56 protein-coding genes (1 of these 56 running past the window's edge) are annotated in these 57,671 nt (G+C 64.1%); 34 read left to right on the forward strand and 22 right to left on the reverse strand.

What is annotated here, in order from left to right:
- The 4 genes from MF134_RS08370 to MF134_RS08385 form a co-directional block, all read right to left on the reverse strand.
- Positions 1-204: phosphoadenosine phosphosulfate reductase domain-containing protein (locus MF134_RS08370; RefSeq protein ID WP_255338987.1), on the reverse strand; the 204-nt coding region annotated here is incomplete at its 3' end.
- Positions 205-305: 101 nt separating this feature from the next.
- The gene (gene cysQ, locus MF134_RS08375) at positions 306-1,103 is read right to left on the reverse strand and encodes a 3'(2'),5'-bisphosphate nucleotidase CysQ (protein WP_255338988.1); all 798 of its coding nucleotides are present in this window, start codon (positions 1,101-1,103) and stop codon (positions 306-308) included.
- 234 nt (positions 1,104-1,337) lie between these two features.
- Positions 1,338-1,898, reverse strand: a complete 561-nt coding sequence (locus MF134_RS08380; RefSeq protein WP_255338989.1) for an HNH endonuclease — start codon at positions 1,896-1,898, stop codon at positions 1,338-1,340.
- 181 nt (positions 1,899-2,079) lie between these two features.
- Positions 2,080-2,724 carry a DNA-3-methyladenine glycosylase family protein gene (locus MF134_RS08385; RefSeq protein WP_255338990.1) on the reverse strand — a complete coding sequence of 215 codons (645 nt, stop codon included), beginning with the start codon at positions 2,722-2,724 and terminating at the stop codon, positions 2,080-2,082.
- Positions 2,725-2,799: 75 nt separating this feature from the next.
- Here MF134_RS08385 and gluQRS point away from each other — a divergent pair, with 75 nt between their 5' ends.
- The gene (gene gluQRS / locus MF134_RS08390) at positions 2,800-3,747 is read left to right on the forward strand and encodes a tRNA glutamyl-Q(34) synthetase GluQRS (protein ID WP_255338991.1); all 948 of its coding nucleotides are present in this window, start codon (positions 2,800-2,802) and stop codon (positions 3,745-3,747) included.
- On the opposite strand, the gene MF134_RS08395 is transcribed toward gluQRS, so the two are convergent.
- Positions 3,716-4,681: an AEC family transporter gene (locus tag MF134_RS08395; protein WP_255338992.1), complete on the reverse strand. Its 966-nt coding sequence runs from the start codon at positions 4,679-4,681 to the stop codon at positions 3,716-3,718. The genes gluQRS and MF134_RS08395 overlap by 32 nt on opposite strands.
- A 216-nt stretch (positions 4,682-4,897) precedes the next feature.
- Between MF134_RS08395 and MF134_RS08400 the strand changes: the two genes are divergently transcribed.
- The 9 genes from MF134_RS08400 to MF134_RS08440 all read left to right on the forward strand — a co-directional run bounded on the left by MF134_RS08400 (position 4,898) and on the right by MF134_RS08440 (position 13,041).
- Positions 4,898-5,791 (forward strand): DMT family transporter, encoded by an 894-nt coding sequence (locus tag MF134_RS08400; protein ID WP_255338993.1) that lies wholly within the window; start codon positions 4,898-4,900, stop codon positions 5,789-5,791.
- 85 nt (positions 5,792-5,876) lie between these two features.
- Complete coding sequence (locus tag MF134_RS08405) at positions 5,877-6,065, forward strand: twin transmembrane helix small protein (RefSeq protein WP_255338994.1); 189 nt, start codon at positions 5,877-5,879, stop codon at positions 6,063-6,065.
- 43 nt (positions 6,066-6,108) lie between these two features.
- Positions 6,109-6,681 (forward strand): cob(I)yrinic acid a,c-diamide adenosyltransferase, encoded by a 573-nt coding sequence (locus tag MF134_RS08410; protein ID WP_255338995.1) that lies wholly within the window; start codon positions 6,109-6,111, stop codon positions 6,679-6,681.
- Positions 6,682-6,807: 126 nt separating this feature from the next.
- Entirely contained in the window at positions 6,808-7,821 is a 1,014-nt protein-coding gene (locus MF134_RS08415) for a hypothetical protein (protein ID WP_255338996.1), read from the forward strand.
- A gap of 74 nt (positions 7,822-7,895) precedes the next feature.
- Complete coding sequence (locus MF134_RS08420) at positions 7,896-8,633, forward strand: rhomboid family intramembrane serine protease (protein WP_255338997.1); 738 nt, start codon at positions 7,896-7,898, stop codon at positions 8,631-8,633.
- Positions 8,634-8,731: 98 nt separating this feature from the next.
- Positions 8,732-9,481, forward strand: coding sequence for an electron transfer flavoprotein subunit beta/FixA family protein (locus tag MF134_RS08425; RefSeq protein WP_255338998.1), 750 nt, complete (start codon positions 8,732-8,734; stop codon positions 9,479-9,481).
- Positions 9,482-9,607: 126 nt separating this feature from the next.
- Complete coding sequence (locus MF134_RS08430; protein WP_255338999.1) at positions 9,608-10,537, forward strand: electron transfer flavoprotein subunit alpha/FixB family protein; 930 nt, start codon at positions 9,608-9,610, stop codon at positions 10,535-10,537.
- Between the two features lie 74 nt (positions 10,538-10,611).
- Positions 10,612-11,493, forward strand: a complete 882-nt coding sequence (locus MF134_RS08435; protein ID WP_255339000.1) for a 3-hydroxybutyryl-CoA dehydrogenase — start codon at positions 10,612-10,614, stop codon at positions 11,491-11,493.
- Positions 11,494-11,574: 81 nt separating this feature from the next.
- Complete coding sequence (locus MF134_RS08440; protein WP_255339001.1) at positions 11,575-13,041, forward strand: methyl-accepting chemotaxis protein; 1,467 nt, start codon at positions 11,575-11,577, stop codon at positions 13,039-13,041.
- Between the two features lie 92 nt (positions 13,042-13,133).
- Here MF134_RS08440 and tlpA read toward each other — a convergent pair whose 3' ends face one another.
- Complete coding sequence (gene tlpA, locus MF134_RS08445; protein WP_255339002.1) at positions 13,134-13,802, reverse strand: thiol:disulfide interchange protein TlpA; 669 nt, start codon at positions 13,800-13,802, stop codon at positions 13,134-13,136.
- Between the two features lie 36 nt (positions 13,803-13,838).
- On the opposite strand from tlpA, the gene argH reads away from it, so the two are divergent.
- The 5 genes from argH (at position 13,839) to MF134_RS08470 (ending at position 20,736) form a co-directional block, all read left to right on the forward strand.
- On the forward strand, positions 13,839-15,242 hold the full coding sequence (gene argH, locus MF134_RS08450) for an argininosuccinate lyase (RefSeq protein WP_255339003.1): 1,404 nt from the start codon (positions 13,839-13,841) through the stop codon (positions 15,240-15,242).
- Between the two features lie 10 nt (positions 15,243-15,252).
- Entirely contained in the window at positions 15,253-15,627 is a 375-nt protein-coding gene (locus tag MF134_RS08455; RefSeq protein WP_255339004.1) for a hypothetical protein, read from the forward strand.
- Positions 15,628-15,791: 164 nt separating this feature from the next.
- Entirely contained in the window at positions 15,792-17,072 is a 1,281-nt protein-coding gene (lysA, locus tag MF134_RS08460; protein WP_255339005.1) for a diaminopimelate decarboxylase, read from the forward strand.
- A gap of 125 nt (positions 17,073-17,197) precedes the next feature.
- The gene (locus MF134_RS08465) at positions 17,198-19,840 is read left to right on the forward strand and encodes a TIGR02302 family protein (RefSeq protein ID WP_255339006.1); all 2,643 of its coding nucleotides are present in this window, start codon (positions 17,198-17,200) and stop codon (positions 19,838-19,840) included.
- 113 nt (positions 19,841-19,953) lie between these two features.
- Positions 19,954-20,736: a Crp/Fnr family transcriptional regulator gene (locus MF134_RS08470; RefSeq protein WP_255339330.1), complete on the forward strand. Its 783-nt coding sequence runs from the start codon at positions 19,954-19,956 to the stop codon at positions 20,734-20,736.
- A gap of 45 nt (positions 20,737-20,781) precedes the next feature.
- Here MF134_RS08470 and choV read toward each other — a convergent pair whose 3' ends face one another.
- The 11 genes from choV to lgt form a co-directional block, all read right to left on the reverse strand.
- The gene (gene choV / locus MF134_RS08475) at positions 20,782-21,828 is read right to left on the reverse strand and encodes a choline ABC transporter ATP-binding protein (RefSeq protein WP_255339007.1); all 1,047 of its coding nucleotides are present in this window, start codon (positions 21,826-21,828) and stop codon (positions 20,782-20,784) included.
- Positions 21,825-22,664 (reverse strand): choline ABC transporter permease subunit, encoded by an 840-nt coding sequence (gene choW, locus MF134_RS08480; protein WP_255339008.1) that lies wholly within the window; start codon positions 22,662-22,664, stop codon positions 21,825-21,827. The genes choV and choW overlap by 4 nt, the downstream gene beginning before the upstream one ends.
- Positions 22,665-22,741: 77 nt before the next feature.
- Positions 22,742-23,677: a choline ABC transporter substrate-binding protein gene (gene choX / locus MF134_RS08485; RefSeq protein ID WP_255339009.1), complete on the reverse strand. Its 936-nt coding sequence runs from the start codon at positions 23,675-23,677 to the stop codon at positions 22,742-22,744.
- Between the two features lie 143 nt (positions 23,678-23,820).
- Positions 23,821-24,354: a hypothetical protein gene (locus tag MF134_RS08490; RefSeq protein ID WP_255339010.1), complete on the reverse strand. Its 534-nt coding sequence runs from the start codon at positions 24,352-24,354 to the stop codon at positions 23,821-23,823.
- Positions 24,355-24,569: 215 nt separating this feature from the next.
- Positions 24,570-25,823 (reverse strand): autotransporter outer membrane beta-barrel domain-containing protein, encoded by a 1,254-nt coding sequence (locus MF134_RS08495; protein ID WP_255339011.1) that lies wholly within the window; start codon positions 25,821-25,823, stop codon positions 24,570-24,572.
- 123 nt (positions 25,824-25,946) lie between these two features.
- On the reverse strand, positions 25,947-26,879 hold the full coding sequence (locus MF134_RS08500) for a ribose-phosphate pyrophosphokinase (protein WP_255339012.1): 933 nt from the start codon (positions 26,877-26,879) through the stop codon (positions 25,947-25,949).
- A gap of 322 nt (positions 26,880-27,201) precedes the next feature.
- Positions 27,202-28,116, reverse strand: coding sequence for a hypothetical protein (locus tag MF134_RS08505; protein WP_255339013.1), 915 nt, complete (start codon positions 28,114-28,116; stop codon positions 27,202-27,204).
- 114 nt (positions 28,117-28,230) lie between these two features.
- Complete coding sequence (locus MF134_RS08510; protein WP_255339014.1) at positions 28,231-29,382, reverse strand: M24 family metallopeptidase; 1,152 nt, start codon at positions 29,380-29,382, stop codon at positions 28,231-28,233.
- Between the two features lie 6 nt (positions 29,383-29,388).
- Entirely contained in the window at positions 29,389-30,192 is an 804-nt protein-coding gene (gene pgeF / locus MF134_RS08515) for a peptidoglycan editing factor PgeF (RefSeq protein WP_255339015.1), read from the reverse strand.
- Positions 30,193-30,225: 33 nt separating this feature from the next.
- Positions 30,226-31,329: a class I SAM-dependent methyltransferase gene (locus MF134_RS08520; RefSeq protein ID WP_255339016.1), complete on the reverse strand. Its 1,104-nt coding sequence runs from the start codon at positions 31,327-31,329 to the stop codon at positions 30,226-30,228.
- Positions 31,326-32,210: a prolipoprotein diacylglyceryl transferase gene (gene lgt / locus MF134_RS08525; protein WP_255339017.1), complete on the reverse strand. Its 885-nt coding sequence runs from the start codon at positions 32,208-32,210 to the stop codon at positions 31,326-31,328. Before lgt ends, MF134_RS08520 begins: the two co-directional genes overlap by 4 nt.
- 202 nt (positions 32,211-32,412) lie before the next feature.
- On the opposite strand from lgt, the gene MF134_RS08530 reads away from it, so the two are divergent.
- From MF134_RS08530 to MF134_RS08560, 7 genes are all read left to right on the forward strand, one after another.
- Positions 32,413-32,685, forward strand: a complete 273-nt coding sequence (locus tag MF134_RS08530) for an accessory factor UbiK family protein (RefSeq protein ID WP_255339018.1) — start codon at positions 32,413-32,415, stop codon at positions 32,683-32,685.
- Between the two features lie 282 nt (positions 32,686-32,967).
- On the forward strand, positions 32,968-33,468 hold the full coding sequence (locus tag MF134_RS08535) for a type III secretion system chaperone family protein (protein ID WP_255339019.1): 501 nt from the start codon (positions 32,968-32,970) through the stop codon (positions 33,466-33,468).
- Between the two features lie 2 nt (positions 33,469-33,470).
- Positions 33,471-34,277: a pyrroline-5-carboxylate reductase gene (gene proC / locus MF134_RS08540; protein ID WP_255339020.1), complete on the forward strand. Its 807-nt coding sequence runs from the start codon at positions 33,471-33,473 to the stop codon at positions 34,275-34,277.
- A gap of 31 nt (positions 34,278-34,308) precedes the next feature.
- Positions 34,309-34,668, forward strand: a complete 360-nt coding sequence (locus MF134_RS08545) for a tRNA-binding protein (RefSeq protein WP_255339021.1) — start codon at positions 34,309-34,311, stop codon at positions 34,666-34,668.
- A gap of 300 nt (positions 34,669-34,968) precedes the next feature.
- A complete protein-coding gene (locus MF134_RS08550; RefSeq protein WP_255339022.1) occupies positions 34,969-35,604 on the forward strand; it encodes a phage tail protein in 636 nt (211 codons plus the stop codon).
- A gap of 266 nt (positions 35,605-35,870) precedes the next feature.
- Complete coding sequence (locus MF134_RS08555) at positions 35,871-36,542, forward strand: invasion associated locus B family protein (protein ID WP_255339023.1); 672 nt, start codon at positions 35,871-35,873, stop codon at positions 36,540-36,542.
- A gap of 366 nt (positions 36,543-36,908) precedes the next feature.
- A complete protein-coding gene (locus MF134_RS08560; protein ID WP_255339024.1) occupies positions 36,909-39,098 on the forward strand; it encodes a methyl-accepting chemotaxis protein in 2,190 nt (729 codons plus the stop codon).
- 134 nt (positions 39,099-39,232) lie between these two features.
- On the opposite strand, the gene hspQ is transcribed toward MF134_RS08560, so the two are convergent.
- Positions 39,233-39,556: a heat shock protein HspQ gene (gene hspQ / locus MF134_RS08565; RefSeq protein WP_255339025.1), complete on the reverse strand. Its 324-nt coding sequence runs from the start codon at positions 39,554-39,556 to the stop codon at positions 39,233-39,235.
- 115 nt (positions 39,557-39,671) lie between these two features.
- Between hspQ and MF134_RS08570 the strand changes: the two genes are divergently transcribed.
- On the forward strand, positions 39,672-40,634 hold the full coding sequence (locus tag MF134_RS08570) for an AEC family transporter (protein WP_255339026.1): 963 nt from the start codon (positions 39,672-39,674) through the stop codon (positions 40,632-40,634).
- Here the strand turns inward: MF134_RS08570 and MF134_RS08575 are convergent.
- Entirely contained in the window at positions 40,581-41,807 is a 1,227-nt protein-coding gene (locus MF134_RS08575; protein ID WP_255339027.1) for a UbiH/UbiF family hydroxylase, read from the reverse strand. The two genes, MF134_RS08570 and MF134_RS08575, sit on opposite strands and share 54 nt — an antisense overlap.
- 195 nt (positions 41,808-42,002) lie before the next feature.
- Between MF134_RS08575 and pcsA the strand changes: the two genes are divergently transcribed.
- The 3 genes from pcsA (at position 42,003) to glgX (ending at position 46,188) form a co-directional block, all read left to right on the forward strand.
- Positions 42,003-42,737, forward strand: coding sequence for a phosphatidylcholine synthase (gene pcsA, locus MF134_RS08580; protein WP_255339028.1), 735 nt, complete (start codon positions 42,003-42,005; stop codon positions 42,735-42,737).
- Positions 42,738-42,773: 36 nt separating this feature from the next.
- Positions 42,774-43,748, forward strand: a complete 975-nt coding sequence (locus MF134_RS08585) for a quinone oxidoreductase family protein (RefSeq protein ID WP_255339029.1) — start codon at positions 42,774-42,776, stop codon at positions 43,746-43,748.
- A gap of 181 nt (positions 43,749-43,929) precedes the next feature.
- Positions 43,930-46,188, forward strand: a complete 2,259-nt coding sequence (gene glgX / locus MF134_RS08590) for a glycogen debranching protein GlgX (RefSeq protein ID WP_255339030.1) — start codon at positions 43,930-43,932, stop codon at positions 46,186-46,188.
- Positions 46,189-46,218: 30 nt separating this feature from the next.
- Here the strand turns inward: glgX and MF134_RS08595 are convergent, their stop codons facing one another.
- The 3 genes from MF134_RS08595 to MF134_RS08605 form a co-directional block, all read right to left on the reverse strand.
- Positions 46,219-47,094, reverse strand: a complete 876-nt coding sequence (locus MF134_RS08595) for a DMT family transporter (RefSeq protein WP_255339031.1) — start codon at positions 47,092-47,094, stop codon at positions 46,219-46,221.
- A 101-nt stretch (positions 47,095-47,195) separates the two neighbouring features.
- Positions 47,196-47,942, reverse strand: a complete 747-nt coding sequence (locus MF134_RS08600) for a PspA/IM30 family protein (RefSeq protein WP_255339032.1) — start codon at positions 47,940-47,942, stop codon at positions 47,196-47,198.
- Complete coding sequence (locus MF134_RS08605; protein WP_255339033.1) at positions 47,939-48,370, reverse strand: YjfI family protein; 432 nt, start codon at positions 48,368-48,370, stop codon at positions 47,939-47,941. Before MF134_RS08605 ends, MF134_RS08600 begins: the two co-directional genes overlap by 4 nt.
- A gap of 154 nt (positions 48,371-48,524) precedes the next feature.
- Here MF134_RS08605 and MF134_RS08610 point away from each other — a divergent pair, with 154 nt between their 5' ends.
- From MF134_RS08610 to MF134_RS08645, 8 genes are all read left to right on the forward strand, one after another.
- Positions 48,525-49,583 carry a potassium channel family protein gene (locus MF134_RS08610; protein ID WP_255339034.1) on the forward strand — a complete coding sequence of 353 codons (1,059 nt, stop codon included), beginning with the start codon at positions 48,525-48,527 and terminating at the stop codon, positions 49,581-49,583.
- A complete protein-coding gene (locus MF134_RS08615) occupies positions 49,580-50,242 on the forward strand; it encodes a DUF2491 family protein (RefSeq protein WP_255339035.1) in 663 nt (220 codons plus the stop codon). The genes MF134_RS08610 and MF134_RS08615 overlap by 4 nt, the downstream gene beginning before the upstream one ends.
- A gap of 93 nt (positions 50,243-50,335) precedes the next feature.
- Positions 50,336-50,737, forward strand: coding sequence for a DUF350 domain-containing protein (locus MF134_RS08620; protein WP_255339036.1), 402 nt, complete (start codon positions 50,336-50,338; stop codon positions 50,735-50,737).
- Positions 50,738-50,748: 11 nt separating this feature from the next.
- Positions 50,749-51,312 (forward strand): DUF1190 domain-containing protein, encoded by a 564-nt coding sequence (locus MF134_RS08625; protein WP_255339037.1) that lies wholly within the window; start codon positions 50,749-50,751, stop codon positions 51,310-51,312.
- A 39-nt stretch (positions 51,313-51,351) separates the two neighbouring features.
- Complete coding sequence (locus MF134_RS08630) at positions 51,352-52,509, forward strand: glutathionylspermidine synthase family protein (protein ID WP_255339038.1); 1,158 nt, start codon at positions 51,352-51,354, stop codon at positions 52,507-52,509.
- Positions 52,510-52,755: 246 nt separating this feature from the next.
- Positions 52,756-55,545: an SEL1-like repeat protein gene (locus MF134_RS08635; protein WP_255339039.1), complete on the forward strand. Its 2,790-nt coding sequence runs from the start codon at positions 52,756-52,758 to the stop codon at positions 55,543-55,545.
- Between the two features lie 261 nt (positions 55,546-55,806).
- A complete protein-coding gene (locus tag MF134_RS08640) occupies positions 55,807-56,787 on the forward strand; it encodes an alpha/beta hydrolase (RefSeq protein WP_255339040.1) in 981 nt (326 codons plus the stop codon).
- Between the two features lie 294 nt (positions 56,788-57,081).
- Positions 57,082-57,671 carry the beginning of a DUF882 domain-containing protein gene (locus MF134_RS08645; protein ID WP_255339041.1) on the forward strand. 1,135 nt of this gene lie beyond the right edge of the window, so the window shows 590 of its 1,725 coding nt (coding positions 1-590); it begins with the start codon at positions 57,082-57,084; its stop codon lies beyond the right edge, outside the window.

The raw sequence follows: 57,671 nt of genomic DNA on the forward strand, positions 1-57,671 counted from the left end.
ATGCAGCAGCGGGAAGGGCGGCGGCGAAGGATGGAACGCCTTCTTCGCCAGATGCAGCATGACCGAGGAATCCTTGCCGATCGAATACAGCATCACCGGATTGCGGAACTCCGCCGCAACCTCCCGCATGATGTGGATCGACTCCGCCTCAAGACGCTCCAGATGCGTCAACTCGACCGAACTCGCCATAACCCCAACCGACATCTATCAATCCATCCTTCGTGCAAATGTCTTGAGCGCTTTCGCGCGTCAAATCAGGCCTGCCGGCTCGCCAGGCCGGGAGCCACAGGCGTTGCGCCAGTGTGCTACGACAGGTCTTCGGCGAGCCCGGGCTGGCCGAAGGCGACGAAATGCGGATTGGCAAAATCCACGTCGTCCGCCTGGCGGCGCTTGCCGTAGACGAGGGGCTTGCCGTCGAGCGTGGTGACCAGCCCGCCGGCCGCGCGCAGCACCGCGTCTCCCGCTGCCGTGTCCCATTCCATGGTCCGGCCGAGCCGCGGATAGACGTCCGCCTCGCCTTCCGCAACGAGGCAGAATTTCAGGGACGAGCCACGGGACACGAGATTGTCCACGTCAAAGCGCTTCAGCCATTCCGCCGTTTCGCTCGCTCCGTGGCTGCGGCTGCCGACGGCCACGATCTTCTCGGGCGTCGGCCGGGTCGCGATGGCCTCGACCTTGCCGATCCGACCGCTTTCGACATCGCCGCGATAGGCGCCGTCTGCCGCCGAACCGGCCCAGATCTTGCCGATCGCCGGTGCATAGACAACGCCCGCCACCGGCACGCCGTTTTCGATCAGCGCGATATTGACGGTGAAATCGCCGTTGCGATTGACGAATTCCTTGGTGCCGTCGAGGGGGTCGACGAGAAACATCCGGCTGGCCTCGGCCGGGACGTCACCCGCCGACATGGCCTCCTCCGCCACGATGACCACGTCCGGAGCCAGCGCCTTCAAAAGCGGCTTGATCACGGCTTCGCAGCGCAGGTCGGCCTCGGTCACAGGCGAGGAATCGTCCTTCTTCTCGACATCGAAGGCGGTACCGTAGACGGCCATGACTTCTTCGCCGCCCTTGAGGGCGATCTCTGTCAGGTCTGATAGTTTCAACGTCTGCTCGTTCCGTGATGCTCGGGATGCCTGCGCGCCGCTCTAAAAGGATCGCCGGGATATCAACCTGCGAAGCGACGCAATTCGCCGTTTGCAGCCGATTTATGCTGCCCTGCAGCACGACATACCAGAACGCCCAAGCGACGCAAGGGCAGATCCGCCGGACAGAGATGCATGGAGGACAGACCCGGATGCGAACGGATCGACGACATTAAGCGATCCAGACGCCAGGCCCTATTCGGGATCGAGTTCGGAGTCCCAGTAGAGATAGTCGAGCCAGCTCTCGTGGAGATAATTCGGCGGGAACAGTCGACCGTTGTTGTGGAGGTCGTGCACAGTCGGCTGAAACGGCGTCTGGCGGGGGATCATTCCCGCGACCTTCGGCATTGCGCCGCCCTTCTTGAGATTGCAGGGCGAGCAGGCCGCCACGACGTTCTCCCACGTGGTGAGGCCGCCCTTGGACCGCGGGATCACATGGTCGAAGGTCAGCTCATGGGGAGAGCCGCAATACTGGCACTGGAATTTGTCGCGGAGGAAGACGTTGAAGCGGGTGAAGGCCGGATGGCGGGCGGGCTTGATGTAGGTCTTGAGACAGACGACGGAGGGCAGGCGCATGGAGAAGTTCGGACTTCGCACCGCCCGGTCATATTCGGCCAGGATCGTCACCCGATCGAGGAACACGGCCTTGATCGAATCCTGCCAGGACCACAGGGAAAGTGGGTAGTAGCTGAGGGGCCGAAAGTCGGCGTTGAGAACAAGGGCTGGGGATAAGTCCTGACTTATCGCGATCGTCACCGAAGTCTCCTTGGGCTGACGCCTTCTTCCTTAACTCGCGTCGGCGCGGACTATCGTGCTCTATCATGTCGGCTTTGTGAAGCCTTATCCCCGCCATGACAGGGGCTTGGTGGATTCTGGCCTGAAATGGCGCTTCCCTTGTACTCCCTTTATCTGTGGATAGGCTCCGGTGATCGACCGGCTAGGCTTCGGTGACGGGAACGACCTCGCGCCGGTTGACGGCGCCGTAATAGGCCCAGAAAAGCCGGGCTGCGACGGAGCGATGCGGTCGCCAGGCCTCGGCGATTCCGGCCAGAGCCTTGGCGGCGGGACGATCGTCATGGGCGAAGGCATGGGCGACGGCGACCTGAAGCGCCAGATCCCCGGCGGGAAAAATGTCGCGGTGCCCGGCGCAGAAGAGCAGATAGCATTCGGCGGTCCAAGGGCCGACCCCGGGAAGCGCGACGAGTTCGGCGACCGCATCCTCCGCCGCGGATGATTCGCAGCGTTCTAGCGAAAGGCGTCCGTCCGAAACCGCTTCGGCGATGGCCCGGACGGTCCGTTGTTTGGGGCGCGAGAGGCCGGCGGCGCGCAGGGTCGTTTCGTCGGCCGCGAGGATTGCCGCAGCGTCATCGAGGTCGACGGCTGCCGCGAGACGGCCGAAGATCGCGTCGGCGCTTGCCTTGGAGACCTGCTGCGCCACGATGATCGCGATCAGGCCGCGCAGGCCTCTGGTGCTTCGGCGCAGCGGAACCGTGCCGGCGGTCCGAAGCACCGGGTCGAGACGGGGATCGGCAGCCAGCAATTCGTCCAGCGCCTCGGCGATGTCGGCTTCGGTCGAAATCATGGGCGGACCGCCTTCGTCATCTTCCTCTCGCAATCCGATCTTAGCACCTCGCCCAAACGAGGGAATCGCATAAAAATGTCCGCAAAAGACGCCGTGTTCCGTTTCGCGCCCAGTCCGAACGGCGAGCTTCACCTCGGCCATGCCTATTCGGCTCTGGTCAATCACGAGCTTGCCCGTCAGACCGGCGGGCGCTTCCTCCTGCGCCACGAAGACATCGATCTCGCCCGCTGCACGCCCGCCTTCGAGCGGCAGGTGGAGGACGATCTGGCCTTTCTCGGCATTTCCTGGGACGAGAAGCCGCGGCGCCAGTCCGAGCACATGGCCGACTATGCCGCCGCACTGGAGGCGCTGGCAGCGGAAGAACTCGTCTATCCCGCCTTCATGTCGCGGGGCGAAATCCGCGCCTTCGTCGACCGCTATGAGAGCGAGGAAGGTCGTTCATGGCCCCGCGATCCCGACGGCGCGCCGCTCTATCCCGGTCTCGACCGCCACGCCACGACGAAAGAGCGGGAAAGGCGGATGAGCGAGGGCGAGCGCTTCGCGTGGCGGCTCGATCTGGAGCGGGCGATCGAGCGCGTCCCGGCCTTGGGCTGGGACGAATACGGTGCCTCGCCGCTGGGCGAAAGCGGGCCGATCGTGGCGCGGCCGCTCGAATGGGGCGACGTGGTGCTCGGGCGGATGGATGTGCCGACCAGCTATCATCTCTCTGTCGTCGTCGATGACGCCCTGCAGGGCATCACCGACGTCGTGCGGGGCCGTGATCTCTTCTATGCGACCAGTATCCATCGTCTCTTGCAGGAGCTCCTCGGCTTCTCGCCGCCGCGATACCACCACCATCCTCTGATCCTAGGAGAGGATGGCCGCAAACTGTCGAAGAGCGCGCGCGATACCTCTCTGAAGTCGCTCCGGGAATCGGGGATGACGGCCGAAGACATCCGCCGCATGGTCGGCCTGCCGGGGCGCCCGGGCGGCTCCCTGTCGGAGGAGATCCTCATGTCCCGAGGATCGTCAGCCACAGGCTGAGCGTGACGACGGATGCGACGGTGGAGACCAGGATCGTCGTCGCGGCAAGCTTTTCGCCGGCACCGAAATAGGTGGCCAGGATATAGGCGTTGACGCCGGCGGGGGCCGCTGCCGTCAGGACCGCGCCCTTCAGCCAGAGATCCGGCAGCCCCAGCCCGTTGCCGATCAGCCAGACGAGCGCGGGCATGACGAGGAGAGACAGCGCGGCAGCCGTCGTGGCCATGAAGATGTCGCCCTTGAGGCCATAGCGTGTCAGTGACATGCCGAGGGAAAACAGGGCGATGGGTCCGGCCGTGCCGCTGAGGAGACGGGTTACTTCGCTGAAATGACCGTCGAGGGGAAAGCCGGTGGCGCGCCAGACAAGGCCCGCCACGATCCCGACGACGATGGGATTGGTGGCGAGGTTCCTGCCGACGCGCCTGGCGATCTTCGAAAGGGGTGGTGGATCATGCGCGATCGCGGCTCCCTGCGACGCATCCCGTGCGGCCGCCCGCTCGATCAGGATCGACGACGCGATCATCATCACCGGCAGATGGATCGAGACGATCAGGAGAAGCGGCTCCAGTCCAGGATCGCCGTAGGCGCGCTGGAGCGTTGGAATGGCGACGAGAACGGTGTTGGCGAAGCTTGACGAGATGCCGGCGATGACCGCCGTGCGCCGGTCGGCACCCGCGAAGGCCCGGGCGGCCAAGCTGCCGCATGTCCAGACGACCGCCACGGCGCCGAAATAGCTCGCCCAGAGATAGAGCGGATTGGCATTGCCGAAGGACATCGTCGACAGCGTGCGGAACAGGAGCAGCGGCACCGCGATGACGAAGACGAAGCGGGCGAGCGCCGTTTCCACCGATTCGGGCAGAAGCCGCGTCCTCGCGGAGGCGAAGCCGATGGCGATCAGGCTGAAGATCGGGACGACGATGTTGAGGATGGTCTGCATCGGCACGGCGGAAGAAAGGCGGGGCGTTCAGCGATAGGACGGGTGGGCCCAAAGCGCAAACCGTTCGCTCAGGTCGGGGGGAGGTGCCCACCCGTATCAGGCTGCGTGCCGGCCCCGCGATGTGACGCCGCGGTCAAAGCCGTGTATGGGGCGGCTGGCGGCGTCCTCCTGGCCGAAGTGGTCGCGCAGCCCCGACATCCGGCAGAGCCAATATCCGTGCAGCGTTTCGTATCCGTTTTCCCCCCGCTCTTCGTTCTGTTGTGGTCCACCGGCTTCATCGGCGCGCGCTATGCCATGCCCTATGCCGAGCCCTTCACCTTCCTTTCTCTGAGATTTCTTCTCGCCTTCGCCATTCTGGCGGCTGTCGTCGCGATGTCGGGCCGCAAATGGCCGTCCTTTCCCCTGGCGATGCATGCGATGATCGCCGGCAGCCTGATTCACGGCCTTTATCTCGGGGGCGTGTTCTTCGCGATCCGCCATGGCCTGAATGCCGGCGTGGCGGCGCTGATCGTCGGGCTTCAGCCGATCCTGGTGGCGATCATCGCGGCGACCGTTCTCGGCGAGACCATCCGTCCGCGCCATGCGCTGGGCCTCGCTCTCGGCCTCTTCGGTGTTGCGCTGGTGATTCTGCCGAAGCTCGGATCTGGCGGCGAATACGGTGCGATCAATGTGGTGCCGGCGGTCCTCTCGGCGCTCGCGATTTCGGTCGGCACGGTCTGGCAGAAGCGCTTCGTCACCGGTCTCGACATTCGCACAGGGACGGCTCTGCAATATCTCGGCGCCCTGGTCCCCGTCGGCGTCATGGCTCTTGCAAGCGAGGAGATGGCGATCCGCTGGAACGGCGACGTGGTCTTCGCGCTCGTCTGGCTGGTGCTCGTCCTGTCGATCGGGGCGATCTTCCTGTTCATGATCCTGATCCGGGAAGGGGCCGTTTCCAAGGTCTCGTCACTGATGTACCTGACACCGGGCGTGACAGCCGTCTTGGGTTATCTCCTGTTCGGCGAGACGCTCACTCTGGTCCAGATCACCGGTCTCGCGATCACCGGGATCGGCGTGGCCGCCGCCATGGGCAATCTGCGACCGCGACGACCCTCCCTGGGTGGCGGCTGATCGCGCGACATGGTCGCAAGCGCTCGCGGGCAGGCAAATGACGCCTATATGCGGTCGCGTTTGACCGAAAGTTCGAAGGGACGGCATGTCCGATTTTCTGACCTATCTCGCCCTCATCGTCATGGTGGCGACCGCCGGCGTGCTTCTCGCCGGGCTGATCAATATGATGCGGGGCGGCTCGGGCAACACGTCCCAGAAGCTGATGCGCGCCCGCGTCATGCTGCAGGGCGTCGCGGTGATCATCATCGTCGGGGTGCTTCTGCTCGCCCGCTGATTTTCCGCGAAATTCTCAACACGACAGGACGAGGACGCAGATCATGGTGCGCCTGAACAAGATCTACACCAGGACCGGCGACGGCGGCGAAACCACGCTCGGCAATGGCGAGCGCCGTTCCAAGGCCGATCTCAGGGTCGAGACCTATGGCACGGTCGACGAACTCAATGCGGTCATCGGTCTCGTTCGGCTCCATGCCGACGAAGTCCTCGACGCCATGCTGGCGCGCATCCAGAACGAGCTGTTCGATCTCGGCGCGGAGCTGGCGACGCCGGACACCGGCAAGCCCCTGGAATTCGAGCCGCTGAAGATCGTCGAGTCCCAGGTCGACCGGCTGGAATCCGAGATCGACGCCATGAACGAGCGGCTCGAACCGCTGAAATCCTTCGTGCTGCCGGCCGGTTCGCCCGCCGCGACCCATCTTCACCACGCGCGCACGGTGGCGCGTCGCGCCGAGCGCCTGATGATCGCGCTGTCGAACAAGGACGGCGAGCCGGTAGCCGCAACCGCGATCCGCTACGTCAATCGCCTGTCCGACCATCTCTTCGTGGCGGGGCGCATCGCCAATGACGAGGGCCGGGCGGACGTTCTCTGGGTGCCGGGGAAGAGCCGCTGAGCCACGCCTGCCTCACTCGGCTTCCGCGAGGCGATGCCACTCAAGCCGCCTTAAGCTGCAATTCTTGATTGACAATTTCATGCAATAATTCAACCTATCCGAGCTTCAACCCTTCGAGGAAGCTGGATGGGCCAGAACGTATCCGTTGGCATGCTGGAGACCGCAGTGCTTGGGGAGGATGCCCATCGCTGCTTCTTTGTGGATCCCGCCGATCGAAGAATAGAAGCGTTTCGCGCGTTGAACGGCCTGCAATCGCCCGGGCAAACTCTCTCGCCAGGTCGCATGGTTGTGGTGCCCCATGACGACTCGATGTCGGCGATGACAGCAGCGGAGCTGGGCCGGTTTTCGCAAGGGGTGGGGTCGGTCTCCCCGCCGGTGGTGTCGCCGGCCCAGGCCGGCAGGTTCAATCAGGACTTTTCCTTGATCGATGCCGTTGTCCAGCATCGTGAGGGGCTCGGTTTCATTGGCAGTGAACTCGATGGCGTGAACACCTATCTTGCCAAGCGCATCGCAATGATCGAGGCGGATATGAAACGCCTCGACGAAGCTTATCGGACGGCGCTGAAGGCCGGCTGGAAGCTGAACAGCACCGAGGCGATCGCTCTACGCAAACCCATCGAAACGGCGCTCCAGCGTCAGATCAACGGCTTCTCGCGCCGTCATATTCTGGAGAATCCGGGACAGTCCCGGATGAAGAAGGCCCTCGGGCTGAGCCACAAGAGCCTTGCCAAATCCTACGCCATCGATGGCGATGGTCTGCGCAACAAGAAGATCGAGCGCAGCCTGGCCCGCAACAGCAATTTCGCCGCCAAGCTGAAGCCGCTTGGCAGGGCAGCGACCATCCTGCAAACGGGTGCGATCGCTGCGGAGACGCGTGTCGCCTATCAGAGGGGTGGCGCTTCCGCCGCCGGCAATGTGGTCGTGCGCGAAGCAGTGGGCATGGGAACAGGCCGCCTGGGCGCGGGAGTGGCCGTCTCGGCGGCGCTCATGATTGGTGTGTCGACAGGCGGCGTCGGCTTCGTGGTTCTCGGCATTGCGGCCGTTGCCGGGGGCATGATCGGTTCGGAGGCCGGCAAACTGGCCTATGACGCCGCTGGCGGTGCGGAGGTTGTCGAATGGCTGGTGAAGGCGTTCGAATGAGTGCTAGACCCTCGACCTAGGCTAGGCCGGAAGCTTCACTCGCCCGCCCGGCTGACAAGGCGAGCGAGGCCCCGATGTTCATCCCGATCTATGACTCCAACCGCCTGCGCTACATCCGCTTCCAATACGTCACGATCGGCCTGATCGCGGTCAACGTCTTCGTCTTCCTCTATGGCTGGGCGGTCGGAGAGACCGGCGCCATCGTTTCGTCCTTCGAATTGTCCTACGGCTTCATTCCCGCCGTCGCGAACGGACATGTGGATCTGCCACCGGTCTATGTGGCCGTGCCCGGCTGGCTTAACTTCGTCACCTATTCGTTCCTGCATCTCGATTTCTGGCATCTTCTCGGCAACATGCTGTTCCTCTGGGTGTTCGGCGACAATGTCGAGGATGCCTTCGGCCACTTCAAATTCCTTCTCTTCTATCTCGCCTCCGCCGCCGCAGGTGCCTTTGCCCATGCCGTGATCGCGCCAACCTCGGAGGGGACACTCGTCGGTGCATCGGGATCGGTTTCGGCCGTGGTCGCGGCCTATCTGATGCTGCATCCACGCGTCTGGGTCTGGGTGCTCGTTCTCGGCCGCATTCCTCTGCCCCTGCCGGCCTATATCGTGCTCGCTGCCTGGATCGGCCTCCAGTTCTTCATGCTGGTGACGGGCGCGGCCGACGTGTCCTATGCCGCCCATGTCGGCGGTATCGTCGCCGGAGCCTTGCTGACCCTGGTTCTGCGGCGCTCCGGCGTGCCGCTGTTCGATCGCAAGATCGTCCCGCCGAAGGCAGCGGCTTTGACCGATGAGCGCGAACGCCAATATTAGCGGCATGATGTCGTCACGGCTTGCCAAGCCACGCCGCCATGCGCCAAGACGGCTGCGAAAGACAGTCCCAGAAAATCCCCGAAGGAGACAAACCGCCCATGAAAGTTCTCGTCGCAGTCAAGCGGGTGGTCGACTACAATGTGAAGATCCGGGTGAAGTCGGATGGGTCCGGCGTCGAACTCGCCAATGTGAAGATGTCGATGAACCCGTTCGACGAGATCGCCGTCGAAGAGGCGATCCGTCTGAAGGAAGCCGGCACGGCGAGCGAAGTCATCGCCGTCTCGGTCGGCCCGCAGCAGTCCCAGGAGACGATCCGCACCGCACTCGCCATGGGCGCCGACCGCGGCATCCTCGTGAAGACCGACCAGCCGACCGAACCGCTTGCCGTCGCCAAGCTCCTGAAGGCTGTGGTGGAAGCGGAAACGCCCGACCTCGTCATCCTCGGCAAGCAGGCGATCGACGACGACTGCAATCAGACCGGCCAGATGCTCGCGGCGCTCCTCGGCTGGAGCCAGGGCACTTTCGCCAACACGGTCGAGTTCGCCGATGGCCGGGCCAAGGTCTCCCGCGAGGTCGACGGCGGCCTGCAGACGGTCGATCTCAAGATGCCGGCGGTGGTGACCACCGATCTGCGCCTGAACGAGCCGCGCTACGCCTCGCTGCCCAACATCATGAAGGCGAAGAAGAAGCCGATCGAGGAGAAGAGCCCGGAAGACCTCGGCGTCGACATTGCGCCGCGTCTGGAGGTTCTCAAGACCGCCGAGCCGAAGAAGCGCGAAGGCGGCGTGAAGGTCGCAAGCGTCGACGAACTGGTCGACAAGCTGAAGAACGAAGCCGGGGTTCTTTAAGGTCGGAATGTCCCGAAGAGGACGCGCCTGCGCTTTTGATCGCATGCAGTTCCATTATTGAGCACCCGAGATACTGACGCGCTTCGCCGCCCCGGAGGCCTGCTGCGAAGTGCCAGGAGAGACGAGATGACCACACTTTTGATTGCCGAGCACGACAACGCGGCTCTTTCCGACCAGACGGCCAAAGCCTTGACGGCCGCGAAGGCTCTGGGCGGAGACGTCCACATCCTCGTGGCGGGCGAGGGCGCCGGCCCCGTCGCCGAGGCAGCCGGAAAGCTCGAAGGCGTTGCCAAGGTTCTTCATGCCGACGACGCCGCCTATGGCCATGGGCTGGCCGAGCCGCTCGCCGATCTCGTCGTGAAGCTCGCCGGCGACTATGACGCGATCGTCGCGGCGGCGACGACCACCGGCAAGAACGTTGCGCCGCGCATCGCAGCCCTGCTCGACGTCATGCAGATTTCCGACATCATCGCGGTCGAAGCGTCCGACACCTTCGAACGGCCGATCTATGCCGGCAATGCGGTCCAGACGGTGAAGTCCACTGACGCTAAGAAGGTCATCACGGTCCGGACGTCTTCCTTCCAGGCGGCCGGCGAGGGCGGCTCCGCCACCACGGAGACGATCGACGCGGCCGGCGATCCAGGGCTCTCGACCTTCGTCGAGGAGAAGCTCGCTCATTCCGAGCGTCCGGAGCTGACGGCGGCGAAGATCATCCTGTCGGGCGGCCGCGCGCTCGGCTCGAAGGAGAAGTTCGAGGAGGTGATCCTGCCGCTCGCCGACAAGCTGGGTGCTGCCGTCGGCGCTTCCCGCGCGGCGGTCGATGCCGGCTACGCCCCCAATGACTGGCAGGTGGGCCAGACCGGCAAGGTGGTCGCGCCCGAGCTCTACATCGCCGCCGGCATTTCCGGCGCGATCCAGCATCTTGCCGGCATGAAGGACTCCAAGATCATCGTCGCGATCAACAAGGACGAGGAGGCGCCGATCTTCCAGGTCGCCGACTACGGCCTCGTGGGCGATCTGTTCCAGCTCCTGCCGGAGCTCAAGGACAAGCTCTGACCATCACTGCCCTTTGACCGGCGGTGTCGTGGTGCTATATTGCACTGCAACAAGAAAAGACCTGGGAGAGCGCGATGACAGATCGCATCAAATCCGTCGGCGTGGTCGGCGCGGGGCAGATGGGCGCCGGCATTGCCCATGTGGCGGCCTTGGCCGGCTTCACGGTCAAGCTCCACGATGTCGCGGACGATCGCATCCGGAGCGGCATGGAGCGGATCGAGAAGTCCCTCGGCCGCCAGCTTGCTTCTGAAAAGATCAGCGAAAGCGACAAGGCGGACGCGCTCGCCCGCATTTCAGGCACGACCTCGACCAAGGATCTTGGCCAACTCGACCTCGTCATCGAGGCGGCGACGGAAGATGAGACCGTCAAGCGCAAGGCCTTCCGTGAGATCTGCCCGCATCTGAAGCCGGAAGCGCTTTTGGCCACGAACACTTCGTCGATCTCGATCACGCGCCTCGCGGCGGCAACCGACCGGCCGGAACGCTTCATGGGCATTCACTTCATGAATCCCGTGCCGGTGATGAAGCTCGTCGAACTCGTGCGCGGTATTGCGACCGAGGAGGACACGTTCGAGACCGCCAAGGCCTTCGTCGCCTCGCTCGACAAGACGATCACGGTTTCGGAAGACTTCCCGGCCTTCATCGTCAACCGCATCCTGCTGCCGATGATCAACGAGGCGATCTACACGCTCTATGAGGGCGTGGGCTCCGTCACCTCCATCGATACCGCCATGAAGCTCGGTGCGAACCATCCGATGGGCCCGTTGCAACTGGCCGATTTCATCGGGCTCGATACGTGCCTCTCGATCATGCAGGTGCTCTATGACGGGCTGGCCGATTCCAAATACCGTCCGTGCCCGCTGCTGGTGAAATATGTCGAGGCGGGCTGGCTCGGCCGCAAGGCGGGTCGCGGGTTCTATGATTATCGCGGCGAGGAACCCGTGCCGACGCGATAGGCAACGGCGATAGTTGCTCTGGAAAGTAAACGTTAAGATGAAAAACATAATCTTTCTCTGGTTGAGAAAGGGTTTTTCACGATGGGTTTCTTTGCAGGGCGGAAACCGCGCAGCGATCAGGCCGCCTCGAACACACCGCAAACCGAGCACGAGCGGGCAATGGCCGGGATCATGTCCATGGCCATCCCGACCTTTGTGCTCGACGGCGAAGGACGCGTGGCACTCTGGAATCCCGCTTGCGAGCGGTTGACTGGCCTCAAGGCTTCCGAAGTCCTTCACACCAAGGACCACTGGAAGGGCTTCTACAAGGAAGCCCGGCCCTGCCTCGCTGATCTCGCCCTGACCAGGGACACTGCGGCGATCGACCGATTGTATGCATCTCAATCGCGCGAGCGAACGGGTGATGACCTGCGGGCCGAGAACTGGTGCGATCTCCCTCTGGGGGAGCGGCGCTACCTCATCATCGAAGCCTGTCCCATGGTTGATGCCGCCGGCAAGGTCGTCGGTGTCGTCGAGACGCTTCAGGATGCGACCGAACTGGAAAAGGCCCGGCAGGAGGCTTCCGAGGCCCGGCTGTCGCAGGGCAAGTGCGTCGAAGCTCTGGGCGCGGCGTTGAAGGATCTCGCCGAGGGCCGGCTGACCACGCGCATCGACGACCCCTTCGAGGGTGATTACGACCGGCTGCGCGTGGATTTCAACGAGGCAGTCTCCCAGTTGCGTTCGGCGATTGGATCGGTGGCGGATAAATCGCGGACCATCCGCCTCGGCTGCGAGGAACTCTCCACCGCTGCCGACGACTTTTCGCGGCGTGTCGAGGAGCAGGCGGCGCGCGTCGAAGAGATTGCGGCTGCTCTGAGCGAGGTGAACCAGGCGGTCAGACAAACCCGCGACGGGACCATCGAAGCGAAATCCACGATTACCGGCGTTCGCAGCGATTCCAGCAAGACCGAGGCGGTGGTCGAACAGACCGTCGCCTCGATGAACGCCATCGAGCAGTCGTCGAAGAAGGTCAGCCAGATCATCGGCGTGATCGACGAGATCGCCTTCCAGACCAATCTCCTGGCGCTCAACGCCGGCGTCGAGGCGGCCAGGGCGGGTGAGGCGGGGCGCGGCTTTGCCGTCGTCGCTCACGAGGTTCGGGGTCTTGCGCAGCGTTCGGCCGAAGCGGCGAAAGAGATCAAGAGCCTGATCTCCACCTCGAGCGACCAGGTCGAAGAGGGCGTCCAATTGGTGGGACGGACGGGAGAGGCCCTGCAGGCGATGGTCGCCCAGATCGGCCGGATCGACGAGATCGTCGCCAATCTGGCGTCCTCTGCCCAGGATCAGGCCACCAATCTCGCAGAAGTCGATGCCGGGGTGCAGAGCATCGATCAGGTCACCCAGCAAAACGCGGCAATGGCCGAGCAGTCCTCAGCCGCCTCCCGCAGCGTCGCGACCGAGACCGAAGAGCTCTCGCATCTTCTGACAAGCTTCGATTGCGGGCAAGCTGGGGCCTCTGGCGAAAGTTCGAAGGGACCCCCGGTCAGCGAGGGTCTCCGCGCCGCATAGGACGAGTTGTCCCGATCCTCGCTGGGGTGAGACCGACCTGACGGATTGGCGCTTTGCAAGCCATCGAGCAGAGGCGCCCTGCATTCCTGAACTCACGTCGTCTGGCCCCCGCCCTTCACTGCTTCGATCAGCCGGATCGCGTCGGGGCTCGCCCATTCGGCGGGGCCCGCGACGGCGGCTCGGGCGCAGCCCTCGCCGTCGACGAGGAGCGAGACCGGCAGGCCGATCGTCACGCCTCGGGTCTTGAGATCGTTGAAGGTGTCGAGCGAGGCATCGCGGTAGAGGGGGAGGGACGAGAGGCCGGTTTCCTCGTAGAAGGCCTTCGGCTTGTCGTCCGAACCCAGATCGACATTGATCGGCACGACCGCGAAGTCGTCGCCGCCCTCCTGGGCTTCCAGCGCATCGAGCGCCGGCATCTCCACCCGGCAGGGGACGCACCATGTCGCCCACACATTGACGAGAAGGGTCTGCCCCGAGAAGTCGGCGAGGCTCTTGGGCGCGCCGTCTGCGTCGGTGAAGGAGATGGTCGAGACGTCGAAAGGCTCTTCCAGCGCCTGCACCGCCGCCACTTCGCCGCGGGCGTTCTCGTCGATCGCGGCATGGAGCCCGTCATCGGCCGGGCAACTCGCTGCAACCGCGTTGCCAGACCAGCGATCCGTCACGTATAGCACCCCCACGCCGGCGACGATGCCCAGCACCAGTGCTGCGCCCGCGATCGCCAGAAGACGTTTCGTCGGCTGTCCGGAATTGTCCGCCGTCATTCGTCGATAACCCTGTTCTTTCGTCCACCGGTCCCGATGAGCCAGAAAACCTCGAATACGATGTGGGGCGGTCGCTTCGCATCCGGCCCCGATGCCATCATGGAGGAGATCAACGCCTCGATCGATTTTGACAAACGGCTCTACCGCGAGGATATCGCCGGTTCCAAGGCCCATGCCGAAATGCTGGGGGCACAGGGCATCATCGCGGCCGAGGACGTTTCGAAGATCGTCGAGGGTCTCGCCCGGATCGAGGCCGAAATCGAGGCGGGAAACTTCACATTCTCGCGAAAACTCGAAGACATTCACATGAACATCGAGTCGCGGCTCGCCGAACTGATCGGCCCGGCGGCCGGACGGCTTCATACGGCCCGCTCGCGCAACGATCAGGTGGCGCTCGATTTTCGCCTGCATATCCGCACGGCGTTCCAGGCCTTGGAGGCCCGGCTGACGGACTTCATCGCCGCGCTGGTCGACAAGGCCGAACAGCATGCCGAGACGGTGATGCCCGGCTTCACCCATCTGCAGGTCGCACAGCCCGTCACCTTCGGCCATCATTGCCTGGCCTATGCGGAGATGGCGGCGCGCGACCGGTCACGCTGCCGCGACGCGTTGAAGCGGCTCGACGAGTGCCCCCTCGGAACCGCGGCACTCGCCGGTACAGGCTTTCCGATCGACCGGAGTGCGACCGCCTCCGCCCTGGGTTTCTCCGCCCCGACCCGCAACTCGCTCGATACGGTTTCCGACCGCGACTTCGCGCTGGAGTTCCTGTCGGTCGCCGCGATCACCGCAACACATCTGTCGCGGCTGGCTGAGGAAATCGTGATCTGGTCGACGCCGCAATTCGGCTTCGTGAAGCTGTCTGACGCGTTTTCGACCGGCTCCTCGATCATGCCGCAGAAGCGCAATCCGGACGCGGCCGAGCTGGTGCGGGCGAAGCCCGGCCGTATCAACGGCGCGCTGATCTCGCTGCTGACGGTGATGAAGGGGCTGCCGCTCACCTATTCCAAGGACATGCAGGAGGACAAGGAGCAGGTCTTCGACGCGATCGATTCGCTGTCCCTCGCGCTTGCGGCCGCCACGGGAATGGTGCGTGACCTGACGGTCAACGAGGCGAAGATGCGTGCGGCCGCTGGCCATGGCTTCTCGACCGCGACGGATCTCGCCGACTACCTCGTGCGCGAACTCGGCCTCCCCTTCCGTGAAGCGCACCATGTCACCGGCAGGGCCGTCTCGCTCGCCGAGGAATCCGGCGTCGGGCTCGAGGATCTGCCGCTCGATGTTCTGCGCTCCCTTGATCCGCGGATCACCGAGGCAGTCTACGAGGTCCTGGGGGTCGACGCCTCGGTGCGCAGCCGCCGGAGCTTTGGCGGCACCGCACCGGACAATGTCAGGGCGCAGGTGGAGTACTGGCGGAAACGCCTCGCAGACGAGCGCAATTGAATCGACGGGGGTGCTTTTACCCGCCGAAATCGTTATCACCGCTTTCGAGAAGAGGCGGGGAGCGCTGGGCGTTGACGTGATGGAACATCGGTTTTTGAGGTTGTCGGCACCGGTGCTGCTGCTTGTGGGAGCGCTGGCGGGGTGCGGCGTGAAGAATGCGCCGGTCGCGCCGCAGTCCGGCCAGACGCCGTCCGCGATTGCCGGCGACGAAACGCAGTCGGTCCAGGTCTCGCCCTTCGGAGGCGGGCAGGACGAAGCCGATGTGGATCTGCGGGCGCGGCGCCTCACCGACAACTCCACCAACGTTACCGTCAGCGCCGCCGAAGTGACGCGCAATCCGAAAGCCGAAGAGAATCGTTTCTTTCTGGATTGGCTGCTGAACTGAGCTGACGGGAAAGCGCCCGAGGGTAGCCCGAAAGCGGGCCTGCTTATGCCATGGAGGCCATTCCGACCTTGTTCCGGTCTTGGTGAGGCGAGCCTCGGGAGACACGAAGACGACCCGTCGCTCCAGCGATCCGGTACCATCACCTGTTGGGATGAACCCTTGCGATGAACCATTTTGAATTCAAGGACGGGATCCTCCACGGAGAGGACGTGCTGATCGAGACGATCGCGCAGGAGATCGGAACGCCGTTCTATTGCTATTCGACCGCGACGCTGACCCGCCACTACGAGGTGTTCTCGCGCGCCTTCGCCGATATCGATTCACTCGTCTGCTACGCCATGAAGGCGAATTCCAACCAGGCGGTCCTGGCGACGCTCGCCCGGCTCGGTGCCGGCGCGGACGTGGTTTCGGGCGGCGAACTGATCCGGGCGCTGCGGGCGGGCATTCCCGCAGAAAAGATCATGTTCTCCGGCGTCGGCAAGACCGTCGCGGAAATCGATGTGGGGCTCGCGGCGGGCATCTTCTGCTTCAACGTCGAGTCCGAGCCCGAGCTGGAGGCGATCTCGGCCCGCGCGGTCGAGGCTGGGACCACCGCGCAGATCTCGTTTCGGATCAATCCCGACGTCGACGCGGGCGGCCACGCCAAGATTTCGACCGGCAAGAAATCCGACAAGTTTGGAATCGCCTTTGACCGCGCCGAAGCAGTCTACGAGCACGCCCGGAAGCTTCCCGGCATCGCGGTCAACGGCATCGACATGCATATCGGCAGCCAGATCGAGGCGCTCGAGCCCTTCGACCGGGCCTTCGATCGCCTGGCAGAATTAGTGCGCCGCCTGCGGACCAAGGGTCACGAGATCAGCCATATCGATCTCGGCGGCGGGCTCGGCGTGCCCTACCGGCGCGACAATGCGCCGCCGCCCGAGCCGCCGGCCTATGCCGACATCGTCAAGCGCCATGTCCGCGATCTCGACTGCAAGGTGGTGTTCGAGCCGGGGCGGATGATCGCCGCCAATGCCGGCATCCTCGTCGCGCGTGTGATCTATGTGAAGGAGACCGGATCGAAGACCTTCGTGATCGTCGACGCGGCGATGAACGATCTCATTCGTCCGACCCTCTACGATGCCTGGCACGACATCGCACCGGTGCGCGAGCCGGCGGACGACCAGCCGCGAATCATCGCCGACGTGGTCGGCCCGGTCTGCGAGAGCGGCGATTTTTTCGCCAAGGATCGCGATCTGCCGGCGGTCGCGCCGGGCGATCTCGTCTACATCTCTTCTGCCGGCGCCTATGGCGCGGTTCAGGCTTCGAGCTACAATTCGCGTCCGCTGATCGCTGAGGTTCTGGTCAAGGACGACGCCTTCTCGGTGATTCGTCCCCGCCAGACCATAGACGATCTCATCGGGCTCGATCGCCTGCCGCCCTGGCTCGGGGGCGAAGAGGACTAGTTGCCGCACCGCAGCGCCTCAGGCGCTGCACGGCGGGAGGCGCCTCTTCAAACTCCTGTCAGATGCCTGCACTTCGCCTTAAAGCCTGCTAGAGTCACACTTTGCCAACGGGAACGGGGCATCGCATGGCTCAGAATGACGCGCCGAAGAAGTGGCTGCCGTCGCGGCGGCTCGGATGGACCCGGCGCTCCACCTATGCGTCGATCCTTCTCGAGCGGATCTGGCCGCCACTGATCGCGCTGGTCGGTGTCGGGGCGCTGTTTCTGATCATCGCCTGGTTCGGCCTGTTCCAGATGGCGGGACCCACCGGCCGTCTGGTGATCCTCGTCATTCTCGGTCTGTGCGCCGTCGCCACGCTCTGGCTCGCCCGCAATGTCCGGCTTCCGAAGTCGGCCGACGTCGATCAGCGGATCGAACATGTGAGCCGGCTACGCCACCAGCCGCTGAGGACCCAAGGCGAAGCGACCACCTCGACCGATCCGTTCGCCGCCGCCCTGTGGCGCGAGCATCAGCATCGAATGGCCGCGCAGCTGCGGCACCTGTCGGGTGGTGCACCCACCATGCGCACCGAGCGCCTCGACCCGTTCGGAATGCGGGCCCTGGTCGCTCTTCTGCTCGTCACGGCCTTTGCCTTTTCATTCGGGCCGAGCGGCGGGCGGATTGCCGACGCCTTTGTGACCGAAGAAGCCCGTGAGGCCGTCGGCCGGCGCGTCGATGCCTGGGTCACCCCGCCAGCTTACACCCGCCAGCCGCCGATCTTCCTTGCCGCGAACGAGGGCGAGGCCGTCACGGTCCCCGAGGGCAGCGTGCTTTCAGTGCGCGTGTCGGACGGTCGTTCCGTGGGCCTCAGCTTCCAGCCGGAGGGTTCCGACAGCGAGGCTTTGGAAGTGCCGGCGGTCGACGAGACCTCCGCGGACGAGGCGACGTCCGATGTCGAAGGCGTCGCGGAGGCCTCGGCCGATGAGGATGAGGTTGCCGCCAGCGGGCCGAAGTCCTATGAATTCGCTCTGGCCGAGGGTGGCGACGTCACGCTTGCAACGAGCTTCTCGACACTCGGCGAATGGCGCTTTGCCGTCACGCCCGATCATGATCCCGAGATCGCCTTCAGCGAGGAGCCGAGCCAGGCGCGCAACGGCGCCCTGCAACTCGCCTATGAGGTCAGCGACGACTATGGCGTGCGCAAGGCGCGGGCGGAGGTCGCCATCGAGGAGGAGCGGGCGCCCGGCGCGCGCGCTTTGGTCGAGCCACCCGAGATCCGGCTTGCGCTTCCACGCCGCACGCAAGGTGCGGCCGAGGCCAAGACCAGCGCCGACCTGACTGACAGCCCCTATGCGGGCGCCGAAGTCGCCCTGACCCTCGTGGCCGAGGACGATGCGGCGCAGACGGGTCGCTCCGACCCCTATCGGATGACGCTGCCGGAGCGAAATTTCTTCAATCCGCTCGCCCGCGCCGTGGTGGAGCAGCGGCGCATTCTGGCGCTCGACGCCAACGCCGCCCGCCGGGTGGTCGACATGCTCGACGCCGTGACCCTGCGCGGCGACGAATTCATCGAAAATCCCAGCGATTATCTGGCACTGCGTGCGGTGCGCACGCGCATCGCCGCCGCCAAGAATGACGAGACCTTGCTGTCTGCGGTCGACTTCATGTGGGAGATCGCACTCGGCATCGAGGACGGCGATCTGTCGCTGGCCGAGCGCAGGCTTCGCGACGCTCGCGAGCAACTCGCCGAAGCCTTGGAGAATGGCGCCTCGAACGAGGAGATCGACCGGCTGATGCAGGAACTCCGCGAGGCGATGCAGGAGTATATGCAAGCCTTGGCGGAAGCGATGCGTGACCAGCCGCCGATGAGTCAGGAGCAGATGCAGTCCCAGAACATGATGGAGCTGCGTCCGCAGGATCTGCAGGAAATGCTCGACAGGATCGAGGATCTGGCGAAGTCCGGGTCCAAGGACGCCGCCCAGCAGCTTCTCTCCGAGCTGCAGCAGATGATGGACAATCTCCAGGCCATGCGTCCTGGCCAGCAGCAGCAGGGCCAGCAGAGCCCGATGCAGGAGCAGATGAACAAGATGGGCGAACTGCTGCAGCGCCAGCAGGAGCTTCGCGACCAGACTTACGATCTCGGCCGGCGCCAATACCGCCAGCAGCAACAGCAGCAGAGGCAGGGCCAGAACGCTCAGCAACAGCAGCAGCAACAAGGCCAGCAGGGCGAGCCCCAGCAAGGCGGGGAGCAGATGACCGCCGAAGAGATGCAGGAGATGATGCGCCAGTTGCAGGAGCAGCAGGGTCAGTTGCAGGAGCAGCTCGAGGCCATGCGCAAGGAGCTCGAAGGCATGGGCATGCAGCCGAACGAGGATTTCGGCGAGGCCGGCGACGCCATGGGCCGCGCCGAGGGAGCGCTCGGCGAAAGCAACGATGGTGAGGCCGTCGGTCAGCAGGGTCGTGCCCTAGAGGCGCTGCGTCGCGGCGCCCAGGACATGATGCAGCAGATGCAGCAGGCCATGCAGCAAGGACAAGGCCAGGGTCAGGGACAGCCGGGTCAGATGGGGCAGGGCTTCAACGGCAGGCAGATGAACCAGGCCGGCCGCGACCCGCTCGGGCGGCAGCGCCATTCCCAGGGGCCGGACTTCGGACAGGATGTTGGTGTGCCTGACGAGATCGACACCCAGCGTGCCCGGGAAATCCTTGACGCGATTCGCGAACGGCTCGGCAACGCCCTCTCGCCGCAACAGGAACGCGAGTATCTGGAGCGTCTGCTCGAAACGCCCTGAGACCGGGTTGCAGGAGGGGGGATTGTTTGCCCATATTGGCAATGCTCGGACCAGCCTGATAGCAGATGCCGTGCTGATACGTGCGGAACGAGGGGTCGAAATTGGCCAATTTGCTGGAAAAACGCGCAGCCGGTACGCGCCACCGCGACGACGGCGGTCCTTCTGACGGCCGGCAGGATATCCATAATTCGGAATTGCCGGTCCTCTGCGTCTCGTGCGAGGCGCGGCACAGGGGGATATGCGGGGCGTTGGCGCCGGACGAGCTGGTGGAACTCAGCCGACACACCTCGAAGAAGGTCTATCCGGCGGATGCCGAGCTCAGCGCTGCGGACGAACCGGTCAGGAGCTATGCGAACATCCTGCGCGGTGTCGTCAAGCTGTCACGGCTGACCGCCGACGGGCGCCAGCAGATCGTCGGTCTGCAATTCGCACCGGACTTCCTGGGCCGTCCCTTTCGTGCAAGCACCGGCGTGACGGCGGAAGCCGCGACGGACATCGAGGTGTGCACCTTCCCGAAGGAAGCCATCGAGGCAATGATCGCGCGCTCGCCGAAGCTCGAACACCGCATGCACGAGCAGGCGCTGAAGGAACTTGACGAGGCGCGGGAGTGGATCTTCACGCTCGGCCGCAAGTCGGCGGCCGAAAAGGTCGCGAGCTTCATCCATCTGATCGCCGCCAATGCCGACCCGTTACAGGCCGCGGGCGAGGGGCCTGTTGAAGTGGAACTGCCGCTGAAGCGCGCCGACATCGCGGATTTTCTCGGCCTGACCATCGAAACGGTCAGCCGCCAGATCACCAAGCTCAGAAAGGCCGGCATCATCGTGATCGCCAACAACCGGACGGTTCGCGTGCCTGACATGGCTCGTCTGGAAGCGGCCTGCGAGACCGATCGATAGCTTCGGCGTGCCGCTGCCCGCCACGAGGGTCGCGGGCAGCCTCGATCACTGGTGACGCTGGAGCGCGTCGACGATTTCCTGGGGGCCGATCTGTCCGAGGATCTGGCCGTTGTGGGAGACGACGACCTTTCCGCGTGACGAACTCAGCGTCTTCATGATCCGCTTCAGCGGCGTGTCGGGTTCGGCCATCTGCGCCACGTGATCCAGCGACGCGGCGCCGTCCGCCTTGTCCACCGGCTTCATGACATCAGAGGCGGTGAGGACGTTCATCGGATTCATGTGGGCGACGAAGTCGGCGACATAGTCGTCGGCCGGGCGCAGCACGATATCCTGGGCGGTGCCGAGCTGGACGATTCGGCCGCCTTCCATGATTGCGATGCGATTGCCGATCTTGAAAGCCTCGTCGAGATCGTGGCTGACGAAGATGATCGTCTTCTTCAGCCGCTGCTGGAACTCCAGCAATTCGTCCTGCAATCTCGAGCGAATCAGCGGATCGAGCGCGGAGAACGGCTCGTCCATCAACAGGATCGGCGCTTCGGTCGCGAAGGCGCGAGCCAGACCGACGCGCTGCTGCATCCCGCCCGAGAGTTCGCCGACGCGGTTTTCCGCCCAGTTGGTCAGGCCGACGAGATCGAGCTGGCTGCGGGCCTTCTCCTCGCGCTCCTGACGCGACATGCCGGACAGTTCCAGTCCGAGCGCAACGTTGTCGACGACGTTGCGCCAGGGAAGGAGGCCGAACTGCTGGAAGACCATCGACACGCGCGACAGGCGCATCCTCCGCAGCGTTTTCGCATCCGCATGGGTGATGTCGGTCATGCTGGTCCCGTCATTGACGAGGACCTTGCCGCGGCAGACCGGATTGAGGCCGTTGACGGCGCGCAGAAGCGTCGACTTGCCTGATCCGGAAAGCCCCATCAGGACGAGGATCTCACCCTCCGCCACGTCGAGAGAGCAGGCGTGCACCCCGAGCACCTGTCCGGTTTCGGACTGGATCTCGCTGCGCGTCTTGCCCGCATCCATGAGCGGAAGGGCCTCGGTCGGCTTGTTTCCGAAGACGATGTTCACATCGTCGAAGACGACGGCCTGGCTCATGCGTTCGCCCTCCCGATGCGCAACACGCGGTCGAGCATGATCGCGACCACGACGATGATGAAGCCCGATTCGAAGCCAAGCGCCGTGTTCACCTGGCCGAGCGCACGCATGACCGGCACGCCGAGGCCATTGGCGCCGACGAGGGCCGCGATGACGACCATGGAGAGCGAGAGCATGATGGTCTGGTTGAGGCCTGCCATGATCTGGGGAAGGGCATAGGGCAGTTCGACCTTGACGAGCTTCTGCCATCCCGTTGCGCCGAAGGCGTCGGCCGCTTCGAGAAGCGGCGTCGGCACCGAGGAGATGCCGAGGTGGGTCAGTCGGATCGGCGCGGGGACGACGAAGATGACCGTGGCGAGCAGGCCGGGCACCATGCCGATGCCGAAGAAGACGATCGCCGGGATGAGATAGACGAAGGTCGGCAGCGTCTGCATGAGATCGAGGATCGGCTGCAGAACCTTGTAGAGCTTGGGGCGGTGGGCCGCGGCGATGCCGATCGGCACGCCGACCGCCATGCAGACCACACAGGCCGAGACGACCAGCGTCAAGCTCTCGACGGTCTCGTCCCAATAGCCCTGATTGAGAATGAAGAGGAAGCCGACGAGGACGAAAAGCCCCATCTTCCAGCTCTTCTGGACCCACCAGGCGAAGAGGGCGAAGACCAGGATGACCGCGATCGGAGGCGGGGTTTCCAAGACCCAGAGCAGGGATTCGATGAGCGTATCCATGGCGCTCGCCAATCCGTCGAAGAACCAGCCTCCATGGTTCTGGAGCCAGTCGAAGATGCTCTCGGCGGTATCGCCCACCGGGATCTTGTATTCCGTCAGCCAGTCCAAACGCTTAACCCTCCAGCCATTGGAAAAATCCCCGGCCGAGAGGCCGGGGAGTATCGTCCTGTCTTGGGATGTCGACCTTAGAGGCCGAGTTCTTCCTTCACCGCCGGAAGGCCGGGCTCGCCGCTGACCGTGGTCACGCCTTCGAGCCAGCTCTCCCACTCGCCCGGATTGTTCTTGAGCCAGGCTTCGGTGGCGTCCGCGGGATCCTCGCCCTCGTCGAGGATCTGGCCCATGATGGAGTTCTCCATCGGCAGCGAGAACTTGATGTTCTCGAGCAGCTTCGCGACATTCGGGCATTCTTCGGCGTAGCCTTGGCGGGTCACCGTCTGGACGATTCCTTCGCCGCCGAAGAAGTCTTCGCCGCCGGGAAGATACTTCAGATCGTAATTGGCGTTCATCGGGTGCGGCTCCCATCCGAGGAAGACGATCGGCTCCTCCTTCTTGTAGGCGCGGCCCACCATGGCCAGCATGCCCTGCTCGGAGCTCTCGATGACCTCGAATCCTTCGAGGTCGTGTTTGTTCTCCTCGGTCAGCGAGACGAGGTAGCCATTGCCCTCATTGCCGGGCTCGATGCCGTAGATCTTGCCATCGAGTTCGTCGCGGAACTTGGCGATGTCGGCATAGGACTTCAGACCCGCCTCATAGGCGTAGGTCGGCGTGGCGAGGGTGTATTTGGTGCCGGTCAGATTGGTGCCGATCACCTCGATCTCGCCCGAGTCCAGATAGGGCTGGATCGCGCCCTTCTGAGCCGGCATCCAGTTGCCGAGGAAGACGTCGACATCGTCGCTTTCCAGCGAGGCGAAGGTCACCGGAACCGAGAGGATCTTCACGTCGACGTCGTAACCGAGCCCTTCGAGAATGTGCTTGGTCGTCGCCGTCGTGGTGGTGATATCGGTCCAGCCAACATCGGACATGCTGACGGTCGAGCAGCTTTCGGCGTCCTGGGCGGCGGCCGGAAAAGCCAGCAGCGTCGCTCCCAGGGCAGCGCCTAGAATCGTGGAATTCCGTGTCATGAATGTCTCCTGTGGTGTGTGGCAGGTGGCGGTCCGAAGCCGCCCCCATGAGGTTGCCCTTGCCCGGGGCGATTATCACCCGACGATCTGACGCAGCGCAACGGGCGGCGTGGTCATTTCGGCAGATATGTCATCTTTTCGGATCAACCCCTCTCTTCGGCCGGCGGCGCTTTCCAACCGCGGGGCAAATCCTGGTTGCGGTGGTAGCCCGGACCGACGGTCAGGGGTTTGGGCGGCACGACGCGATCTGAAATTTGCGACGCGACGGTGAAATCCCCTTCGAAGAGCACCGCTTTGTCCCCGTTTTGAACGAGGCGGACCGAGACACGATAGGGCCGTTTCGCCTCGATGCCTCTCAGCGGCGGCGAACGAAGAGCGTAGCGCTTGCTCCGCGGGGTCAGCTTCGCCCTGACGCGATGCGGAGGTCCACCGGCTGGATCCTCGAATTCGGCTTCGATGACCGAGTAGTTCCTGACCGGTTTCTGAACGACGGCGGTGAAGCCGTAATAGGCGTCGGAAACCCGGTAGTTGAAGACAAAGCCGGCTCCGGCGATCTTCAGATAGGGTTTTTCACCAACGTCTTCGCGAAACATCAGGCCGATGACGAACAGGATGACCGCAAGACCGGTCAGGCCTACGGCCACATGCCGAAACGTCATCGCGCGAAGTGGTTTCAACAGGCCCTGAAGCCTCACGAATCCTGTGCCGGGGCGGGTGGTGACAACGCGGTGTCGTCATGCGCCAAGGCTTTGGTTTTGGGGCAAAACGGCGGAAAGCGTTCGCCTCTTCCGCCAGCATGCGTGGACTGCTGGAACATTGCACAAGCGGAAAACGAGGGCAAGTGCCATGATTTCGAGCGTTTGCCCGCTCCCGGGAGATCGGTTTTGGAACCTCAGAAGCGCCAGGTCGAGGACATGCGCACGGTCTCCGGCCGCCCTTCGGCCAGGGGCCTCGTCTCGTAGTTCATGTTGAGGGAGAGTTCTTCGAACAATTGGACCGAGGTCCCCGCATTGAGCTTGAGAGTTTCGCCTGCCGTCGTGACCGGAGCGAGCGTTTCGCCGATTTCACGCGCGGCGTCCGCGACTTTCGTGCGGGCCCGATGGTAGAGCGTATAGCCGAGCCTGATCCCCGCCTTCGGCGTGACCGTGATCCAGTCCGGCAGCCTGCGGATCGGCAATTCCGCTTCGAGGCCCATGGAGCTGCCGAAGGAGGCCTTGCTCTGCGGCCCGACTGAATAGCTGAAATTGCCGATACCCTGGCGGGTGGGATCGAGGCGTACCATCTTCGCGCTCGTCTCGAGGTAGGGGCGCAGTCTGAGATCGCCGATCTCCTGCTTGGTGCCGATGGCGATTTCGGCGAATGCGCCGAGCCCGCTGCGTTCGACCGCGAGCGGGATCTTGCCCGATTCAGCGGTGCGATCGTCGGACAATCTGAGACCCGAAACACCGATGGCGGCTTCGGCGAACCGCGCCTCGTCGGGATGAAAGGATGCGTAGACAGCAAGGGAGCCGAGCGCCGCTTCGGCCCGGTTTTCGCCTTCATCCGCCGTGGTCGTACCGTTGGAGGCACCGAATGCCATGCCGAGGGCGAGATCGGCGGAGTGCCGGATATCGAAGCCGAAGCTGAGATTGGTGTCGATGCGCTCGAAGCCGAGTCCCGTGGGTGCGAAATCCTCACGGGCGAAGTTGACCGAACCGCCCGTCCAGGCCCGAGCCGCGTTGGGGCATCGGCCGGTCACGCGGCGCGAAGTCAGCGTCTTGCGGCGGGTGATCGCCCGCTTGTCCCGGCTTTCGACGAAAACGTCCCAGTCGTCTGAGCCGCGCTGCTCCTGACCGATGGCGAGGCGCAAAGACAGAGGTTCGCAGGCATCGGCCCTCAGTCCTTTCAGATGGGTTCGGACATTGGCGCTTTGGCCTGTTGTCAGCCGCAGGGCGAGAGCGTTCTGACGATCGACCGAGGCGAGGGCGGCTGCTCTGACGACACGATCCAGATTGCCGGCCTTCGCGAATGTCAGCGTCGAGACGCTGGCGACGACGATGAGAAAGCCGAAGCCGCGACCGGGGAACGACGAGCGGCGGTGCCACCGGGTTGTGCCGGCGGGTCGCTTGGTCTCGCCTGGATCAGGCCGCCTCTCGTGATCCGTCATGGTCCATTTGCCTTCGCGCGGTTGCGAAACTCATGGACCGACAAAGCCATTCTTATGGTTAATGAAAAGTTAAATCATTGGTTTTGTTTGTGAAAAAGGCAAAGAGAGAGACCGGAGCGGATCTCAGTCGAACAGGCTCGAGACCGATTCCTCGGAGGCCGTGCGGGCGATCGCCTCGCCCAGAAGATTTGCGGTGGTAACGACGCGAATGTTCTCGGCGTCCTCGATCGCGCGGGTCGGCTGGATGGAGTCGGTGATCACCAGTTCGTTGAGGCTCGAAGCGGTGATGCGCGAAACGGCGCCGCCGGAGAGGACGCCATGGGTGATATAGGCCGAGACGCTCAGGGCTCCGGCTTTCATCAGCGCATCGGCGGCGTTGCAGAGCGTGCCGCCCGAATCGATGATGTCGTCGATCAGGATGCAGTTGCGGCCGGTGACGTCGCCGATGATGTTCATCACTTCGGATTCGCCGGGACGGTCGCGGCGTTTGTCGACGATGGCGAGCGGTGCATCCAGTCGCTTGGCGAGCGCGCGGGCACGAACGACACCGCCGACGTCCGGGGAAACCACCATCAGGTGTTCGAGATCCTGATGTTCCTTGATGTCGCGGGCAAGAAGCGGCACGGCGAACAGATTGTCGGTCGGGATATCGAAGAAACCCTGAATCTGGCCGGCGTGAAGGTCGAGTGTCATCACACGGTCGGCGCCCGCTTCGGTGATGAGATTGGCGACCAGCTTGGCCGAAATCGGCGTGCGACCGCCGGCTTTGCGGTCCTGCCGGGCATAGCCGAAATAGGGAAGCACCGCCGTGATGCGGCGGGCGGACGCGCGCCGCATCGCATCGATGATGATCAGCAGTTCCATCAGATGATCATTGGCGGGGTAGGAGGTCGACTGCACGATGAAGACGTCCTCGCCGCGCACATTCTCCTTGATCTCGACGAAGATCTCCTGATCGGCGAAGCGCCGGACCATCGCTTCGCCGAGCGGCAGGTCCAGATATTGACCGATGGACTCGGCCAGGCTCCGGTTGGAGTTGCCGCTGAAGAGCTTCATGGCCTTTTTCCCGTGGGAATGGGAGAGATGATTGGTGCGCAAACCGCGATTCCTTCCGCGCGTCGTTGCAGGCAATGAGGATTCGAAACGCAACAAACACTCGTACCCCTGGACCGGACGGGCGAACTCGCAATGCCGAACGACCGGCATTCGAGAACGGTCCGTGATCGGTCAGCCGTCACTTCTCGTTCTGACCGCTGTCGGCAGGGCCGAGCCCGGCGATGAGAACCGGGGGACCCTCTAGCAGCCTTCTTCAAAACTTCAAGCCGAGTCTTGTGCAGCGCAGGAGAAAGGCAAGTGCGGCCATCCCCCTGCGGTTGCATCAGCTTTGTGCCGGCAGCGTGGAGGCCTCGCGCATCGTCTCCTGGGCGACCCGGCGAAGAACGTCGAGGTCCACTTTCGCCCACGGATCAGCATCGGTTCCGGCGATCGTTTCCTGGCCCTGAATGCGCCGCACCCGGCGATTTTCCGGATCGATGACATCCCAGACATAGACGAGCTTGGTCGCTCCGCTATCGGGGAAGGCGGAGAAGTACCCCTTCAGCCGAACCGGAGCGACGGGCCCATTGGCCGGACGGATCTCGAGCCCGGTCGCTTGCGCCTCCTCGGAGAGCGCCCGGGCGAGCCATTCGGCGTTCTGCTCCGGCGCGCCGACGACGGGCAGGAACTGGACTTCGCGGACCGTGTTCTGGGCGACGGCCGGGCTCGCCGGCGGTGCGGCCTGGGCTGGGCTCGGAGTTGCCGCCGCGAGCTGGGGCTCGGCTTGCGGCTCGGGCTGCGGTTCGTTGGTCTCGACGGCCGCGATGGCGGGAGAGGGTTCGCGCGATGCCACTGCGGCGGTCTCCGCCGGCTGAGGCGCCGGCGGCGGGGACATGCCGGCGGGCGCCGGGCCGACCGTCCAGACGGCCTTCGGCTGACTGGACGCAGCGGCCACCTGGACCGGCTGCGGTGAAGTGGCCGCGGTAGCGGGCTGAGGCTCCGAAGCGGGCGCGAGCGGTGCCGAGGCGACCTTCTCGACCGGGCTGCTTGCGACGGGGCTTGCGTTGACCGGGGCTGGTTCGAATGCGTTGGAAACCGTTTGGGGCGCGCCGTAGGATGAGGCCATGCCGATTTCCGCCGGGGGCACGGGTCCGTTCGGCCCCATGGCGATCGACATGTCGGAACTCGTGCATCCCGACAGCGCAGCGCCGAGCCCCGCCGCCAGCGCCGGCGCGCAATGGAGGATTTTCGTTGCCACGGGCGATCTCCCCTCGGACATCATTCGGCATTGCAGAACATGCGGTGATGTTGGGGGCTCGGTCGCAAAAAAACGTTAAAATCGCCGAAATCGGGGAGAGAATCGACTCGGCCGTCAGTCGACGACCGGCAGATCAAGCGGCAAGCGAGACAGGGGTTCCGGCTCGGTCTCGGTCGTCAGATAGGTGCGGCCCAGCGTCATCGCGGTTCCGGTTTCCGAATCCATGATGATCATATGGGCGAACAGCGTCATGTTCGGCTTGATGACGGCCGGATTGCCCGCGTGGAACATGGGCGGGTCCATCCAGGACGGCGCGTAGCGGGCTCCGAGCGAGTAGCCGCAGGCGCTGAGACGATGGCGGATGAGCTCGTGCGTCTCCATGACGCCGGCATGGGCGTCGAAAACGTCGCCGAAGGTATGGTCGGGTCGCATGACCGCTTCCACGGCTGCCAGCGCCTCGCGTGCGGCGTCGTAGAGCTGAAGATGCCGATCCGTCGGTTTGCCGAGGATGACGGTGCGCATCAGCGCCGCGTGGTACTGGGCCTTGACGCCGGCCCATTCCAGGGTGAGCTGATCCTCCGCCTGCAGTTTGCGCCGACCGGACTTGTAGCGACACAGAAGCGCGTCCTCTCCGGAGCCCACGATGAAGGGATTGGCCGGATAGTCGCCGCCGCGCTTCAAGACGTGGCCCTGCATCGCGGCCAGGATGTCGGCCTCGTCAGCGCCCGGCTTGATGAGGGGAGCGGCCGCCTCGAAAGCCTCGTCGCCAAGCGCCGCCGCCTCACGGACATAGGCGATCTCGGCCGGGCTCTTTTCGGCACGCAAGAGCGGGATAAGATCGGACGCGTCCTTCAGGGATGCGAAGGAGCCGAGACGTTCCTCCACCTGCCGGCCCGCCTGTCCGGTCAGACCGTGAGTCAGCCACTCGACGCCGATGCGGCAGCCGAGAAGGTCCATGTCGTCGAGCATGTCGCGCAGTTCGATCACCGGATCGGCCGCACCGCGATCGCGCCAGATGACGATGGTCTGCAGGATCGAGGTGTGGCGCGCCTGGCGCAGATCGGCCGAGCGGGTCAGAAGCCGCATCTCGCCGTCGGATTTCAGCACCAGGCACTGGAAGAAGCAGAAGCCGAAGGAATCGTAGCCCGTCAGCCAGTACATGGATTCCTGGGAGAACAGCATCATGGCGTCGAGCTTGCGCTCGGCCATCTGCGCCTGGACGCGCTCGCGACGCGCCTCGAATTCCGCGCGGTCGAAATGCAACATCGTCGATTAGTCCCGCAATGCGATCGCCGCGAGCTGACGTCCATAGTCGGGCTCGCCGCGATGGGTGGTACGGCGGAAGGAATAGAACGTCTCGGCCTCGCCATAGGTGCAACGCCCGACGAAGGATGCCGAAACGCCGGCCTCTTCGAGCACCGAGACGATGAAACCGGGAAGATCGAACTGCCGCTTGTCCGGTCTTTCCCCGGGCGCGAAGAAGCGCTCTCGTTCCGGGTCGCCCTCGACGAAGGCCGTCATCATGTCAAGGCCGACCTCGTAGTTCGGCTGGGTGATGCTCGGACCGAGGACGGCCGAGATGGACGACCGCTCGGCACCGATCCCCACCATGGCGTCGATCGTGGCCTGCAGCACGCCGCCGAGTGCGCCGCGCCAGCCGGCATGAGCCGCTCCGACGACGCCGTTTGCCCTGTCGGCGAAGAGGACGGGGCCGCAGTCGGCCGTGACGACGCCAATAGCAAGGCCCGGGGTGCAGGAAACGATGCCGTCGACCTTCGGGCGCTCGCCGCTGAACGGCGCATCGACCACGATCGCTTCGGCGGAATGGATCTGCCAGGGCGTCGCCAGTCTATCCGCCGGCAGGCCGAGCGTCGCCAGTGCCCGAGCCCTGTTCTCCGTGACGCGGTCGGGATCGTCCCTGGACCCGACGCCGACGTTGAGGCCGGCGTAAAGACCTTCGGAGACGCCGCCGCGGCGGGAGAAGAACGCGTGGGAGATCCGCTCGTGCGACAGTTCAGCCGCGCGGATCACCTCGTCATCGCTCAGCGCTCTTGCGCGGGTCGTGCTGTCAGCCATGGGCGCGGATGGTGGTGGAGGTGTCGGGGGAAGTCAATCTGGCACCGCAGCATCGAAGGGCGGTAGCGGCAAGGGTCTCGTGGCGACGGCCAATGCCTTGAAAAGGCTGCCCATCTGGCCTTGGCCATTGCCGGCGAGGCGGGCAACGGCCTGTTCGATCACCTGGCGGGCGGCGGTGTCTTCCGACGCGCCCAATTGTCCGGCCCGCTCCAGGAGGCCAAGCGCCAGCAGGACGTCTCCCTGTTCCTTCACCGGCGAGACGGCGAGGCCGGCGGCGGCGAAGTGTGCGCCGAGCCGCTGAAAGTCGACATGGCTGGTCAGATCGGCTTCGCCCGGCCTGTCCAGCGGATCGGCAAAGGCGTGGGCCTTCACCGCCTGGAGCGTATCGCCATAGCCGGTTGCGGCGTGGCCGTAGTCGAAGAACAGCCCGGCTCCCCCCTCGCTTGCCAGGCGCGCGGCGATCCGGCTGGCAAGCCGGTCGCGCTCGGGCGAGATCTCGAGGACGGCCCCAGCCATGGGCGGGGACAGCCTGCTCGCGGCTGCCTGCGCTTGCGGGGTCTGCGGTCCCAGCACGAATTCGAGCGCGCTCCTCTCCGAAAGACCCACAAGCCGCTCGCGAAAGGCTTCGCCGTCAAAGACGATCTGCCTGATCGCAAGCGCGTCGAACAATTCGTTGGCGACGACGATGGTGGGCCCGGGCTCGATCTCCTCGAAACGACGGCAGCGCCGGATCGGCAGATCGAACCGCTCCAATGTCACTGCCTGGATCGCGGCGAGGGATTCGCTCGTCTCCACCAGCCGGATCGACGCGGCGGCCAGGCAGTCGGGCGCGACGCCGCGCAGGGTGCGCAGCATGTCGGCCATCAACGTCCCGCGGCCCGGCCCGAGTTCGACGAGGCGAAAGGGTCGGGGACGCCCGATTGCAGCCCAGGTCGCCGCGACCCACGCGCCGATCAGTTCGCCGAACATCTGGCTGACTTCGGGCGCGGTGACGAAATCGCCGGCCCGGCCGAGCGGATTTTTCGTCGTGTAGTAGCCGGCGCCGCGATCGTAGAGCGCAATGTTCCAGTACCGATCGATGCCGATCGGTCCGTCGCGGCGGATGATCTCGGCGATCTGTCGGGCGAGCGGGTTCACGAGCGGGCGGAATCCGCTTCGGCTCGCGCCGCGCCGTCCCCGCGAGGCGCATATGTCACTGGCTTGGCCGTGGTCATTGCCCAGACGCCGACGAGAAGCATCGGCACCGAAAGGACCATGCCCATGGTCAGCCAGCCGCCATAGAGATAGCCGAGCTGGACGTCCGGCATGCGGAAGAACTCGACGAAGATGCGTGCGCAGCCATAGCCGAAGATGAACAGGCCGGCGACGAAACGCGGTTTGCGGAACATCTTGAAGTGATGGGTCGCGATGCGAAGGATGATCCATAGGAGGATGCCTTCAAGAGCGGCTTCGTAGAGCTGGCTCGGATGGCGGGGAAGGGGACCCGCACCGGGGAAGACCATGGCCCAGGCCACGGTCGACGGTGCGCCCCAGAGTTCGCCATTGATGAAATTGGCGATGCGGCCGAAAAACAGGCCGAAGGGAACCGAGGCGGCGACGATGTCGATCAGGCTCCAGAACGGCACCTTGCGCTGCCAGCAGAACAACAACAGCGCGAGGGTGACGCCGATCAGCCCGCCGTGAAACGCCATGCCGCCCTCCCAGACCCGGAAGACGGCCAGAGGATCGGCGGCATAGCGTTCGAAATCGTAGAAGAAGACCGATCCCAAGCGCCCGCCGATCACGATGCCGAGGGTGAGATAGAGGATCATGTCGTCGATGTCGGTCTTGGTGAAGGGCGAGACGCCGTTCGGCCAGAGCCGGCCATTGCCGGCGAGATAGCGCCCGTAGAGCCATCCGCAGAGAATGCCGGCCACATAGGCGAGACCGTACCATCTGAGCTGGATCGGTCCCAGATCGAGGAAGACCGGGTCGATCTGCGGGTAGGTCAGGACGCCGAAGGTCTGGAGGGTGAGCATGCGATCGCCTTTGTGGTCTCGCTCCGAAAGCGGCTCGTTGCCGCGGCCCTCCATAAGGCGAAGCCGCGACGGTTTGAAGGCCAATCCTCGGGCTGCGGTGAGAGACGCTGCTGCTGGCCTCGCAGCCTGGGCAGGGTGGCGCTATTGTCCTAGGCTTTCCCGCTCTCTACCTGCAGACCGACAAGTCAATCCGGAGACGACGATGCAGAACCGAGCCCCTAACCGCCTTCTCGACGAATTCGCCCGCGTGATGACCGACGCGGCCGGCACCGCCCAGGGCATGCGCCGTGAAGTCGAGACCCTCTTCCGCACTCAGGGCGAACGCTTCTTCAACCAGCTCGATCTCGTACAGCGCGAGGAATTCGAGGCCGTTCGGGAGATGGCGATGAAGGCGCGCATGGAGAACGAGGCGCTGAAGAAGCGCGTTGCCGATCTGGAAGCCAAGCACGCCGGCGACCAGGCGAACGACGGCTGACAGGGTTATCCACAGACCTTCAACAGCGCGTCACAGAGGGTCCGGCGATTCTGCGGAATCGGAAAGTCCTGAACACAGAATCGCTTAGCGCTGGCGAATCAATCGTCCGCTGCCTTGCGGACGGTTATCGACATGAAAAAATGGTTAACGCTCTTAGCGTGAAGACTCCCCGTCTGTATGCTGATTCATAAGGGTGATTCGCCGGCGGCGGCGGTCGGGTCACTCTGCGGGTGGCTATCGCGGCGGATGGCTGCCCGCCAACTGCCATACGGGGAAACAGCAATGAGACTCGAAAACCTTTCGGCCTTGCGCCAATCGCATCCTGTCGACACGATCGAATGGGTCGCAACCTCTCGCGAATGGGCGTTCGAGCGCTCCTGCGAGGACGAGATCGCAGTAGCGGTCCGCGGCATCTGGGCGGACTATTCGGTGTCCTTCTCATGGATCGACGAGATCGAGGCGCTTCACATCGGATGCGCCTTCGATCTCAAGGTGCCGGCACACCGCCATGCCGAGATCCAGACGCTGCTCGCGCGGATCAACGAGCGGATGGTGGTCGGCCATTTCGATCTGTGGAAGGGCGAAGGCGCGGTCATGTTCCGGCACGCGCTTCTCCTGTCGGGCGGGATCGACGCCACCAGCGAGCAAGCCGAGCGCATGCTCGTGGTCGCCCTCGAGAACTGCGAGCGCTATTTCCAGGCCTTTCAGTTCGTCATCTGGGCCGACAAATCGGCCGACGAGGCGCTCGAGGCGACACTGTTCGAAACGGTCGGAGAGGCCTGATCATGCTCGATGCCCGCATTCTCCTTCTCGGCGGCGGCAACATGGGTTGCGCGCTGCTTGGCGGCTGGCTGGATGCGGGGCTTCAGGCGTCGAACGTTCTGGTGGTCGATCCGGCGGTAGGCCCGGCCCTGAAGCCGCTTCTCGACAAGGGCGTTCAGCACAGCGACTCTGTTCCATCCGATCAGTTCGATATCGTACTCTTGGCGGTGAAGCCGCAGATGATGGAAGCAGCGGTTCCAAAGCTGAAAACCGCCATCGGCCTCGATACCCTCGCTATCTCGATCGCGGCCGGAACGACCGTCGCCGCGATCGAACGGCTTCTGGGGCGGCGGCCGGTGGTCCGGGCGATGCCCAATACGCCGGCGCTGATCGGCCGGGGCATTACCGGCGCCTTTGCCAATGAGCGCGTGACGGACGCAGGTCGAAAGACCGCGACCGCGCTTCTTGAGGCCAGCGGGCCGGTGGAGTGGGTGGACAGCGAGGCGATGATCGACGCTGTCACCGCCGTTTCTGGCAGTGGCCCCGCCTATGTGTTCCATCTTGCCGAGGCCATGGCCAAGGCCGGTGAGGCGGTCGGCCTTCCGGCGGATCTGGCCATGCGGCTCGCCCGGCACACGGTTGCCGGTGCCGGCGAACTGATGATCCGATCCGAGGATCCGCCCGCCACCTTGCGCAAGAACGTGACGTCCCCAAATGGAACGACCCAGGCCGCGCTCGACGTGCTGATGGGCGAGGGGCGTCTGGAAAAGCTGATGGAAGAGACGGTCCGGGCAGCTCGCGATCGCGCCGAGGAACTGTCGAAAGGCTGATTTGCCGAACGGCAAGAGGAAGGGGATACGCGTGGCTGCAGGCAAAGAGCGGGCGCCGGAGATCGGCTTTGACGACTTCATGAAGGTCGACATTCGCGTCGGCACCATCGTCGAGGCGGCGCCCTTTCCCGAGGCCCGCAAGCCGGCGATCAAGCTCATGGTCGATTTCGGGCCTGAGATTGGCGTCAGGAAGTCTTCGGCCCAGATCACGGTCCACTATAATCCGGAAGATCTTGTCGGCCGGCAGGTCGTGGCGGTGGTCAACTTCCCACCGCGCCAGATCGGGCCTATGCGCTCCGAAGTGCTGACGCTCGGCGTTCCCGACGAGGACGGCGAGGTCGTGCTGCTCGGCCCGGGTCACGCCGTGCCCAATGGCGGGCGGATGTTCTGATCGATTCATTGATGGGTGAGCACCGCCCTCGCGTCGAACGAGGCGATGCGCGCGGCAGGAGATGAAGTCAGCTCTGACTGCGCTGATTGTCGCTTCAACAGGCTGCGGCGATCTTCCGAATTCCCGTGCTTCAGTCGGGCCTTTTTCCTCACCACGGCCAACGCAATTGCTGTCGGGCTGCTGTTGCCGACGATTTATTTTGCCTCTGCCGCCAAATCTACTGGTTTCGAATCGCATTCCCTTGCGGTGTGGTTGCGTGCATAGTGTTGACGTTTGGTCAATTCGACTGGAGGAACGTCCATGCCCAAATCCATCGTCAGCCGGCTCGCAGCCCTGAGCGCCGGCGTCCTGTCCCTCTTGCCATTGCAAGTTCAGCCGGCCTCTGCTGGGCTCGAACCCTTCGTCGGCGAATTGATGCTGGTGCCCTACAACTTCTGCCCGCGTGGCTGGGCTGCGGCGAATGGACAACTCCTGGCAATATCCTCGAACAGCGCCCTCTTTTCACTCCTTGGAACCAATTATGGGGGTGACGGTCGCACGACATTCGGGCTGCCCAATCTTCAGGGCCGAGCACCGATCAGCGTGGGCACGGGAGCGGCGCTTCCAACCTACGTCCTGGGAGAGCTGGGTGGGCGAACCAGCTTTTCCCTGCAGCAACAGAATATGCCCGTTCACACCCATACCGCGACAGCGACGCTGAGCGGTACTGGGGATGCGGCTACGACGCCGGACCCGGCTGGTACGGTGTTGGCGACGCCAAGCCAGAACATCTATCGCGGCGGTCGGGGAGCGACTCCGAACACGCCACTGGCGGCCGGCTCGGTCACGGTCGACATTTCTCCGTCGGGCGGGAACATGCCGGTGGAATTCCGTTCGCCTTATCTCGCCATGCAGTGGTGCATCGCCCTCCAGGGTATTTTTCCTTCGCGGAGTTGAGCGGCCGCGCCAACCATGCTGACGGCGCGGCAGGGTCAAAACCTTCCGCGCCGCTTTGCGGTCATGAAGGTAGCGGAGATGCATCATCGCCGATGCCCGCGGCCTGTTCCCGGCAAGCCACTGGGATGCAATGGGTTTCCCCTGAGATGCGCTGATAGCCCACCAGGCGCCGGCGGGCCCTCAAACGGCCGCATTTGCGAAAGAGGTGCAGGACCGTTAAGGAAACCCCCGAACTTGCATCAAACGCCCCGAAAGGATGTCAGGCCGTGCCAGACCGGATGTTGAGCGCTTCTCCGTCGAAGCTTGCCGGCTTGCTCGTGGGAACAGCCACGCTGCTCGCCGGTGCCACCTTTGCCCACGCCCAGAATGCACCGAACGCGCAGGCCAACCAGCGCGCCATGCCCACCGAATGGTTCAAGGTCTGCACGGATCAGGGTGAGAACGAGATCTGCAATACTCAGTATTCGTTGATCGCCGAGACCCGGCAGCTGATCACCGCGATCAATCTCATCGATGTGAAGGGTAAGGTCAATCAGAAGGTTGTCCAGGCTGTCGTACCCACGGGTCGCGTGATTCCGGCCGGTGTGCAGATCAAGATCGACGGCGGCCAGCCGGTGACGCTGAATTATTCGGTCTGCTTCCCGAACCGCTGCATCGCCGAGGCGGAGCTGACCGACACCTTGGTGAACAGCATGAAGCGCGGCGGGCAGATGGTCGTCACGTCGATCAATTTCCAGCGTCAGCCCAACCCGATCCCGATCACGCTCTCGGGCTTCACCGATGCTTTCGAGGGTCCCCCGAAGGCCCAGCCGGAACTCGCCCAGCGCCAGCAGGAGCTGAACGAAGCCCTGCAGAAGCAGGCCGAAGAGCGTCGCAAGAAGTTCGAAGACGCCCAGAACGCGGCCAAGCAGAGCGCCGGCGACGCCGCCGCACAGTAGGCGCTTCTCGCCGCCTCCAAGTGGCATGACCAAGCCCCGCGGCTTCATCGGAAGCCGCGGGGCTTTTCTTTGGGCGGTCGGAATTTCTGTCGTTCCTTTGCTTCGACCTGCCGCCGCCCTTCGGCGTTGGCGGTTTCCACCATGAGAAGGCGCCGGTATTCCCTGTCCTTCTTCGCTGATGCTGACCGCATCGACCACGTTAAACTCTGATCGGCTCCGCCAACTCCTCAGCTTGCCATTTTCATTGGTGAAATCAATCCCTTACGGTTTTATATGCAACTTAAAGACGTTTAATCAAATCGTAGTAATCACAGATCACACAGGAGTCCTGTGAACTCCTTTTGCATCCAAGTGTGGGATCTGGACATGCGCCTCAAAGATGCTCCCGTCGGTCTGCGGCTGGCAGCGACCCTTCTCCTCCCCGTAGCACTTCTCGTGTTTGTGGCGCAGGCGGAGTTGCGCGCCTCCTGGACCCATTACCATCACATGTACGAGTTGCGTGACGCCACGCGTGAGATCGAGATCGTCGGAGATTTCATGCATGCGCTTCAGGTGGAACGTGGCACGACGGCCGGCTATCTCGGAAGTCGCGGCACCAGCATGGGCGAGGCCATGGGAACGGCCCGGCAGGCGTCCGACGAGACCCATGAGGCCTTCGAACATGCCGAGCATCTGATCGTCAAAGTCGGCGACCAGTATGCCGGCCCCCTCATGGAAAAGATCGATCCGATGACCCATGATGGGCTCGACAGCATGCGGGAGCGGATCGACGTGTTGGCGGTTGGTGGGTCGGAAGCTTTCGATTTCTACACCGACTTGATCGATGGCCTCGCAGGTCTCGCGATCTCGCTTCACCATGGCGTCGACGAGGTAGAACTCGCCGCGCCGCTTTCCGACTATGCGCTTTTATTGATGGCGAAGGAATTTGCCGGGCAGGAGCGAGGTCTGGGGGCTGGTGCAATCGGTGCCGGAGGGTTCACGCCGCGGAGCTATTTCCGCATGTCCGAGCTCGCCGGCAAGGAACAGGCGTTGATCGATCTCTACAAGCGCGGCGTTGGCGAAGAGTTGGCGCAGGCTGCCGATCAGCAGTTGGGGCCGATTTCTGCCGAGGTCACGACGCTTCGCGAATCGCTGCTGGGCAGGGGATTGGCGGCAGACCTGTCGGGCGTCGACCAGCAGGCGTGGTTTGGCGTAACCACCCAGCGCATCGAGATTCTGCGCGACCTGGGAAAGGAGACCATCGAGCAGATCGTCGCGAAAGCCGTTGCTATGGGTGAGGCAAGTTACGAGGAATTCCTCAAGCTTGCCGCGATCGTCGCCCTGGTCACGCTGGCGGTTCTGGCGATCACTTTCGTTCTGGCCCGAAGCATCACCGGTCCGTTGCTGGCCTTGACGGGCGCCATGAATGCCCTGCTCGAAGGCAAGACCGAAATGGCCGGGGTGGACGGATCGCGCAAGGACGAAATCGGCGAAATGGCCCGGGCGGTTCAAGGCTTCATCGTCCAGACCGAGGAGCGGGTGGTGCGAGAACGCGAGGAAGAGGCAGCGCGTGTTGCCGAACGTGAACGCGTACGCGCTGCAACCGAAGCTGATCGGGCCGAAACCCAGGCAGCCTCGATGCTGGCGGTTCAGGAACTCGGCACGGCGCTCGGTCATCTGGCGGAGGGCAATCTGGGCTACCGCATCGAAACCCGCTTCGCGACGATTTTCGAACCGCTGCGCACCGACTTCAACCGCTCCCTGTCGGCGCTCGAGGACGCCATCGCTGCCGTAGTGGACGTGTCATCGTCTCTTCGGGGCAATACCGACGAATTGCGGATGGCGGCGGACGATCTGTCACGCCGGACCGAGCAGCAGGCAGCTTCGCTCGAAGAGACCGCTGCGGCCTTGAGCGAGGTCTCCAATACCGTGACCGAGAGCTCGCGCCGGGCTGATGCGGCAGGCTCCATCATCCGTCAAACCGCGCTCCATACCCGCGATTCCAACGCGATCGTCGACAAGACCGTCGCAGCGATACACGCTATTTCCCAATCTTCGGATGAGATCACTCGCTTTGTCAGCGTGATCGACGAGATGGCCTTTCAGACGAACCTGCTTGCGCTGAATGCGGGGGTCGAGGCTGCCCGCGCCGGAGAGGCTGGAAAGGGCTTCGCGGTCGTCGCCAGTGAGGTGCGGGAACTGGCCCAGCGCTCGGCCGATGCCGCCAGGGAGATCAAGGAACTGATCGCTCGATCCGTCGGCGAAGTCGAGGAGGGTGTGGCCATGTCGGAAAAGACGAGCGAGGCGCTCAAGAGTATCCTCGAGCAGGTCGACGCCGTTCATGGGGATATGGATGCGATCGCGTCGGCCGCTCGCTCTCAATCCGTCGCACTGGGTGAGGTCAACCAGGCGATCGCGCAGATGGATATTGTCACTCAGCAGAATGCGGCGATGGTCGAGCAATCGACGGCTGCCACGAGCAGCCTTGCGGACCAGTCGCGGATACTGGGAGAGAAAATCTCCGGATTTGTGCTCTCCTCGGGGGGGCGCACCACAGCCTTGGCAAAAGCGGCCTGATAATTTCCGACTCGTTCCCCCCTCTGTCGTGCCCCCTTCAACCTGGGCGCGACAGAGGGGGGCGCCTGTGAACATGGGTCGAGTCGATCGGAAATGGTCCGCAGACCGTGCGGCAGGCCCTGCGGCCTGGGCGATCAGTTCCGGTGTTCGCTCTTCAGACGATAGATGCCGTCGACCGGCCCGTCGAAGATCTCGGGCACCTGCGGATGGCGGATCGGCGCGGCGCTATCATCCGGCAGGAGGTTCTGCTCGGAGACATAGGCGATGTATTCGGTCTCGGCGTTTTCCGCGAAGAGATGATAATAGGGCTGATCCTTGCGCGGCCGCACCTCTTCCGGGATCGACTGGTACCACTCCTCGGTATTGTCGAACTCGGGATCGACGTCGAAGATCACGCCGCGAAACGGGAACATTCGGTGGCGGACGATCTGTCCGATATGGAAGCGTGCTGTTTGCATTGCCGGCGGGACTCCCTTAACGCATTGCCATTACGCAATCTTCGATCCGGCGCGCAAGCGCGGGAAATCATCTCAGCCGTAAAGACATGACATCACGCATCCGGGGCTTTTCCCGATGATCGAGATCATCGGCCTGATTTCCCCCTTCTTCGCCTTGATCGCCCTCGGCTTTGGTGCCGGCCGCATCGCCAACCATCCGGTCAGCGGTCTCGCCTGGCTCAACGTCTTCATCATCTACATCGCGCTGCCGGCGCTGTTCTTCCAGCTTCTGTCGAAGACGCCGGTCGAAGAACTCGCGAGCGTCGGTTTCATCGTCGCGACGACGCTCGCCACCTTCGTCATCTTCGTCATCGGCTTTGCCATCGCCCTCGTGCGCCGAAGCGGCATTCCCGCCGCCCTGATTCAAGGCCTCGGCGGAGCCTATGGCAATATCGGCTATATGGGACCCGGCATCGCACTGGCGGCGTTCGGTCCCGCCGCAGGCGTTCCGGTCGCCCTGATCTTCTGCTTCGACAACACGCTGCATTTCATCATGGCACCGTTGATGATGGCCGTCGGCGGAGGAGGGCAGCTCTCGCTGGGGGCGATGGTGAAGCAGGTCCTGCTGCGCATTTTCACCCATCCGTTCATCATCGCGACGATCGTCGGCGTCGCCGCTGCGATCTTCGAGATCCACCCTACCGGTCCAATCGACAGTTTCCTCTCACTCCTCGCCAACGCGGCCGCCCCGTGCGCACTGTTTGCCATGGGGGTCACGCTGGCACTGAGGCCCTTGAAGCGTGTCCCGCCGGAACTCTTCACCATCGTCCCGATCAAGCTGGTCCTGCATCCGCTGATCGTCTGGCTGGCGCTGGGCGTCGCCGGAGATTTCGACCCGGTCTGGGTGAACAGCGCCATGCTGCTCGCGAGCCTCCCCACCGCGACCAACGTCTTCGTCATCGCGCAGCAATACGAGGTCTGGGTCGAACGGGCTTCGGCGACGGTGCTGGTCACGACGGTGATGTCCGTCGCGACGGTGACGCTGCTACTCTACATGATCGCGACCGGCGTGGTCCCCGCCAATCCATTTGCGAACTGAGCGCGGCAGGCCAGTCAGCCCGGCGCCGGGAACCAGGCCTTCGCGCATGGCGAACTGGCGGAGCGGCGGCACCAGGCTCATCGCCGTCAACCCGCCGCTTCGTGCCGCCTGAACGGGGAGGAAGTCCATGAGAAGCGAGCGGTTGAGCATGTCGACGCCCGCCGTCCGGCTGGAGATGTCGGACCGCCGGGCCGCTTCGTAGCGGCGCATTGTCACCCGCGAACCCGGGTCGTCGCGACTTTCGCCAACGAGCCGGATGAGGGCTTCAGCATCGCGCAGACCGAGATTGAGCCCCTGTGCCCCGATAGGCGGGAAGGCATGGCCCGCCTCGCCGACGAGCGCGAGCCGCCGGTCCGTCAGCCGCTCGACCTTTGCCCCGCCGAGCGGATAGCGGGCGATCGGCCCGTCGATCGTCACGTCGCCGAGGATCCAGTGCATCTTCTCGGCAATGGTCTGTCCCAGCTTTTCAGGCTTGAGGTCGATATAGAGTTCGGCAAGCTTCGGCTCTTCCACCCAGACGAGCGAGGACCGGCGGCCGGGCAGGGGCACCTGGGTGAACGGCCCGGTGCGGGTGTGAAACTCCGTCGAAACGGCGTTGTGGTCGATCGTATGGTCGAAATTCAGGACGATTGCCGTCTGCGGATAGCGCCACTCCCTCGCCTTGATCCCGGCCGCCTCGCGCATCGGCGAGCGGCGGCCGTCCGCCGCGACGACGAGATCCGCGCCGATCTCGGTGCCATCCTCCAGCGTGACGACGGCCCGGTCTTCTTCAAGCGTGAGGTCGGTGGCCTTCAACTCCCGGATCTCGAGACGGTCGGACCGCCCGGTGCACGCGCCGAGCGCTGCCGCAAGGTCGGCGTTGAGGGCGTTGATGCCGAAGGCCGTGAGGCCGATCTCGCTCGCCCGGAATTCCACGGTCGGCGCGCGGAATAGCCGGCCCGTGTCATCGACGATCCGCATGACGGCGAGTGGCGCCTGCCGGTCCTGAAGCGCCTCGATGATCCCGAGTTCGGCAAGGAAGGCGAGCGAGCGTCCGAGGATCGCCGAACTGCGCTTGTCTTCGGGGGCAGGGGGCGCCGCCAGAAGCGTATCGAAACCGGCTTCCGCAAAGCCGAGCGCCGTTGCCGTTCCCGCCAGTCCACCTCCGACGACGACGATTTGCCTGCGTTGCATCAACAGCATTCCCGAATTCGTGGGACAGCGCCCGGGTTTGGACCCAGCTCAGGCCCGTATGATCTTGGATTTCTCAGATACGCCCGCTACAGCCTTTGGCAATGGTGCGAACGATCGGCCACCGGAACGAATGGTCGCATCGCCGGTTCGCTCTTGAGACGCAAAGCACGTGGCGCGGAGGAACGACAGTCCGGCATGTCCGAAGTACCTGAACAATATGACCGCGCCGACCGGTGGCGCGCCTTCGCGATCCATCTCCTGACCGCCAGCGGCGCCTTCATGGCCTTTCTGTCGCTGATCGCTGCCGCGGAGCAGCGATGGGTAGCGATGTTCGGCTGGCTGGGGCTCGCGCTCTTCGTCGACGGGATCGACGGCCCCATGGCGCGCAAGGTCAACGTCAAGGGCGTGTTGCCGAACTGGTCGGGCGATCTCCTCGACTCGATCATCGATTATGCGACCTATGCGCTGATCCCGGCCGTCGCGCTCTATCTCTCCGGCATGATCGGCCGTCCGTCATCCTTCGTGGCTGCGGCACTGATCGTGATCTCCAGCGCGATCTACTATGCCGACACGAACATGAAGACGAAGGACAATTTCTTCCGTGGCTTCCCCGTCGCCTGGAACTTCGTTGTCTTCACGCTCTTCGCGGTTCAGCCTCCGGCCTGGGCAACCTTCACACTCGTGGTGATCTGCTCGGCCGCGACCTTCCTGCCGATCAAGTTCGTCCATCCCGTGCGTGTGCGCATCCTGCGCCCGGTCACGCTCGCGATCGTCGCCGTCTGGTCGGTTCTGGGGGCGCTGGTCCTGATCCAGGATTTCGACGTCTCGGCCTGGGTTCGGTGGGGACTTGTGGCCACGGGGCTCTATCTCCTGTGCCTCGGCGGCGTGTTGCAGCTTCTCGACCGGCTGCGCGGCGTCCGCTCCACGTGACGGCAGAGCAAGAGCGAGAGGGAGAGACAAAGAGCCATGACCAAAGCGATCATCGTGAAAGAGACTGGCGGGCCGGAAATGATGTCCTTCGAGGACCACGATCCCGGACGCCCCGGACCCGGCGAGATCCTGGTCGAGCAGAAGGCGGCCGGCATCAACTTCATCGATGTCTATTTCCGGACCGGGCTCTACAAGTCCGAGACCATGCCCTTCGTTCTCGGCAAGGAAGGGGCCGGCGTGGTGGCCGAAGTCGGCGAGGGGGTCACGCTGTTCAAAGCGGGCGATCGCGTCGCCTATAACGGCGTCTCCGGCACATACGCGGAAAAGATCGTCATACCTGCCGAAAAGGCCGTGGCGGTTCCCGACGCGGTCGAACTCGAAACTGCGGCCGCGGCGATGCTGAAGGGCATGACGGCGGAGTATCTTCTCCGGCGGACCTATCCGGTGACCAAGGACACGGTGCTCTTGTTTCACGCGGCTGCCGGCGGCGTCGGCTTGATTGCCGGCCAATGGGCAAAGCATCTCGGTGCCACTGTCATTGGCACCGCCGGTTCCAAGGAAAAATGCGACCTCGCCCTCGCGAATGGCTACGACCACGTCATCAATTATCGTGAGTCCGACTTCGTCGAGGAGGTGAAGCGGATCACGAATGGCGAGAAATGCCATGTCGTCTATGATTCCGTCGGCAAGGACACCTTTCCCGGCAGCCTAGACTGTCTGAAGATGCGCGGACTTTGGGTGACCTTCGGCCAATCCTCCGGCAAGCTCGATCCGATCGACACCGCTATCCTCAACCAGAAGGGCTCGCTCTTCTGCACGCGCCCGAGCCTCTTTGGCTACGTGACCAATCGCGAAGAGCTGGAAGCGTCGGCCGCGGCGCTGTTCGACGTCATCGCCTCGGGTGCTGTGAAGATCACGATCGGCCAGACCTATCCGCTCGCCGAGGCGGCCCAGGCCCATCGCGATCTGGAAGGGCGGAAGACGACTGGCGCGTCGATCCTGACGATCTGACCATCATCGTCGGCCGGGCTCGGGGGCATCGTCCGACCGGCCGCCGAGCCCGGCAGGCCGCCTCGCCGGATGGTGGGCGGCCCTCGCCTGATGTGCGCTGCAAAATTTGATCCGGCCGCGGGGGAACTTCGCGGCACAGGCCAAGCTTACTCTGCCTCAAGCCTTATTTCGGAGCATTTTCGTGACGGTTCACATCACACCGAACACCACCCAGAGCCATCGCGCCGCGCCGGGCGTCAAGCGTTCGCGCATCCGCGAAGGTCAACCGTTTCCCCTCGGGGCGACCTGGGACGGCATCGGCGTCAATTTCGCGATCTTTTCGGCCAACGCCACCAAGGTCGAGCTTTGCCTTTTCGACTACGATGGCAAGGAAGAGATCGAGCGGATCGAACTGCCCGAATACACCGACGAGATCTTCCACGGCTACATGCGCGATGTGCGACCCGGCCAGATCTACGGCTATCGTGTCTACGGACCCTACGAGCCCGATGCCGGACACCGCTTCAACCCGAACAAGCTTCTGATCGACCCTTATGCCAAGCAGCTCATCGGCGAGTTGACGTGGGATCATGCGCTGTTTGGCTACACGATCGGCCACAAGGACAAGGATCTGTCCTTCGACGAGCGCGACTCGGCCCCCTTCATGCCGAAATGCCGGGTCGTCGACCCGGCCTTCACCTGGGGCGACGAACGGCGTCCGAAAGTCTTCTGGGACCGCACGATCTTCTACGAGACCCATGTGAAGGGCTTCACCATGCGCCATCCGGCCGTGGGGGAGCGGGACAAGGGCAAATTCGCCGGGATGATGACGAGCGAAGTCATCGACTATATCCGCAGCCTCGGCGTTACTTCCGTCGAGTTCATGCCCGTCCACGCCTTTGTCGATGACAGCTATCTCGTCGACAAGGGATTGCGGAACTACTGGGGCTACAACACGATCGGGTTCTTCGCACCCGATCCGCGCTATCTGGCGTCCTCCTCGATCAACGAGTTCAAGGAACTCGTCTCGGCCTTTCACCATGCCGGGCTCGAGGTGATCCTCGACGTCGTCTACAACCACACGGCCGAAGGCAACGAACTCGGACCGACCCTGTCGATGAAGGGCATCGACAACGCCACCTATTACCGGCTGATGCCCGAGGAGCCCCGCTACTACATCAACGACACGGGCACCGGGAACACCGTCAACACCAGTCACCCGCGGGTGATGCAACTCGTCACCGATTCTCTGCGCTATTGGGCGGGCGAAATGCGCGTCGATGGTTTCCGCTTCGATCTGGCGACCATCCTCGCCCGCGAGCCGACCGGCTTTTCCGAGGAGTCGAGCTTCCTCCACGCCTGCATGCAGGACCCGCTCCTGTCGCAATCGAAGCTCATCGCCGAACCGTGGGATTGCGGGCCCGGCGGCTATCAGGTCGGCCGCTTCCCGCCGGGTTGGGCGGAATGGAACGACGGCTATCGCGACACGATCCGCGCCTATTGGAAGGGCGATTCCGGCATGCTGCCGACGGTCGCCGACAAGATTTCCGCCTCGGCGGCGATCTTCGACAAGCGGGGGCGCAAACCCTGGGCTTCGGTGAACTTCATCACCGCCCATGACGGTTTCACCCTGCACGATCTCGTCAGCTACAATGACAAGCACAACGAGGCGAATGGCGAGGATAACCGCGACGGGCACGACCACAACCTGTCCTACAATTACGGCCATGAAGGCCCGACCAAGGACAAGGAGATCGTCGAAACGCGTTTCCGGCAGATGCGCAATTTCTTCGCCACGCTCCTCTTCTCCCGTGGCACGCCGATGATCCTCGCCGGCGACGAATTCGCCCGCACCCAGGGTGGCAACAACAACGCCTATGCCCAGGATAACGAAATCGGCTGGGTGGACTGGAACGTGACGCCTGAAAGCCGGGCGCTGGCCCGCTTCGTCCAGAAGCTGATCATGCTACGCCAGTCGCTGGCGATGCTGAGGCGCGGCACGTTTCTCCACGGCACCTATGACGAGGAACTCGGCGTCAAGGACGTGGCCTGGATCCGGCCCGACGGTCAGGAATTCGAGGACGGCGACTGGTCGGACGAGGATGCGCGCTGCTTCGGCTTGCTCCTGGACGGTCGGGCGCAATCGACGGGCATCCGGCGGCCGGGAACCGATGCGACGATGCTGATCGTGCTCAATGCCCATGACGACGTCGTCAATTTCGTGCTGCCCTCGGCCCCCGGCGGAACCCGCTGGCGCTGCGTCATCGACACCAATCTGCCGCAACGCGAGGAACTGGAGCCCTTCGACTTCGAGACCGAATACATGGCGACGGGGCGTTCCTTCCTGGTCTTCATGCTGGAGCCGGACGAGACCGACGAAACCCAGGAAGAGGCGCGGCGCTCCTTCGCCCATATCTCGGAGGCCTTCGCCCGTTCGGCTGGTGATGCGCTCCGGATCTGACGACCGCTGACTGCACGGTGGGCCTCGCGCTCAGGCGACGGCGCGGGGACCGTGGTTCTCGCGCCACCAGATGTAGAGCCCGCAGAAAACGAGGATCGCGGCCCCAAGCGCCGTGCTCGGCCGCAGCGGATCGCCGAAGACGACGACGCTCAGGACGCTGGCGGCAAGCACCTGGATGTAGAGGAAGGGCGACAGCAGCGAGGCCGGGGCGTGGGAGAACCCACGGATCAGCAGGAAGTGGCCGAACGCGCCGACAAAGCCGATGGTCACCATCAGAGCGAAGGGAACCGGCTGCGGGGTCTCCCAGATCGGTATGACGATCAGGGTCAGGACGATCGTGCCCGGCGCCGACGTGTTGAACATGGTCGCCGCCGAATCGTCCCGGCCAGACAGTCGCCGCGTCAGCATCAGATAGCCGACATTGGTGAAGGCCGCCGCGACCGCCAGGAACAGCGCCGGGTCGATGGCCGAGAAGCCGGGCTGCAGGATCACCAGCATGCCGATGAAGCCGCCGATCACGGCGCCGATCCGGTGAATGCCGATCCGCTCTTTCAGAAAGAGCACAGAGAACACGGTGATGAGGATCGGCGTGAAGAACAGGACGGCCGTGGCGTCGGCGAGCGGGACTTGCGAGAAGGCCGAATACATCAGCCCGGTGGTGACGAGGAGGGCCGCGCCGCGCAGGCCCTGCAAGACCGGATGAGCGGTCTTGAGAAAGCCGGGGCCCTGCCGGGCCAGGAGCACGCCGCCGGTCAGAAGCGTCTGGAACATGTAGCGGCCCCAGATGACCTGCAGGACCGGCATCAGCCCGGTCAGATATTTGCCGAGGGAATCCTGGACGGCGAAGACCGTCCCCGCCGTGAGCGTCAGGAGGATGCCGGTCAGAAGCGATGAGAGGGGAGGCAATCGAGGGTCCAAACAAGAAGCACCCCGACCGTTGGGCCGGGGTGCAGGGATTCAGGCGTTGAACGTCGGCTCTTGTCGAGCCGCATGTTGCAGCCTGGCGATCAGGAATCCTTGGGCTTGTCGAGGGCGGGTGAACCGCCCGGCCCCGCGATCGAGGGCGAGGAATTGCCGCCCATGATCTGCGCCAGAACGTCGTCCGCCGACTGCGACTGGCCGCCGATCCCGGCTGCCAGAAGCTGACGGTCGAGATCCGAGCCGGATTCGAGCGCCGCCAGTTCCTGACCCGCTTCGAGACGGCCCTGCGTCATTTCCTGCTTCTTGCGGATGCGCTCCAGCGAATCCATGGCGTTGCCGAGCTTGGAATTGACGCCCGACTGGGTCGTGGCGATGGCCGACTGCGCCTTGATCAGGGACTCGTTGGCTTTCACGTTCTCGACCTCGCGCCGCATCTGCTGGATGCGCTGCTCGGTGTCCTGAACCGCCTTGATCATCTGCTGCTGGCGCTGATTGAGCCGCTCGAGTTCCGCTTCGTCGCGCGCCGCTTCGGTTCGCGTCTTGGCGATCCGGTCGGCGAGGCCGCGGGCGAGATCCTCACGGCCGGCCTGAAGGGCGGCCCTGGCGCTCTCGGTATCCTTGCGCTCCTTGGCGCGGGCCTCCTCAACCCGCCGCGACAGCGACTTGTTGGAGGCCATGATGCCGGCGAGATCGGAGCGCGCCCGGCGCAAGGCCTGCTCGGCATCGCGAATCTCCTGATCGAGGATCCGCAGGGCCTGTGTGTCGGCGGCCGCTTCCGCCGCCTCGTTGACGCCGCCGCGCACGGCGGTGAACAGTTTTCCCCAGACACTCATGCGCCGAATTCCCCGTTCTTCCATTCCTCGATCATGTCCGCCGCGTCGACCGCGTTGGCGGCGAGTACCGCGACCTCTTCCACCATCGCATGGGCGCTCGAGCGCGCCGACAGCGAGCCGAACAGTTCATACCACTCCTTGCCATCGATGGTGACGATGCCGAAGGTCGAGAGAGGCACAAGCTTGTGAGTGGAAAGGATCATCCGCTCGAACTCGTCCCGGCGGGGAACGGTGTCGGCGGGGGCGAGGATGACGCTGGCAAGCACCTGGTCCCCGCTGGCGGTGACGAGAACGTCGAGATCACCCTTTTCCTTGAGGGTGACGCGGATGACGTCGCCGGTCTCGACGATGGTCACGTCCACATCCCCCAGCGCTTCCGGGTCGGAAGCGAAGAGTTCGGTCAGACTGGCAAGATTCCACGGTTCCACTTGTTGTTCCTCGGTTGCCAAGAATCGTCGTGGGGTTCTACATCAGGAGCGGAGTCCTGTCCAAAGGGATTCGCCGTCGAAACGCCTCATGGTTGACTTTACGTAAGGTAGCGCTCCATAAGGCGCTCTTTGTTTCGCTTGAATCGGGTTCCGCGTGCCGGTTTTTTCACGCACTCTGCGTCGTTTGTATGTCGCTCTGGCCGAGCTCACCTGGTCGGCGGTGGTAGCGATCACACTGCTTCACATGGCCGGGAGCTGGCTGCTACTGGCGCTTGCCGGTGAGGACGGGCTGGTCGGAAGCCCGGTGGACTTCGTCTATTACTACATCGTCACGGCGACGACGGTGGGCTATGGCGACCTGTCGCCCGCTACCCCGCTGGGACGGATGCTGGCATCCTTCATCGTCCTGCCGGGGGCGATCGCAATCTTCACCGCCGTCCTGGGCAAGCTTCTGTCGGCGGTGAGCAATGTGTGGAGAGGCCGCATGAAGGGATTGGGCAATTATCACGATCGCTCGGGCCATGACATCGTTCTGGGCTGGCATGAAGGCTCGACGCGGCGTCTCTTGGAACTGCTTGCCGCTGAGCGCCGCACGGGGGAGCCGCCTACGGTGCTGCTCGCCAAGGATCTGGAACAGAACCCGATGCCCGACGCGATCGACTATGTGCGGGTCGAACGGCTCGCCGATCCGGAAGGGCTGAGACGGGCCGGCGCCGGATCGGCCCGATCGATCATCGTGCGCGGCGCCAATGACGACGAGACGCTCGCGGCCGCGCTCGTCGCCTCCGCTATCTGCGATAGCGGCCATGTGGTGGCTCATTTCGACTTCGAGACGACGGCCGACATCATGCGTCGGCAGGATCCAAAAATCGAGACGGTGACGTCGATGTCGTCGGAGCTCATGGTGCGTGCCGCGCGCGATCCGGGCTCGGCAAAGGTTGCAAACCTGCTCCTTTCCGCCGACACAGACGATACCGCCTATTCGGTGGTCGTGCCGCAAAATGCCGCCTCGTTTTCCTACAAGGACGCGCTGACCGCCATGCGCGGTCGTCACAATGTCACGCTGGTCGGCATGGCTCGCCATGGAAATGTCGATCTCAACTGTGAGGACTCGACAGAGATTTCGGCCGGCGATTCCCTCTACTACATCGCCGACCATCGCCTCGATCCCGGCGCCATCGCCTGGAGCAAGTTCGGAAAGGAAACCGCATGATTTCCTGGCCTTTCGGCGGCAAGGACAAGGCCGCGCCGCTTCCGAAGGAACGGGGGCCGCTGGGCGTGGCGATCGGCGGCGCGCTGGAGATCGATCTTCTGGCGCTTCACGCCGATACGGCCGGCGCCTCTCCCGGCATGGACCTGCCCGAGGGCGGCGATTTCATCGTCGTCGCCTATGGGGAGGCCCGTCTCGACGGCCAGACCATCCTTTCGCGCTATTACGACGAGGACGACCGCCTGCTGCAGACCCTGTCGGCCACTGGCAAGCCCGGCGATCCCGTCGACGATATCAGCATCTATTCGGCCTGGGACAGCGTGGTTCCGGCGAGCTCCGCCGAATGGGACCGCTGGACCGGGCGCGACGGCCTGATCGGCCAGCCCTCCTATGATGCCGACGGGATTATGTTCGAGCGCTTCTGGGGCGAGGGTGACGAGCGGGCCGATCTGGTGGAATTCGTCGAGGATGTTGACGACGGCCGCCGCATCCGGGCGATCCATCAGACCTGCATGCTGTATGCGCGGCCGCTGGGTCAGGCGCAGGAGATGCTTTTGATCAATATCGAACGTGATCTCGCCGAGGGCGCAAGGCGCCAGGGCGGTTCGGTGGAATTCCTGCTCGGATACGGACTATCTCCTGCGGATGTAAAGCGCGTTTGATGTTGCGGGCCTCGTCCATTGGGCGCGGCCGAAACCGGGGCGAAATCAAGAGGGCGCGACACGTTCGCTCCCGCTGATAAAGTGAGGGAATTCATGTTCGGTTATGTCGCGGGCCTTCCGGCCTTTCTTGCCTATTTCGTCTTCGGGCTGGTGCTCTACGGCCTGTTCACCTGGGTCTACACGGCCCTGACGCCGCACAAGGAAATCACCCTGATCCGGGCGGGCAATCCCGCGGCGGTCGTCGCCTTTCTCGGCGCGATCCTGGGCTTCTCGCTGCCTCTGTCTTCGGCGGCGGCCAATTCCGTCAGTCTGGTCGACTTCCTGATCTGGGCGGTCATCGGGGCTCTCGCTCAGATTCTCGCTTTCTTCGTCGCCTCGAAGACGATGACGCGGCTGCATGAGCGCATTACCGACGGCGAGATCGCGGCCGGCATCTGGGGTGCCGGCATCGCCCTGTCGGTCGGCATTCTCAACGCCGCCTGCATGACCTATTGAGGGAGGCGAGGATGCGCAGACGTTTTACCCGAAAGAGCCCGCCGATCCTGACGCTCGGCACGATCGCCGCGACGGGGCTGGTGCTGTCGGGCTGCGGCGACGAAGAACCGCGTGAGGTGCTCTTCAGCACGCCGCAGCAATGTGCCGAATCCGGCATCGACACGCAGATCTGCGAGGCCGAGTATCAGCAGGCCCTGCAGACCCATCTGCAGAGCGCGCCGAAATACGACGCCATGGAGGCCTGCGAGGCCGAATATGGCGAGGGCCGCTGCTTCGAGAGCGGCGGCAGCGCCGTCGGCCAGCAAGGCGGCGGGGGTTTCTTCGTTCCCTTCATGACCGGCTATGTCCTGTCTTCGGCGCTCTCGAATCTCAGCTACAGCCGTTATCGGAGCGACTATCGCTACGGTCCCTCCTATGTGAACACGCCGGTCTACCGGACGCGCACAGGCAACACCGTGACCAGCACGATCCGGGATGGTCAGTCGGTCACCCGGCCGGTCAACGTCAATACACGCACGGTCTCGCGGTCTGGCTTCGGCGGCCGTTCCTCCTCGCGAGGCTTTTTCGGTGGGTGAGGCCGTCCGTCATCGCTCGGTCGACCCGGCGAGGGCAGCGTGAAACGCATCGCGCTGCCCGAGCGGGAGAACTGGCGGGAGGCGGCCGAAGCCGTCGGCTTCGGCTTCCACGAAATGTATGGCGAGCCCTATTGGGTGGACGATGCGGCTTTCGTCTTCTCGCTCGCCGAAGTCGAGGAGGCGATCGAGGGCCCGTCCCAGGACCTGCACGACATGTGCATGGATCTGATCGGCGACATCGTCCGCGACGAGAAATTGCTCGAGCGCCTACAGGTGCCGGAGGACATGCGCGATCTCGTCGCCGAATCCTGGCGCCGGGGCGACCGGCATCTCTACGGCCGCTTCGACCTCGCCTATGACGGTACGGGGCCGGCGAAACTTCTCGAATACAATGCCGACACGCCGACCTCGATCTTCGAGGCGGCCTATTTCCAGTATAACTGGCTGACCGACAACGTCGCCCGCGGGGCGCTGCCCGAGGATGCCGACCAGTACAATTCGATTCAGGAGACCCTGGTCGAGGCGTTCGGCGCTTTCCCGAAGGAGCCGATCTTCCATTTCGCCTGCTGGACGGAAAGCGACGAGGATCGCGGCACGGCGGCCTATCTGATGGATTGCGCGGTCCAGGCCGGCCACCGCACCACCATGCTCGACATCCGCGATATCGGGGTCGATGCCGAGGGCCGTTTCACCGACACCGAGGACCGCGTCATCGATCTCCTCTTCAAGCTCTACCCTTGGGAAGACATGCTGCGCGAACCCTTCGCCAAGCATCTTTCGACCGCCGGGGCGATGATCGTCGAGCCGCCCTGGAAGACGCTCCTGTCGAACAAGGGCATCCTGCCGCTCCTCTGGGACCGCTATGCGGGGCATCCCAATTTGCTGCCGTCCTATTTCGCCGACGATCCCCAGGCCGCCACGCTGCGCGATGCCGTGCGCAAGCCGCTGTTCTCGCGCGAGGGCGAGAATGTCGAGGTGGTGAAGGATGGGAAGGTGGTCGAGACGACGGAAGGCTCCTACGGCAGCGAGGGCTACGTCGTGCAGGGCTGGACCGAACTCTTTCAGGCCGAGGGCGCCTATGCCGTACTCGGCTCCTGGGTTGTCGGAGACCGGGCCTGCGGGCTCGGCATGCGCGAGGACCGCTCGGCGATCACCCGCAATCTCTCCCGCTTCGTTCCGCACATCATCCTCGAATAGCGGGCGGAGATGCCTGTGGAGTCGCGCGCCCGCATGTCCGGGGGACTTGGTCGGCCCGGGGTGCGCGGCGGCGCCTGCACGATTCGTTGACGTAAAGGAAGTCCCTTGTCGGTTCACCCCCGGCAAGGTATTCCTCATCAAAGACTTGATTGGACGTCGCATGAGGCGATCATGCGCCGGAATACCGGCGAACATCGTTGTCCGAGCGTCCAACAAGGTGGAAATCGCTGCCCGAGGCCTGAACCGATGACGATTCCTTCGCGCCTTCGCCGTTTCGCCACGCTTTCGGTGGCCGGCGCCTTTCTGCTGGTGCCGCCGGCCGGGGCGCAGACCCGCCTGGCCCAGGCCACCGCCAATTGCGCGGAAGCGAAGGATCACTTCAAAATCGCCCGGGAGATCGGCACGCCGGCTGCCTTTCAGGCCCATATCGACGCCTTCGGGGCGTGCCCCTACGCGGAATTCGCGCGCATCCTGATGGGACAGGCTGCGGGCGCGGCGCCGGAGCCTCTCCCAGCTCCTGCCGAGCAGCCGCGCGAAACGGTCAGCCCGATCCCTGATCCTGTTCCCGATGCGGCCCAGGCTCCGGCTCCCGGACCGGCCGAAGACTTTCCCGATCCTTTCGCGGCCGATGGGGTCGAGACAGCCGATCCCGCGCTTCCGCCCGCTGCACCCGTGCCACCGCCAATTCCCGATGCCGGACCCGTCGACCAAGCCGGTCAGGACGATTCACGGCCGGACGTGGCGGAGGATCCCTTCTCCAGCGACCCCGACGAAGCGGCCGAGACCACCGACACGCAGCCACAACCCGTCCCGATTCCGGATCCGGATGCATCTTCTGCGGACGGACCCAGCGACATCGCTTCTCCCGAGGACCCGACCGCGCCGGCCAGCGGCGAGGCGAAGGTGCTCGCCGACACTTTCGTCGATCGGCTGAACGCGCTGCAGGACGGTGGAGGGCCAAGCGCACCTCGGGTGCGCTACGATTCCGCCAATCTCAACCGCGGCGACCTGTTCATCACCAATCTGCGGCTGACGAAGGATGATGGTACGCCCGAATGGAGCGGCATCACCTTCCCGACGACGGTCGTCTTGAAGCCGGAGATCGAGGCGGACGGGACCTTCGTGGCCTCGTCGGTCTTCATGAGCGAGGGCAGCATCCGCGCGGTCACCAACAATGGACCCGACGACCGGGTGGCAACGATCGAGTCGGCCTCGATCCTCAGCCCCCGGCTGCCGGCGCCGGGGTCTGAAGCGGCCGGGCTGGTGCCCATCACCATGACGGGTTTCGACATCGCTTCGATCGTCGGTTTCGACCCGGCGGGCGAGATCCTGAAGATCGATGCCATCCAGCTTTCCAGCGAAGGCGCACCCGGCGATCTCCCCACGAGCGGGGTCTTCACGGTCCGAAATCTGGTGTTCACGCCAGAGCAGATGGCGAGGCTCTCGGGCGACAGTGTCACCACCCTGGCGCCGTTCGGCGACGACTTCTTCGACTTCACCTTCACCGCCATGATGCAGCGCGATCCCGCCGCGAACACGATGCAGGTGCGGAAGGTGCTCGAGGTCTCTGACGAGGGGAGGCTGATCTTTTCGGTCGATCTGGCGAACGTCACCCCGAGCGACATTGAGACGATACTCGACGCGAAGAATCCGGCGGCGTTGCTCGGCCTTCAGGCGGGGCTCGAACGGGCCGAACTCTCTTTCACCAACGAGACGCTCGTCGACAAGCTTCTGACTTTCGTGGCGCAGACCCAGAATATCGACAAGCCACTCTTTGCCGCGGCGATCCCGACTGCGGCGCGCGACGCGATCCGCGATGCCACCGGCAATCTCGATCTGGCGGAAAACGTCGCCGCGGCGCTGCGTACTTTCCTGGCTGCACCCCAATCACTCGCCCTTTCGGTCAATCCGGAACAGCCGGTCCCCATCGTATCGTCGGCGTTTCAATGGCTGGGATCGCCGGACCCGGTTGCCCAGGCGTCGGTGCTTCGCCCGGCCGTCTCGGTGAATGGCGGCGCACCGGAATCGCTTCTTCTGGCGGCCCTGCCTTCGAATGATGGTGCACCGGCGGGCGGATCGGAACCCCCGCCGGTCGATCCGGTGCCTCTCCTGACTGCGCCCGAAGAGCCAGGGGCAAGCAATGTGCCTGAACCCTCGGCAGGCGGGGCTACCGCGTCGGTCGTCGCCCAGTGCGACCAACTGGCCGCCGATTCCGACGATCCGACCAAGCCGAGCAATGTGGCCGGGGTAAAGGCGCCCGAGGATATCGATTACGAAAGGGCGATCCCCGCCTGTGAAGCCGCGCACCGACTTGTGCCCGACGATGCGCGGATCACCTTCCAGTTGGGCCGCGCCTATCAGGCGGCGGGCCGGGACGACGAGGCCGCGCGGCTTTATCGCGAGGCGGCCGATGCCGGTCAGTCCGTCGCCCAGTACGAGCTTGCACTGGCCTATTATGACGGTCGCGGCGTCGAGGCCGATGTCGAAAAGGCGATCGAGCAGTTGCAGAAGTCGAGCGCGGCCGGAAACGGCTTTTCGAAATACTTTCTCGGCATCGAGAAGGTGAACGGCGCGAATCTTCCCCAAGACTATCCCGGTGCCTACCAGCTGTTCCAGGAGGCCGCCGAATTCGGCGTGCCCGAAGCCTTGGTCGAACTCGGCAAGATGGAATACAGCGGCCAGGGCGTGCCGGAAGATTATGCCAAGGCCTACGACTTCTACCGTCAGGCAGCCGAACAGGATGTTCCGGGTGGACATTTCTACGTGGGCTTCATGGACGCGTTCGGGATCGGCGAGCCCGGGGCCACCCCGCTTGATGCCGCCCGCAACATGATGAAGGGGCTGGCTCTCGGCTATGCCGACGCGCAAGAGCTGCTCGTCGCCGGCGGCGGCCAGATCTTCGATCAGCCGATCCGCGCGGCCATTCAGGACTATCTGAGAAGCGAAGGCTTCTACACCGGCAACAGCGACGGCATCCTGGGACCTGGCACGCAGCAGGCGATCAATGCCTGGCGAAACGCCAATAGCGGTGGCTGAGCGCCTTGGCCGCCACCGATCGCGTCGTATGCCTTTCTCCAGAGCTGCGGTCGCAAAATGGGCGGCGGCGCGACGTCCGTCGCCTGAAGGTCCCGGCCACCGGACCCGGGACCGGAGCGATTCGATCCCGCCGTGAACCTTCGTCGTTTCATCTCGTTTCCGAAACCGGCGCAGCGCCGGGTGGTCGTTCCGCTCTACAACGAACGGCATCGGCGCCTAGCTTAGATTGCCAACAGAAATACTATCGGCAGGACGATCGGCATGGCAAAGGCGCGACTTCAGATCGACGCGGCGGATTTCGACCCGGAAGGCAGAGACCCCGAACTGGTCGCGCTGAACGATTCCATCCGGCAGGAGCACAAGCAAAGGCCTGACCCATGGTCTCTGCCGATCGACAAGGTTCGACAGGTGCGCCGGGAGGGAAACGGCATCTTCCCCTATGCGCCGCGCGACAAGGCGGCGGAAACAGCGGTGCACTACGGATCGGCGGGTCGCGAGATCCCGATCCGGATCCTCAGGCCCTCCGATGGTGCGACGCGGGGAACCTACCTGCATTTTCACGGGGGCGGCTGGGTCTTCGGCCGCTGCGACGAGGGCGACCCCGCCCTGCGCAAGCTGGCGGATGCCACCGGCCTGACCGTCGTTTCGGTCGACTATCGCCTGGCGCCGGAGCATCCCTTTCCCGCCGCTCCGGACGATTGCACGGATGTGGCGCTGGCCCTGGCGAACGGCAATCTTGACGTTCCGCGAGGGTTCCTGGCGATCGGAGGGGAGTCCGCTGGGGCGCATCTTGCAGTGCTGACGCTGATCCGCTTGCGGGACGAGTACAAGCTGCGCCCCTTCGGCGCGGCCAATCTCGTTGCCGGCTGCTATGATCTCTCGCTGACCCCGAGCGTGCGCAGCGCGCCGGAAGAGCGGCTGGTCCTCAACGCCGAAGACATCAAGGAATTCATCCTGCGTTTCGTGCCGGACCACTATCATCTCAAGGATCCGCAGGTTTCGCCGCTCTATGCATCACTCCACGATCTGCCGCCGGCGCGCTTCAGCTGCGGGAGCTGTGATCTTCTCCTAGACGACACGTTGTTCATGGCCTCGCGTTGGGTCGCCAGCGGCAATTCCGCGGATCTCGCGATCACCAATGGTGGGGCGCACGTCTTCGAGGCCTTCCCCACCAAAGCGTCCACGCGATCGCTGGAAGGCATGTACGCCTTTCTTCGGAAAAAGATCGATTTTCCGGGATGATCTGTCGAGGGAAGGGGCGGAGACGCCCCCTTTCACACAATTCCTGCTCGGACACCTCAGGACGCCCTAACGTTATGAGTCCGCTCGACGAATCACGACCGTCAGTCGTGTTTATGAAGCAATAGCCTTAATGCATCATTAACGAATTTTCGCCAGATTGCGTTCGAAATGTACGTCGCTGTCATCTTCATGCCGCAGTTCTGGTCAAGCTGATTGTCGGGAAGTAAGACGTTCATCGGAACGGCGCCCCGGGGGACAACGCGGGCGTGGATCATATTCGAAGGGGGAAGCCGCATGTTCGGACGAACTGGCGGCGCTGGGCGCTTGGCTCTGCGCTTCGTGACCATGGCCGTGACTGTCGTGCTGCTCGGTGCCGTTGCCACAACGGCAGATGCCGCGACGCGAACGCTCAAATTCTACAATCTCCACACGCGCGAAAAAGCCTCGTTCGACTACAAGCGGAACGGGCGCTATGACGCGAGCGAGTTGAAGAAGATCAACTGGTTCATGCGCGACTGGCGCAAGGGCAAGTCGGTCGAGATGGACACCCGGCTTCTGGATCTGATCTGGGAGGCCTACCGCCAGTCCGGCTCGAACGACTACATTCACGTCATCTGCGGCTATCGCTCTCCGGCGACCAACAAGATGCTGCGCTCGCGCTCCTCGGGCGTCGCCAAGAAGAGCCAGCATACGCTCGGCCGCGCCCTCGACTTCTATATCCCGGATGTGCCGCTGAAGAAGATGCGCGAGATCGGCCTGAAGATGCAGGTCGGCGGCGTCGGCTACTATCCGCGCTCGGGTTCGCCTTTCGTGCACTTTGACGTGGGCAACGCCCGCCACTGGCCGCGGATGAGCCGCAAGGAATTGGTCGCCGTCTTCCCGAA

Origin of the sequence: Jiella marina, from assembly GCF_024359545.1 — a bacterium.
Classification (GTDB): Bacteria; Pseudomonadota; Alphaproteobacteria; order Rhizobiales; family Rhizobiaceae; genus Jiella.

What these genes read in the sequence shown, in the direction of transcription:
- MF134_RS08385 (WP_255338990.1), bottom strand. Translation starts at nt 2,724, where the DNA reads ATGATTTCGACCGAAGCCGACATCGCCGAGGCGCTGGACGAATTGCTG.
- gluQRS (WP_255338991.1), top strand. Translation starts at nt 2,800, where the DNA reads ATGTCCGCAAAAGACGCCGTGTTCCGTTTCGCGCCCAGTCCGAACGGC.
- MF134_RS08395 (WP_255338992.1), bottom strand. Translation starts at nt 4,681, where the DNA reads ATGCAGACCATCCTCAACATCGTCGTCCCGATCTTCAGCCTGATCGCC.
- MF134_RS08405 (WP_255338994.1), top strand. Translation starts at nt 5,877, where the DNA reads ATGTCCGATTTTCTGACCTATCTCGCCCTCATCGTCATGGTGGCGACC.
- MF134_RS08410 (WP_255338995.1), top strand. Translation starts at nt 6,109, where the DNA reads ATGGTGCGCCTGAACAAGATCTACACCAGGACCGGCGACGGCGGCGAA.
- MF134_RS08415 (WP_255338996.1), top strand. Translation starts at nt 6,808, where the DNA reads ATGGGCCAGAACGTATCCGTTGGCATGCTGGAGACCGCAGTGCTTGGG.
- MF134_RS08420 (WP_255338997.1), top strand. Translation starts at nt 7,896, where the DNA reads ATGTTCATCCCGATCTATGACTCCAACCGCCTGCGCTACATCCGCTTC.
- MF134_RS08425 (WP_255338998.1), top strand. Translation starts at nt 8,732, where the DNA reads ATGAAAGTTCTCGTCGCAGTCAAGCGGGTGGTCGACTACAATGTGAAG.
- MF134_RS08430 (WP_255338999.1), top strand. Translation starts at nt 9,608, where the DNA reads ATGACCACACTTTTGATTGCCGAGCACGACAACGCGGCTCTTTCCGAC.
- MF134_RS08435 (WP_255339000.1), top strand. Translation starts at nt 10,612, where the DNA reads ATGACAGATCGCATCAAATCCGTCGGCGTGGTCGGCGCGGGGCAGATG.
- MF134_RS08440 (WP_255339001.1), top strand. Translation starts at nt 11,575, where the DNA reads ATGGGTTTCTTTGCAGGGCGGAAACCGCGCAGCGATCAGGCCGCCTCG.
- tlpA (WP_255339002.1), bottom strand. Translation starts at nt 13,802, where the DNA reads ATGACGGCGGACAATTCCGGACAGCCGACGAAACGTCTTCTGGCGATC.
- argH (WP_255339003.1), top strand. Translation starts at nt 13,839, where the DNA reads ATGAGCCAGAAAACCTCGAATACGATGTGGGGCGGTCGCTTCGCATCC.
- lysA (WP_255339005.1), top strand. Translation starts at nt 15,792, where the DNA reads ATGAACCATTTTGAATTCAAGGACGGGATCCTCCACGGAGAGGACGTG.
- MF134_RS08465 (WP_255339006.1), top strand. Translation starts at nt 17,198, where the DNA reads ATGGCTCAGAATGACGCGCCGAAGAAGTGGCTGCCGTCGCGGCGGCTC.
- choV (WP_255339007.1), bottom strand. Translation starts at nt 21,828, where the DNA reads ATGAGCCAGGCCGTCGTCTTCGACGATGTGAACATCGTCTTCGGAAAC.
- choX (WP_255339009.1), bottom strand. Translation starts at nt 23,677, where the DNA reads ATGACACGGAATTCCACGATTCTAGGCGCTGCCCTGGGAGCGACGCTG.
- MF134_RS08495 (WP_255339011.1), bottom strand. Translation starts at nt 25,823, where the DNA reads ATGACGGATCACGAGAGGCGGCCTGATCCAGGCGAGACCAAGCGACCC.
- MF134_RS08500 (WP_255339012.1), bottom strand. Translation starts at nt 26,879, where the DNA reads ATGAAGCTCTTCAGCGGCAACTCCAACCGGAGCCTGGCCGAGTCCATC.
- MF134_RS08510 (WP_255339014.1), bottom strand. Translation starts at nt 29,382, where the DNA reads ATGTTGCATTTCGACCGCGCGGAATTCGAGGCGCGTCGCGAGCGCGTC.
- pgeF (WP_255339015.1), bottom strand. Translation starts at nt 30,192, where the DNA reads ATGGCTGACAGCACGACCCGCGCAAGAGCGCTGAGCGATGACGAGGTG.
- lgt (WP_255339017.1), bottom strand. Translation starts at nt 32,210, where the DNA reads ATGCTCACCCTCCAGACCTTCGGCGTCCTGACCTACCCGCAGATCGAC.
- MF134_RS08530 (WP_255339018.1), top strand. Translation starts at nt 32,413, where the DNA reads ATGCAGAACCGAGCCCCTAACCGCCTTCTCGACGAATTCGCCCGCGTG.
- MF134_RS08535 (WP_255339019.1), top strand. Translation starts at nt 32,968, where the DNA reads ATGAGACTCGAAAACCTTTCGGCCTTGCGCCAATCGCATCCTGTCGAC.
- proC (WP_255339020.1), top strand. Translation starts at nt 33,471, where the DNA reads ATGCTCGATGCCCGCATTCTCCTTCTCGGCGGCGGCAACATGGGTTGC.
- MF134_RS08550 (WP_255339022.1), top strand. Translation starts at nt 34,969, where the DNA reads ATGCCCAAATCCATCGTCAGCCGGCTCGCAGCCCTGAGCGCCGGCGTC.
- MF134_RS08560 (WP_255339024.1), top strand. Translation starts at nt 36,909, where the DNA reads ATGCGCCTCAAAGATGCTCCCGTCGGTCTGCGGCTGGCAGCGACCCTT.
- hspQ (WP_255339025.1), bottom strand. Translation starts at nt 39,556, where the DNA reads ATGCAAACAGCACGCTTCCATATCGGACAGATCGTCCGCCACCGAATG.
- MF134_RS08570 (WP_255339026.1), top strand. Translation starts at nt 39,672, where the DNA reads ATGATCGAGATCATCGGCCTGATTTCCCCCTTCTTCGCCTTGATCGCC.
- MF134_RS08575 (WP_255339027.1), bottom strand. Translation starts at nt 41,807, where the DNA reads ATGCAACGCAGGCAAATCGTCGTCGTCGGAGGTGGACTGGCGGGAACG.
- pcsA (WP_255339028.1), top strand. Translation starts at nt 42,003, where the DNA reads ATGTCCGAAGTACCTGAACAATATGACCGCGCCGACCGGTGGCGCGCC.
- MF134_RS08585 (WP_255339029.1), top strand. Translation starts at nt 42,774, where the DNA reads ATGACCAAAGCGATCATCGTGAAAGAGACTGGCGGGCCGGAAATGATG.
- MF134_RS08600 (WP_255339032.1), bottom strand. Translation starts at nt 47,942, where the DNA reads ATGAGTGTCTGGGGAAAACTGTTCACCGCCGTGCGCGGCGGCGTCAAC.
- MF134_RS08615 (WP_255339035.1), top strand. Translation starts at nt 49,580, where the DNA reads ATGATTTCCTGGCCTTTCGGCGGCAAGGACAAGGCCGCGCCGCTTCCG.
- MF134_RS08620 (WP_255339036.1), top strand. Translation starts at nt 50,336, where the DNA reads ATGTTCGGTTATGTCGCGGGCCTTCCGGCCTTTCTTGCCTATTTCGTC.
- MF134_RS08625 (WP_255339037.1), top strand. Translation starts at nt 50,749, where the DNA reads ATGCGCAGACGTTTTACCCGAAAGAGCCCGCCGATCCTGACGCTCGGC.
- MF134_RS08635 (WP_255339039.1), top strand. Translation starts at nt 52,756, where the DNA reads ATGACGATTCCTTCGCGCCTTCGCCGTTTCGCCACGCTTTCGGTGGCC.
- MF134_RS08640 (WP_255339040.1), top strand. Translation starts at nt 55,807, where the DNA reads ATGGCAAAGGCGCGACTTCAGATCGACGCGGCGGATTTCGACCCGGAA.